Origin of the sequence: Paraliobacillus sp. JSM ZJ581 (genome assembly GCF_044383835.1) — a bacterium.
Taxonomy (GTDB): Bacteria; Bacillota; Bacilli; order Bacillales; family Amphibacillaceae; genus Paraliobacillus.
The window spans coordinates 57,672-115,172 of sequence record NZ_JBISEP010000005.1; the positions used below are offsets into that span (position 1 = coordinate 57,672).

The 57,501-nt window shown below is 35.8% G+C and carries 65 protein-coding genes and 1 riboswitch (2 of these 66 running past the window's edge); of the genes, 42 read left to right on the forward strand and 23 right to left on the reverse strand.

Going from position 1 to position 57,501, the window contains the following annotated elements:
* The 5 genes from ectB to ACH6CY_RS04785 all read right to left on the reverse strand — a co-directional run.
* On the reverse strand, nt 1-370 hold the 5' end (the start) of the coding sequence (ectB, locus tag ACH6CY_RS04765) for a diaminobutyrate--2-oxoglutarate transaminase (protein WP_374066123.1). It extends 902 nt beyond the left edge of the window; 370 of the gene's 1,272 nt are visible here — the first part of the coding sequence; its start codon is at nt 368-370; the stop codon falls past the left edge of the window.
* Between the two features lie 67 nt (nt 371-437).
* On the reverse strand, nt 438-953 hold the full coding sequence (gene ectA / locus ACH6CY_RS04770; protein ID WP_374066215.1) for a diaminobutyrate acetyltransferase: 516 nt from the start codon (nt 951-953) through the stop codon (nt 438-440).
* A 261-nt stretch (nt 954-1,214) separates the two neighbouring features.
* The gene (locus ACH6CY_RS04775; protein WP_374066124.1) at nt 1,215-1,355 is read right to left on the reverse strand and encodes a hypothetical protein; all 141 of its coding nucleotides are present in this window, start codon (nt 1,353-1,355) and stop codon (nt 1,215-1,217) included.
* A gap of 67 nt (nt 1,356-1,422) precedes the next feature.
* Nucleotides 1,423-2,025, reverse strand: a complete 603-nt coding sequence (locus ACH6CY_RS04780; RefSeq protein ID WP_374066125.1) for a DNA-3-methyladenine glycosylase — start codon at nt 2,023-2,025, stop codon at nt 1,423-1,425.
* A 69-nt stretch (nt 2,026-2,094) separates the two neighbouring features.
* Nucleotides 2,095-3,564 (reverse strand): catalase, encoded by a 1,470-nt coding sequence (locus ACH6CY_RS04785; protein WP_374066126.1) that lies wholly within the window; start codon nt 3,562-3,564, stop codon nt 2,095-2,097.
* A gap of 378 nt (nt 3,565-3,942) precedes the next feature.
* On the opposite strand from ACH6CY_RS04785, the gene ACH6CY_RS04790 reads away from it, so the two are divergent.
* The gene (locus ACH6CY_RS04790) at nt 3,943-4,284 is read left to right on the forward strand and encodes a DUF1360 domain-containing protein (RefSeq protein ID WP_374066127.1); all 342 of its coding nucleotides are present in this window, start codon (nt 3,943-3,945) and stop codon (nt 4,282-4,284) included.
* A 140-nt stretch (nt 4,285-4,424) separates the two neighbouring features.
* Here ACH6CY_RS04790 and ACH6CY_RS04795 read toward each other — a convergent pair whose 3' ends face one another.
* The gene (locus ACH6CY_RS04795) at nt 4,425-4,589 is read right to left on the reverse strand and encodes a hypothetical protein (protein ID WP_374066128.1); all 165 of its coding nucleotides are present in this window, start codon (nt 4,587-4,589) and stop codon (nt 4,425-4,427) included.
* Between the two features lie 224 nt (nt 4,590-4,813).
* A complete protein-coding gene (locus ACH6CY_RS04800; protein ID WP_374066129.1) occupies nt 4,814-5,665 on the reverse strand; it encodes a hypothetical protein in 852 nt (283 codons plus the stop codon).
* A gap of 212 nt (nt 5,666-5,877) precedes the next feature.
* Between ACH6CY_RS04800 and ACH6CY_RS04805 the strand changes: the two genes are divergently transcribed.
* From ACH6CY_RS04805 to ACH6CY_RS04830, 6 genes are all read left to right on the forward strand, one after another.
* Nucleotides 5,878-6,555: a BMQ_0737 family morphogenetic spore coat protein gene (locus tag ACH6CY_RS04805; RefSeq protein ID WP_374066130.1), complete on the forward strand. Its 678-nt coding sequence runs from the start codon at nt 5,878-5,880 to the stop codon at nt 6,553-6,555.
* Nucleotides 6,556-6,668: 113 nt separating this feature from the next.
* Nucleotides 6,669-7,235, forward strand: a complete 567-nt coding sequence (locus ACH6CY_RS04810) for a hypothetical protein (protein ID WP_374066131.1) — start codon at nt 6,669-6,671, stop codon at nt 7,233-7,235.
* An 18-nt stretch (nt 7,236-7,253) separates the two neighbouring features.
* Nucleotides 7,254-7,511 (forward strand): hypothetical protein, encoded by a 258-nt coding sequence (locus ACH6CY_RS04815; protein WP_374066132.1) that lies wholly within the window; start codon nt 7,254-7,256, stop codon nt 7,509-7,511.
* Between the two features lie 88 nt (nt 7,512-7,599).
* Complete coding sequence (locus ACH6CY_RS04820) at nt 7,600-8,271, forward strand: lysozyme family protein (RefSeq protein ID WP_374066133.1); 672 nt, start codon at nt 7,600-7,602, stop codon at nt 8,269-8,271.
* Nucleotides 8,272-8,345: 74 nt separating this feature from the next.
* The gene (locus ACH6CY_RS04825) at nt 8,346-9,284 is read left to right on the forward strand and encodes a nucleoside hydrolase (protein WP_374066134.1); all 939 of its coding nucleotides are present in this window, start codon (nt 8,346-8,348) and stop codon (nt 9,282-9,284) included.
* A 14-nt stretch (nt 9,285-9,298) separates the two neighbouring features.
* Nucleotides 9,299-10,246 (forward strand): nucleoside hydrolase, encoded by a 948-nt coding sequence (locus tag ACH6CY_RS04830; RefSeq protein ID WP_374066135.1) that lies wholly within the window; start codon nt 9,299-9,301, stop codon nt 10,244-10,246.
* Nucleotides 10,247-10,345: 99 nt separating this feature from the next.
* Here the strand turns inward: ACH6CY_RS04830 and adhE are convergent, their stop codons facing one another.
* The 3 genes from adhE to ACH6CY_RS04845 form a co-directional block, all read right to left on the reverse strand.
* A complete protein-coding gene (adhE, locus tag ACH6CY_RS04835) occupies nt 10,346-12,943 on the reverse strand; it encodes a bifunctional acetaldehyde-CoA/alcohol dehydrogenase (protein ID WP_374066136.1) in 2,598 nt (865 codons plus the stop codon).
* 58 nt (nt 12,944-13,001) lie between these two features.
* Entirely contained in the window at nt 13,002-13,229 is a 228-nt protein-coding gene (locus ACH6CY_RS04840) for a hypothetical protein (RefSeq protein ID WP_374066137.1), read from the reverse strand.
* A gap of 535 nt (nt 13,230-13,764) precedes the next feature.
* A complete protein-coding gene (locus ACH6CY_RS04845; protein WP_374066138.1) occupies nt 13,765-14,193 on the reverse strand; it encodes a pyridoxamine 5'-phosphate oxidase family protein in 429 nt (142 codons plus the stop codon).
* A gap of 298 nt (nt 14,194-14,491) precedes the next feature.
* On the opposite strand from ACH6CY_RS04845, the gene ACH6CY_RS04850 reads away from it, so the two are divergent.
* Nucleotides 14,492-15,373 (forward strand): TetR/AcrR family transcriptional regulator, encoded by an 882-nt coding sequence (locus ACH6CY_RS04850; RefSeq protein ID WP_374066139.1) that lies wholly within the window; start codon nt 14,492-14,494, stop codon nt 15,371-15,373.
* Between the two features lie 28 nt (nt 15,374-15,401).
* Nucleotides 15,402-16,811 carry an MDR family MFS transporter gene (locus ACH6CY_RS04855; protein WP_374066140.1) on the forward strand — a complete coding sequence of 470 codons (1,410 nt, stop codon included), beginning with the start codon at nt 15,402-15,404 and terminating at the stop codon, nt 16,809-16,811.
* A 203-nt stretch (nt 16,812-17,014) separates the two neighbouring features.
* On the opposite strand, the gene ACH6CY_RS04860 is transcribed toward ACH6CY_RS04855, so the two are convergent.
* Nucleotides 17,015-17,779, reverse strand: a complete 765-nt coding sequence (locus ACH6CY_RS04860; RefSeq protein ID WP_374066141.1) for a helix-turn-helix domain-containing protein — start codon at nt 17,777-17,779, stop codon at nt 17,015-17,017.
* A gap of 154 nt (nt 17,780-17,933) precedes the next feature.
* Here ACH6CY_RS04860 and ACH6CY_RS04865 point away from each other — a divergent pair, with 154 nt between their 5' ends.
* From ACH6CY_RS04865 to pflA, 6 genes are all read left to right on the forward strand, one after another.
* Complete coding sequence (locus tag ACH6CY_RS04865; RefSeq protein WP_374066142.1) at nt 17,934-18,965, forward strand: Gfo/Idh/MocA family protein; 1,032 nt, start codon at nt 17,934-17,936, stop codon at nt 18,963-18,965.
* A gap of 94 nt (nt 18,966-19,059) precedes the next feature.
* The gene (locus ACH6CY_RS04870; RefSeq protein ID WP_374066143.1) at nt 19,060-19,782 is read left to right on the forward strand and encodes a ThuA domain-containing protein; all 723 of its coding nucleotides are present in this window, start codon (nt 19,060-19,062) and stop codon (nt 19,780-19,782) included.
* A 54-nt stretch (nt 19,783-19,836) separates the two neighbouring features.
* Nucleotides 19,837-20,868, forward strand: coding sequence for a Gfo/Idh/MocA family protein (locus tag ACH6CY_RS04875; protein ID WP_374066144.1), 1,032 nt, complete (start codon nt 19,837-19,839; stop codon nt 20,866-20,868).
* Nucleotides 20,869-20,912: 44 nt separating this feature from the next.
* The gene (locus tag ACH6CY_RS04880; RefSeq protein WP_374066216.1) at nt 20,913-21,881 is read left to right on the forward strand and encodes a sugar phosphate isomerase/epimerase family protein; all 969 of its coding nucleotides are present in this window, start codon (nt 20,913-20,915) and stop codon (nt 21,879-21,881) included.
* Between the two features lie 473 nt (nt 21,882-22,354).
* Nucleotides 22,355-24,610 (forward strand): formate C-acetyltransferase, encoded by a 2,256-nt coding sequence (gene pflB / locus ACH6CY_RS04885; protein ID WP_374066145.1) that lies wholly within the window; start codon nt 22,355-22,357, stop codon nt 24,608-24,610.
* 58 nt (nt 24,611-24,668) lie between these two features.
* Entirely contained in the window at nt 24,669-25,409 is a 741-nt protein-coding gene (gene pflA / locus ACH6CY_RS04890) for a pyruvate formate-lyase-activating protein (RefSeq protein ID WP_374066146.1), read from the forward strand.
* 114 nt (nt 25,410-25,523) lie between these two features.
* Here pflA and ACH6CY_RS04895 read toward each other — a convergent pair whose 3' ends face one another.
* Together ACH6CY_RS04895 and ACH6CY_RS04900 are read right to left on the reverse strand one after the other, a co-directional pair.
* Entirely contained in the window at nt 25,524-26,624 is a 1,101-nt protein-coding gene (locus ACH6CY_RS04895) for a M24 family metallopeptidase (protein ID WP_374066147.1), read from the reverse strand.
* Between the two features lie 101 nt (nt 26,625-26,725).
* Nucleotides 26,726-28,111, reverse strand: a complete 1,386-nt coding sequence (locus ACH6CY_RS04900; RefSeq protein WP_374066148.1) for a sodium:solute symporter family protein — start codon at nt 28,109-28,111, stop codon at nt 26,726-26,728.
* A gap of 380 nt (nt 28,112-28,491) precedes the next feature.
* Between ACH6CY_RS04900 and ACH6CY_RS04905 the strand changes: the two genes are divergently transcribed.
* Nucleotides 28,492-28,911: an organic hydroperoxide resistance protein gene (locus ACH6CY_RS04905; RefSeq protein ID WP_374066149.1), complete on the forward strand. Its 420-nt coding sequence runs from the start codon at nt 28,492-28,494 to the stop codon at nt 28,909-28,911.
* Nucleotides 28,912-28,960: 49 nt separating this feature from the next.
* Here the strand turns inward: ACH6CY_RS04905 and yidC are convergent, their stop codons facing one another.
* Nucleotides 28,961-29,782: a membrane protein insertase YidC gene (yidC, locus tag ACH6CY_RS04910; protein ID WP_374066151.1), complete on the reverse strand. Its 822-nt coding sequence runs from the start codon at nt 29,780-29,782 to the stop codon at nt 28,961-28,963.
* The gene (locus ACH6CY_RS04915; protein ID WP_374066152.1) at nt 29,728-30,105 is read right to left on the reverse strand and encodes a hypothetical protein; all 378 of its coding nucleotides are present in this window, start codon (nt 30,103-30,105) and stop codon (nt 29,728-29,730) included. The genes yidC and ACH6CY_RS04915 overlap by 55 nt, the downstream gene beginning before the upstream one ends.
* A 456-nt stretch (nt 30,106-30,561) precedes the next feature.
* Between ACH6CY_RS04915 and ACH6CY_RS04920 the strand changes: the two genes are divergently transcribed.
* Nucleotides 30,562-31,035: a type I restriction-modification enzyme R subunit C-terminal domain-containing protein gene (locus ACH6CY_RS04920; RefSeq protein WP_374066217.1), complete on the forward strand. Its 474-nt coding sequence runs from the start codon at nt 30,562-30,564 to the stop codon at nt 31,033-31,035.
* A gap of 92 nt (nt 31,036-31,127) precedes the next feature.
* Here the strand turns inward: ACH6CY_RS04920 and ACH6CY_RS04925 are convergent, their stop codons facing one another.
* The 3 genes from ACH6CY_RS04925 to ACH6CY_RS04935 all read right to left on the reverse strand — a co-directional run bounded on the left by ACH6CY_RS04925 (nt 31,128) and on the right by ACH6CY_RS04935 (nt 34,448).
* Nucleotides 31,128-32,567, reverse strand: a complete 1,440-nt coding sequence (locus tag ACH6CY_RS04925) for a flotillin lipid rafts scaffold protein FloT (protein WP_374066153.1) — start codon at nt 32,565-32,567, stop codon at nt 31,128-31,130.
* A gap of 11 nt (nt 32,568-32,578) precedes the next feature.
* Nucleotides 32,579-33,115, reverse strand: a complete 537-nt coding sequence (locus ACH6CY_RS04930; RefSeq protein ID WP_483874857.1) for an NfeD family membrane protein — start codon at nt 33,113-33,115, stop codon at nt 32,579-32,581.
* Nucleotides 33,116-33,269: 154 nt separating this feature from the next.
* The gene (locus ACH6CY_RS04935) at nt 33,270-34,448 is read right to left on the reverse strand and encodes a CynX/NimT family MFS transporter (RefSeq protein ID WP_374066155.1); all 1,179 of its coding nucleotides are present in this window, start codon (nt 34,446-34,448) and stop codon (nt 33,270-33,272) included.
* Nucleotides 34,449-34,644: 196 nt separating this feature from the next.
* Here ACH6CY_RS04935 and lepB point away from each other — a divergent pair, with 196 nt between their 5' ends.
* From lepB to thiE, 6 genes are all read left to right on the forward strand, one after another.
* On the forward strand, nt 34,645-35,190 hold the full coding sequence (lepB, locus tag ACH6CY_RS04940) for a signal peptidase I (RefSeq protein WP_374066156.1): 546 nt from the start codon (nt 34,645-34,647) through the stop codon (nt 35,188-35,190).
* Between the two features lie 57 nt (nt 35,191-35,247).
* Nucleotides 35,248-35,508 (forward strand): transcriptional regulator SplA domain-containing protein, encoded by a 261-nt coding sequence (locus ACH6CY_RS04945; RefSeq protein WP_374066157.1) that lies wholly within the window; start codon nt 35,248-35,250, stop codon nt 35,506-35,508.
* Nucleotides 35,501-36,529, forward strand: coding sequence for a spore photoproduct lyase (gene splB, locus ACH6CY_RS04950; protein ID WP_374066158.1), 1,029 nt, complete (start codon nt 35,501-35,503; stop codon nt 36,527-36,529). Before ACH6CY_RS04945 ends, splB begins: the two co-directional genes overlap by 8 nt.
* A gap of 203 nt (nt 36,530-36,732) precedes the next feature.
* A riboswitch (TPP riboswitch) is annotated at nt 36,733-36,835 on the forward strand.
* 100 nt (nt 36,836-36,935) lie between these two features.
* The gene (gene thiD, locus ACH6CY_RS04955) at nt 36,936-37,775 is read left to right on the forward strand and encodes a bifunctional hydroxymethylpyrimidine kinase/phosphomethylpyrimidine kinase (protein ID WP_374066159.1); all 840 of its coding nucleotides are present in this window, start codon (nt 36,936-36,938) and stop codon (nt 37,773-37,775) included.
* Nucleotides 37,753-38,556 carry a hydroxyethylthiazole kinase gene (gene thiM, locus ACH6CY_RS04960; RefSeq protein WP_374066160.1) on the forward strand — a complete coding sequence of 268 codons (804 nt, stop codon included), beginning with the start codon at nt 37,753-37,755 and terminating at the stop codon, nt 38,554-38,556. The genes thiD (ACH6CY_RS04955) and thiM overlap by 23 nt, the downstream gene beginning before the upstream one ends.
* Nucleotides 38,557-38,559: 3 nt before the next feature.
* On the forward strand, nt 38,560-39,189 hold the full coding sequence (gene thiE / locus ACH6CY_RS04965; protein WP_374066161.1) for a thiamine phosphate synthase: 630 nt from the start codon (nt 38,560-38,562) through the stop codon (nt 39,187-39,189).
* A gap of 87 nt (nt 39,190-39,276) precedes the next feature.
* Here the strand turns inward: thiE and ACH6CY_RS04970 are convergent, their stop codons facing one another.
* The 3 genes from ACH6CY_RS04970 to ACH6CY_RS04980 form a co-directional block, all read right to left on the reverse strand.
* Entirely contained in the window at nt 39,277-39,681 is a 405-nt protein-coding gene (locus tag ACH6CY_RS04970) for an HIT family protein (RefSeq protein ID WP_374066162.1), read from the reverse strand.
* 148 nt (nt 39,682-39,829) lie between these two features.
* Entirely contained in the window at nt 39,830-39,934 is a 105-nt protein-coding gene (locus ACH6CY_RS04975) for a PspC domain-containing protein (protein WP_374066163.1), read from the reverse strand.
* 59 nt (nt 39,935-39,993) lie between these two features.
* A complete protein-coding gene (locus ACH6CY_RS04980) occupies nt 39,994-40,236 on the reverse strand; it encodes a hypothetical protein (RefSeq protein ID WP_374066164.1) in 243 nt (80 codons plus the stop codon).
* A 262-nt stretch (nt 40,237-40,498) separates the two neighbouring features.
* Between ACH6CY_RS04980 and ACH6CY_RS04985 the strand changes: the two genes are divergently transcribed.
* The 9 genes from ACH6CY_RS04985 to ACH6CY_RS05025 all read left to right on the forward strand — a co-directional run bounded on the left by ACH6CY_RS04985 (nt 40,499) and on the right by ACH6CY_RS05025 (nt 47,750).
* Entirely contained in the window at nt 40,499-41,509 is a 1,011-nt protein-coding gene (locus ACH6CY_RS04985) for a GNAT family N-acetyltransferase (RefSeq protein ID WP_374066165.1), read from the forward strand.
* A 2-nt stretch (nt 41,510-41,511) separates the two neighbouring features.
* The gene (locus ACH6CY_RS04990) at nt 41,512-42,222 is read left to right on the forward strand and encodes a nucleotidyltransferase domain-containing protein (RefSeq protein WP_374066166.1); all 711 of its coding nucleotides are present in this window, start codon (nt 41,512-41,514) and stop codon (nt 42,220-42,222) included.
* A 37-nt stretch (nt 42,223-42,259) separates the two neighbouring features.
* Complete coding sequence (locus ACH6CY_RS04995; protein ID WP_374066167.1) at nt 42,260-42,784, forward strand: type 1 glutamine amidotransferase domain-containing protein; 525 nt, start codon at nt 42,260-42,262, stop codon at nt 42,782-42,784.
* A gap of 169 nt (nt 42,785-42,953) precedes the next feature.
* Nucleotides 42,954-43,694 carry a M23 family metallopeptidase gene (locus ACH6CY_RS05000; protein ID WP_374066168.1) on the forward strand — a complete coding sequence of 247 codons (741 nt, stop codon included), beginning with the start codon at nt 42,954-42,956 and terminating at the stop codon, nt 43,692-43,694.
* Nucleotides 43,695-43,992: 298 nt separating this feature from the next.
* Nucleotides 43,993-44,478, forward strand: coding sequence for a DUF456 domain-containing protein (locus ACH6CY_RS05005; RefSeq protein WP_374066169.1), 486 nt, complete (start codon nt 43,993-43,995; stop codon nt 44,476-44,478).
* 25 nt (nt 44,479-44,503) lie between these two features.
* On the forward strand, nt 44,504-45,307 hold the full coding sequence (thiD, locus tag ACH6CY_RS05010; protein ID WP_374066170.1) for a bifunctional hydroxymethylpyrimidine kinase/phosphomethylpyrimidine kinase: 804 nt from the start codon (nt 44,504-44,506) through the stop codon (nt 45,305-45,307).
* Between the two features lie 143 nt (nt 45,308-45,450).
* Nucleotides 45,451-46,368, forward strand: a complete 918-nt coding sequence (locus tag ACH6CY_RS05015; RefSeq protein WP_374066171.1) for an ABC transporter ATP-binding protein — start codon at nt 45,451-45,453, stop codon at nt 46,366-46,368.
* Complete coding sequence (locus tag ACH6CY_RS05020; protein WP_374066172.1) at nt 46,361-47,308, forward strand: ABC transporter permease; 948 nt, start codon at nt 46,361-46,363, stop codon at nt 47,306-47,308. Before ACH6CY_RS05015 ends, ACH6CY_RS05020 begins: the two co-directional genes overlap by 8 nt.
* Nucleotides 47,309-47,324: 16 nt before the next feature.
* Nucleotides 47,325-47,750, forward strand: coding sequence for a DUF4064 domain-containing protein (locus ACH6CY_RS05025; RefSeq protein WP_374066173.1), 426 nt, complete (start codon nt 47,325-47,327; stop codon nt 47,748-47,750).
* Between the two features lie 38 nt (nt 47,751-47,788).
* Here ACH6CY_RS05025 and ACH6CY_RS05030 read toward each other — a convergent pair whose 3' ends face one another.
* On the reverse strand, nt 47,789-48,571 hold the full coding sequence (locus ACH6CY_RS05030; RefSeq protein WP_374066174.1) for a carbon-nitrogen family hydrolase: 783 nt from the start codon (nt 48,569-48,571) through the stop codon (nt 47,789-47,791).
* Between the two features lie 245 nt (nt 48,572-48,816).
* On the opposite strand from ACH6CY_RS05030, the gene ACH6CY_RS05035 reads away from it, so the two are divergent.
* From ACH6CY_RS05035 to ACH6CY_RS05070, 8 genes are all read left to right on the forward strand, one after another.
* Nucleotides 48,817-49,353, forward strand: coding sequence for a CueP family metal-binding protein (locus tag ACH6CY_RS05035; protein WP_374066175.1), 537 nt, complete (start codon nt 48,817-48,819; stop codon nt 49,351-49,353).
* Nucleotides 49,354-49,489: 136 nt separating this feature from the next.
* Nucleotides 49,490-49,858 carry a GntR family transcriptional regulator gene (locus ACH6CY_RS05040; protein ID WP_374066176.1) on the forward strand — a complete coding sequence of 123 codons (369 nt, stop codon included), beginning with the start codon at nt 49,490-49,492 and terminating at the stop codon, nt 49,856-49,858.
* 18 nt (nt 49,859-49,876) lie between these two features.
* Entirely contained in the window at nt 49,877-50,734 is an 858-nt protein-coding gene (locus ACH6CY_RS05045; RefSeq protein ID WP_374066177.1) for an ABC transporter ATP-binding protein, read from the forward strand.
* Nucleotides 50,735-50,736: 2 nt separating this feature from the next.
* Entirely contained in the window at nt 50,737-51,357 is a 621-nt protein-coding gene (locus tag ACH6CY_RS05050; protein ID WP_374066178.1) for an ABC-2 transporter permease, read from the forward strand.
* Nucleotides 51,358-51,375: 18 nt separating this feature from the next.
* Nucleotides 51,376-52,044 carry an ABC-2 transporter permease gene (locus tag ACH6CY_RS05055; protein ID WP_374066179.1) on the forward strand — a complete coding sequence of 223 codons (669 nt, stop codon included), beginning with the start codon at nt 51,376-51,378 and terminating at the stop codon, nt 52,042-52,044.
* Nucleotides 52,045-52,147: 103 nt separating this feature from the next.
* Nucleotides 52,148-53,251, forward strand: a complete 1,104-nt coding sequence (gene ddlA / locus ACH6CY_RS05060; protein ID WP_374066181.1) for a D-alanine--D-alanine ligase — start codon at nt 52,148-52,150, stop codon at nt 53,249-53,251.
* A gap of 120 nt (nt 53,252-53,371) precedes the next feature.
* On the forward strand, nt 53,372-53,875 hold the full coding sequence (locus ACH6CY_RS05065; protein WP_374066182.1) for a GNAT family N-acetyltransferase: 504 nt from the start codon (nt 53,372-53,374) through the stop codon (nt 53,873-53,875).
* A gap of 25 nt (nt 53,876-53,900) precedes the next feature.
* Complete coding sequence (locus ACH6CY_RS05070) at nt 53,901-54,518, forward strand: NUDIX hydrolase (protein ID WP_374066183.1); 618 nt, start codon at nt 53,901-53,903, stop codon at nt 54,516-54,518.
* A gap of 102 nt (nt 54,519-54,620) precedes the next feature.
* Here the strand turns inward: ACH6CY_RS05070 and ACH6CY_RS05075 are convergent, their stop codons facing one another.
* The gene (locus tag ACH6CY_RS05075) at nt 54,621-55,532 is read right to left on the reverse strand and encodes a DUF4349 domain-containing protein (RefSeq protein ID WP_374066185.1); all 912 of its coding nucleotides are present in this window, start codon (nt 55,530-55,532) and stop codon (nt 54,621-54,623) included.
* 279 nt (nt 55,533-55,811) lie between these two features.
* Here ACH6CY_RS05075 and ACH6CY_RS05080 point away from each other — a divergent pair, with 279 nt between their 5' ends.
* Both ACH6CY_RS05080 and argH read left to right on the forward strand, forming a co-directional pair.
* Nucleotides 55,812-57,071, forward strand: coding sequence for an argininosuccinate synthase (locus ACH6CY_RS05080; RefSeq protein ID WP_374066186.1), 1,260 nt, complete (start codon nt 55,812-55,814; stop codon nt 57,069-57,071).
* On the forward strand, nt 57,068-57,501 hold the 5' portion of the coding sequence (gene argH, locus ACH6CY_RS05085; RefSeq protein ID WP_374066187.1) for an argininosuccinate lyase. It continues 997 nt past the right edge of the window; only the first 434 of its 1,431 coding nucleotides appear in the window; the start codon lies at nt 57,068-57,070; its stop codon lies off the right edge, out of view. The genes ACH6CY_RS05080 and argH overlap by 4 nt, the downstream gene beginning before the upstream one ends.

Sequence of the window (57,501 nt, forward strand, 5' to 3'; positions counted from 1 at the left end):
CAAGCTTTAGTGCACTCTCCACTGTATTTGTTCCTGTTGGTCCAGGGAACATAATTTTATAATCTAAGTCACGTGGCTTTAAAATTACATCTTGAAATTTTTCTAAAAAGTCTGCTTTAGCAGTCGAAGCCATGTCAAGTGAATGTGTAATGCCATCACTTGCTATATAATCAATTAATTTTTGTTTCATATGATCATGGTTGTGCCCATAGTTTAATGCGCCAGCACCAGAAAAGAAATCAATGTATTCCTTTCCGGATTTATCCCACATTTTGTATCCTTTTGTTTTAGTAAAAACAGTAGGGAAGCTACGTACGTAACTACGAACCTCGGATTCTAAATTTTCAAAAATTTTCATATCTTCGTTCACAAATTTTCCTCCTTCATTTTTTGCATACGAAATAAAGTATAGTATGCTGTACCGTTAATCTATTTTTCTATACTAAATCAATTGGTCCAACTCGGAACTTTAATTCCTCTTCATGTGAGTGATCTGGAAATAAATCTTTGGTGAAAAATTTGCTTTCTTCGCATGTTGTGTCATGCTGATGAGCTAATTTATGAAATAACGCTTTTGACGCTTTATTCGATGGCGTGATTGTTGCTTCGACAAAACGAACTTTTTTACAGGCTTCGCGTTGTAAAAGTTCATTCAAAAGTTTTGATGCAATTCCTTTTCCCCTTTGTGAAGAATCAACACCTACTTGCCATACGAAAACTGCATCTGGACGTTCGGGGGTAATAAATGCAGTAACAAACCCTACTATTTTATGATTTAATTTTGCAACAACACAAGTTTCTGCAAAATATTCACACATCAATATATATTTATAAGCAGAATTTTGATCTAATGTGGAGTGGTTAACTAACTCCCACATTGCTGCGCCATCTTTTACTGTTGGTTTTTCTAAATGAACTACAGTTGATGAGGCAGTTACGTTTTGATTGTTGATGATATCTAGCTCCTTTCTTGGATAGTTACTAAATAAATAATTAAGTCAGCATGTTTCCATTTATTATATTATAGGGAAATGAATGGAGTCGCAAATGAGGTTACGAGGGATTAATTGCCTTAAACTTGTAAAAATCGGGATTAGATGAATGAGAGTAGCGTAGCTTTAAAAATGCTAGCATATTGTTAAGTATTCTTACAATTCTATTTATTTCGCCCGAAAAAAACCTACATGATCAGACCATGTAGGTAATTTGAGTTTTCACTCTTTAAGTTTTCTTTCAACTCTGTTATTTGCTTGTTTCATACGATCTAATGCTTCTTTGTCTTCACTGTCCGCAGCAGATTGAGAAAATGTTACATTCGCTGCTCTTGCTACCGTTTTGTTGTCTTTTCTGGTCATTGTTATCATCCTTTCAAGACTAGTCTGTGTCGAATAATAGAAACCATTCTTTTTAAAAAAGAATGGTTTATTTGGAAACAAATGAGTTGTTTGTTATCCAAAAACGCCAAGGATAGTATTTAGCATTGCCTGTGTTGTCAATGCCGATTCTTGGGCCACAGGAAATAGGGATATGGTCTTGCGCTCTGGTAGCAATCCATAGAGGGGAAGCGATAAGGTGATGTCCATAATCCTCCATCGAAATTTGTAATGCTTTTGTCAATTTTCCAGGACCATTTGTGAGATATGTGTCCTTTTGAATTTTGGGTCGTCGTTTTTTTATAAGTGGTAAATTAAAAGAGGGTTCAACTGCTCGAATTAAAACAGCTTCAGGGTGATTTACTTGACCAGATACAACATTGAATAAGCAATGGGTATGCATCGAGTAAGTATACGTATAACCTGGAGGGCCAAACATTATTTCTGTGCGTTTCGTACGTTTATTTTGATAGCTATGAGCTGCTCGATCTTGAGGACCGATATAAGCTTCTGTTTCCACAATCATTCCAGCGGCTGTTCCTTCACTTGTTTCTTTTATTAAAATACAGCCAAGTAGCTGTTTAGCCAAAGTTAATGTTGGTAGTTGATAGAATACTTCGTTCAATGAGGTAAGTTGGTTAATTTCAGACATGAAACGACTCCTTTTCCTAACATTGTAAAAGACACTGGCTATTGACAGTGTCTTTTATCATAACATATTTTATTGGTTAACTTCTTTAGGAACAACTGTATTTAATTTCTTAGCTATGCCTTCTGCTAATTCTGGAGCTAAACGATGGAATTCCTTTAATTGTCTTTCAATAATTCGATCATCTCGTACACCACGCATATGATCAGCGAAATTGTGAATCAGACGTTTCCGTTCGTCATCATTCATAATATCTCGGAATAATGCCCGTGGTTGTGAGTAGTGATCAGTATTATCATAATCTACACTATCGGCAAAACCAGATACTTTAAAGGGATTGATTTTATTTTCAGGTGTTTCTTTTGGTCCGTCGTAGCTATTCGGTTCATAGTTGACAGAACCGCCTCCATTGCCGTCAAAACGCATATTTCCATCTCGTTGATAATGATTCACACTTGATTTCGCACGATTTATTGGTAAAGATTGATGATTCGCTCCAATACGATAGCGGTGTGCGTCAGAATAACTAAATAACCGTCCTTGTAACATTTTGTCTGGTGAAGCTTCAATTCCAGGTACAAAATTTGCTGGTGATAATGCTGCTTGTTCTACTTCTTCAAAATAGTTATTTGGATTACGATTAAGTACCATACGACCGACTTCAATCAGTGGATAGTCTTGATGTGACCACACTTTTGTTACGTCAAATGGATCGTAGTGATAGTGTTTCGCATCTGCTTCAGGCATAATTTGTACGCTTAATGTCCAAGAAGGATAGTTTTCATCTTCAATAGCTTGATATAAATCTTCCAAGTGGTAATCTGGATTTTCACCTGCTAATTGATTTGCAAGCTTGGGGTCAAGATTTTTTATTCCTTGATCTGTTTTAAAATGATATTTGATCCAAAATACTTCTCCCTTTCGATTAACCCATTTGTATGTGTGACTGCCATATCCGTTCATATGGCGGAATGTAGCTGGAATCCCTCGATCAGAGTGAAGGATAGTAATTTGATGTAGGGATTCTGGTGAGAGAGACCAAAAATCCCAAGCCATATTTGGATCTTTCAAATGTGTCTTTGGATCCCGCTTTTGTGTATGAATGAAGTCAGGAAATTTGATCGCATCACGAATAAAGAATACAGGTGTATTATTTCCGACTAAATCGTAGTTCCCTTCATCTGTATAAAATTTCACTGCAAATCCACGTGGGTCACGAACGGTATCAGCAGAGCCTAGCTCACCTGCAACAGTGGAAAAGCGAATAAACATCGATGTTTGTTTTCCTGCTTTAGATAAAAAATCAGCCTTTGTATAACTTGAGATATCGTTATTTGTCACTTCAAAATAACCATGCGCACCTGCTCCTTTTGCGTGCACTACACGTTCAGGCACACGCTCACGGTTAAAATGAGCTAATTTTTCCAGTAAGTGTACGTCTTGAATTAGTGTGGGACCATGATGTCCTGCTGTAATAGAATGTTGATTGTCTCCAACTGGTGCTCCAGATGCTGTGGTAAGATTTTTTCTTGTATTACTCATTGTACATGTACACCTCTTTCTTAAAAATTAAATGATTCATGTCCAATTATAATGCAAACATTATAAAAATCAATATTTAATAATAATTATTATAAATAACAGGTAAAAAGTATGATAATTTCTTTGTTTATTAAAAGAAGGAAAAGTAATTGCACAGTGGCGATGCTGAATCATCCATTTTAGAAGAGAATCATTGTTTCTTTAACATCCTATTGCCTTAGTTTGAGAAAATACTGGATCATATATGAAAAAAATATGACAAATAATCAAAAATTAAATAACTAGTGTACCAAGCGTGATAGTTGCCTTAACCAACTGATTTAGTAAAGGAATAGAATAAGTAAGCAGTCAGGTGAATAAGGAAGAGGTGAGGGTATATTGTTAAGTGTATTTGAATTTATACTGTTAGGTTTAGCTGCTTTTAGATGTATGCGTTTATTGGTTTTTGATCTTGTGTCAATTAAATTGCGTCAATACTTTCAAGTGGAAGAAGAAAAAAGGTTAAATAATGAAACAGTTGAAGTGATCATAAGTGGAAAAGGTACAGGTATTCGCTATATACTTGGTGAAATGCTAGCATGTCATTGGTGTGTAGGTATGTGGGCATCGATTGGTTTATTTGCTGGATATACATTAGCTCCAACGATTTTTATACCGATCATTGTTGTTTTAGCTACTGCAGCTTTGGCTGGTATCATACAAGTTTTTTTAAATAAGTAAAGAAGCGACCGATTACCTGAACTGCCCCCCATTGTTAGAGAGTATCTAACAATGGGGGGCAGTTCAGTTTGGTGTGGTCGCTTTTTCTTTTACATGATAAGAAGATAGAGTTCTCTGATGTGGAAAATAATTGAGCGCAGCTACTGTTTGTCAGTTTCAATGATACTTGTATTTGCATTAATATTTGTACTTAAAGACTCAGAATTAGCTGAATTTTTTTTCTTTCTTTTCATTCTTCTTTTACTACATCCACAACCACTAGAACGACGAACAGGTTTGGTTTTTATAACTTTACGTTGGGGCATATGTTTAACCTCCTTTTGAAAATTTATCACGACTAGATAGAAAGTTTATGGAAATCAGTCTGAACTCTACTTAAGCTTGCATTTATTTTATGTACTATATTGTACGAATGATTGTATCAAGACCTATAAAAACAATATAGATCTTGATATTCTACGTTTTATTCGTAAGCTTTACTCACATTCAATAAATTTTGGACTGTTTCTAAGTGGGGGAGCATTTGTAATTAGTCCATTAATTTATCAAGAAAACGCCGAAATACAGATTTTTTATCTTTTGGAGCTTTTGTCTGGTTTATTTGAACAGTAGATTTATTTGTTGTCTCTTTTTTTTCTGCCCGTTCAATCACATCATCATTTTTTATTTCTAAATGATCTAACTCCGCTTTTGGTTTAGAAGAATCTAAACTTTCCGTTTGTTTCGATTGCTTTTCTTTTAATTTCTGTATTTGTTTTGTTTTTGCTTGTAGAAGTGCTTGGTTATGGTGGGAGGACATTTTATTCATTTCCGGAAGTAAATAGGCTTTTTTATAAGATTTTAAATCTTTAAAATGGAAAGGTTTAGGATGTGAGGGGGAATTACTAATTTTTTTGTTAATTGTTGTTTTATTTATTGTAGATAAAAAATTATTTTCATTAATATTATTTTCGGTGTGATTTAATTTAGATTCAGTCACTTTATGCACCTCCTTATCTGTTTGTTGATCTAATGAAATCCATCGATTATATAGGTGATAGATTGCTAGGAAGTGAATAGATATTTCATCAACAATGAATGATTGTAAGAAATCTGTCGTCTCTGTCATCGTATTTAATTCTCTTTCTTTTTCTAGCTCATATTGTAATCGTTGATTTTTTTTAATTAGATTATTGCTCTCTATTTTTTGGTTATTTATTTTTTCGTTTAAAGTAAGGATTTTCCCATGTAGATCACATATTTCCGAAGTTAATTTGTCGTTTTTTTGTTTTAATACTGCGTACTCTTTGCTTATGTCATTTCGTTGATAGCTTTTAATTAGTTTTTTATAGTGCTTTTGTTGCAGTAGTAAATACTGTATGTCATTTTGATCATAGCTCATAAATAAGTCAGCTCCAACATTACTATACTACTGTAATTATATGTTGTGTCATCATGTGTGTGCTTCTTTTATCAAATATATCTCAAGTCTGTGATAGATACCTTTTTTCATTTAATACATGCAAAATAGACTATTGTATAAGGCAACAATAAGTTATTTACATACTTTAGTATCGAAAGAAAAATAATTTGTATAAAGGAGAGTTAGATAAGATGCAAGGTCTATCATTAAATGGAGGACAAGAGCTAGTCTGTTTTAATGCCGAAAAAGTGTATGATTGGGTGGTTCTCCAAACGACTCTGAATCAAAATATCCCTCAATCAGATATAACTGGTATAACGATTAACCCATGTGCTGCATCAATAACGAATTTATTAACTAGATGTTACCTAGTTGATCAGTATGGCAATCCATTACCGCAAAATGATGAAATAGAAGTAGAAGAAACAGAAGATAGACAAGATCGTAAATTCATCATTGATGATAATAAAGTAAAACTTCAACGTGTCAGCTTCGACAAAAAAATTTACGTTGTTATTGAGTTCAGAGGCTTGGATGGAGGTTATAAATTTATAGAAACATCAGATCCAATTGAACTAACGATTCCCGAATCTGCATATCTTTGTGCGCCAGAAGGAACAAGGTTAATTGTTCGAATATCAGATGTAAATTGTAGTGCAAGTGTGAAGTGTACAGAATTTGCTTTAGAAAGTGTTGATGTATCTTTAGATATTTGTCAAAGCGTGCAAACTGTAGCAGATGTGACACTAGAATTAGTCGCAAACTTCTGTGAGCCAAGGGATAATATTCTTGAAGAACTATGCCCGAATCCAGTTATTCCACCACAATGTCCAGTTGTTTTTCCGGGAACAAATAACGGTTGCTCTTAATTAGATGATTAGTAAACAGTGAGACTATTTCTTTTGGGATAGTCTTTTTTCTTTTATCCAATAATTAATATTTTAGTTTATTTAACATAAATTGATACAAAGGGGGCGGTAACGTGAATGAATTACCATCTATAATAGAGGAAAAAATACAAGAGTTAGATTTACAAAGAGAAGCTTTTATTTCAAAAATTAAACGGATGATGGATAACAATAGAACAAGTGACCAACAAGCTGTAGAAATGGAAGGGAAATTATTAGCTTATTTTTCATACAGTTGTAATATGGTGGGTTTGAAAGATGAAGATAATCTTATCGTTGGAAGTTTAACCATACATAATCATACGTCGAAACCGGTTAATCAAGTATCTATTGGTCTTATAATTGAAACCGAAAATGAATATCAGTTTTCAGGAAAATATGTAACTGAAAACAATCAAATGAGTCAATTTACTCCTGTTAATTGGAAACGAATGTTAAGTGATGAGGATAGTCATACATATTGGTTTCAATGGATTGGAGATGAACCGATGCATCCTTTTTCCACAATATCATTTTCCGATTTCAGCATAAGTTGGAAAAACAATAATCCTTTTTATTGCTCTATAAAAGGATTTATCTATACAGATGAAACGAGATCAGGCGTGCAGGTGAATAATAAAATTAGTATACAAGTAAGCTAAGAAGGGGAGAGCTAAATCGTGAATCAAGATGTGCTATGGGGGAAAATTAAAGATGAATTAAATGAACTGTTATTAAATGAGGAGACGGATTATGAAGTGATAGAAGACCTTATTTATTTATTATTACTAAAAAGAATGTGGTATAAGGATAAAGAGCGACTAACATTATCAAATCAACGAGAATCAAACATTTTAAATCAAATTGAACAAGTTATGGAAAAAGATAAACACAGTTTTGAAAGCGTGCTGACCGAATTAAATAAAATATTTTACTGAAAAGGAAGGGATACTCACCTTCTTTTTTCTTTTGTTTCTAAAAACGTGCTACAATTAATGCAACATCGATAAACAAGGTGTGATAAAGATGCCAACGAAAAAAAGGAAAAAGAAATGGTTAAAAACTATTAATCTAACAATAGGTACAACGTGCATCATTGCTTTCGTACTTATACTAGTTGCGTTGTTTTCTAGTGAACGGTTAAGTGAGCCATCAAATCGCTATCCTTTAACAGAAGCAGTTATTTCTTATCAACCGTTAGTTGAGCAAGCACTTGCTAAAGAAGGTAAAGAATCGTATACAGCTGTTGTTTTAGCTTTAATGATGCAAGAATCTGGAGGCAGAGGAGACGATCCGATGCAAGCTTCTGAAAGCGCGTGTGGGAAAATCGGTTGTATTAATGAACCGACAGAATCAATTGAAAAAGGTGTGTCTTACTTTATTGATACATTGGAAGCAGCAAAGGGTGATCTAGAATTAGCTTTGCAATCCTATAATTTTGGTCTAGGTTTTATCAACTATGCTAACGAACAAGGGCAGGGATATTCATTACCGCTGGCCATTGAATTTTCCCAGAAGAAATATCAAGAGTTAAAGGATACAGGGATATATAGTTGTTTACGTGAGGAAGCCAAAAAGTATGACGCGTGTTATGGTGATATTTATTACGTAGATGCTGTTTCTAACTATTTACCTAAAGCATTAGAACATACAGAGAAAACAGTGGAAGTTGCGCAAGTATCGTTGGTTAGAAAATAATATTGTGAAAAGCTCGAATTTTGTTAAGTGTATATAGTAAACTATTCATAATCAAATAACAAAGGGGTATAAGTATGACAAAAAAAGTTTATTTTAATCATGATGCAGGTGTGGATGATCTTGTTTCCTTATTCTTATTAACACAAATGAAAGAAGTAGAACTCACAGGTGTATCGGTAATTCCAGCCGATGGTTACTTAGAACCTGGTACAGACGCTAGTCGAAAAATTATTGATCGATTCTCGAATTATCCTGTAGAAGTAGCTAAATCTAATTCACGAGGAGAGAATCCTTTTCCAAGTGATTGGCGAATGCATACATTTGTAGTAGATGCTTTACCAATTTTAAATGAAAGTGGAGAAATGAAGACGCCACTAAGTTCGCTTCATGCACATCATCATATGGTAGAGAAACTGCTAGAGACAGAAGAGAAGACAACTCTTCTATTTACTGGTCCGTTAACCGACTTAGCTAGAGCGCTGGATGAAGCACCAGAAATAGAAGATAAAATAGAAAAATTAGTTTGGATGGGCGGAACTTTCCAAGCGGTAGGGAATGTACAAGAGCCAGAACATGATGGCACAGCAGAATGGAATGCTTTTTGGGATCCCGCAGCAGTACAGCGTGTATGGGCAAGTGGTATAACCATAGAAATGATTGCATTAGAGAGTACACAGCAAGTGCCATTAACATTAGATGTTCGTAGGAAATGGGCAACGTTAAGAAAAGACGAAGGTGTAGATTTTCTGGGTCAATGTTATGCGGCAGTTCCTCCACTTGTACATGTAGAAACAAACTCAACCTATTACCTTTGGGATGTACTAACAACTGCTTACATAGGAAAACCTGACTTAGTAAAGACAAAAACAGTAAAAAGCAAAGTGCTAACACAAGTTCCAAGTCAAGGAAGGACGATTGAGTCTGAAAATGGAAGAGAAGTAAATGTTGTATATGATGTAACTGCTCAAGCTTTCTTTGATTATATTACTGGATTAGCGCAACAAGTGAAGTGAGGTGACGAGTGAAAATGAAACGTGTAGTGATTGATACAGATACTGCTGGTGATGATACGATTGCGATACTGATGGCGCTCCATCACTTTCAAGTGGAAGGTGTGATGATCACTGGTGGAAATGTCCAGTTTGATCAAGAAGTAGAGAATGCGTTATACACCATCGAAGTGGCAGGTAAAGGCGGAAAAGTTCCTGTTTTTAAAGGACATGAAGCACCAATGCTACAACTGGGAAGTGAACAGCATCGTACAGTAGAAGATGTACACGGTTCGGATGGAATGGGAGGAGCCAATTTCCCTAAAGCAAAACAGCGTCCCGAGTTAGAACATGCTGTTGATTTTTTAATAAGGAAAGTACATGAAAACCCAGGTGAACTATCAATTATGGCAATTGCGCCATTAACGAATATTGCAATGGCGATCAAGAAAGATCCTACAATCGTACCTAAAATTAAAGAAATTTATATTATGGGTGGTACAAATAATTATTTAGGAAATATCACTCCGGCAGCAGAGTATAATTTTTATGTCGATCCAGAAGCGGCACGAATTGTCATCCATTCTGGCGTGCCGCTGACAATGGTTGGCTGGGAAATGTGCACACAATATTCTGTCATGAATGATCAAGATCATCAGGAGATAGAGCAACTACAAACAAAAGGATCATCTTTTTTTATTGCTATAAATCAAGTCGTGAAGGCATTTAACAAACGTGTGCATCGATTAGATGGAACAACACACCCAGATACACTGTTGATGGCTATTGCGGCAGATGAAACGATTATGACGAAATCGACTCCCTATTTTGTAGATATTGAAACAAAAGGGGAACTAACTAGAGGGTACAGTGTTGTTGATATTAATGGCAGGTTTGAAAAAAAAGCAAATGTACGCGTTTGTGAACAAGTGGATCGAGAGCGCTTTAAATCTGCGCTATTAAAATGCTTGAAGACAATTCAGTAAAGACAAGTAGAAAAAATCAATTTTTATACTATAAATAAAACCCGGTATCATTCAAATGAATGATACCGGGTTTCTCTATATTAAATATTAGGGGGAAGACTATCCTTTAAAAGCATTACGATATACTTCAGCTAATTCAGTAACAAGTGGTAATTTAGGGTTTGCTGTTGTACATTGATCTTCAAATGCGCGATCCGCAAGGTAATCTACTTTTGCTTCAAAATCTTTTTTGTTCACGCCATTTTCCGCAATACTCATTGGAATGTTTAATTCTTTTGCTAGTTTATAGATAGCTTTTACTAAGCTCTCTACACCTTCTTCAGGTGTGCTTGCAGGTAATCCTAAATTTTTTGCAATTTCAGCATAACGTTGATCTGCAATGAAATGCTCATATTTAGGGAATGATACAAATTTTGATGGTTTTTTAGCATTATATCGAATTACATGTGGCAATAGAATCGCATTTGCGCGACCGTGTGCAATATGGAATTCTGCTCCTAATTTGTGTGCAAGACTATGGTTAATACCTAAGAATGCATTGGCAAACGCCATTCCAGCAAGAGTCGACGCATTATGCATTTTTTCACGTGCTAGTTCATTGCTGCCATCACGGTAAGCTTGTGGTAAATATTCAAATACAAGCTGAATTGCTTTAATTGCAATGCCGTCTGTATAGTCATTTGCCATGTTAGAAACATACGCTTCAATTGCGTGTGTCAATACGTCCATACCAGTGTCTGCTGTAACTGATTTAGGTACAGTCATAACAAATTGTGGATCAATAATAGCTACATCAGGTGTTAATTCATAATCTGCTAATGGATATTTCACATTGTTTTCTTTATCTGTAATAACTGTAAATGATGTTACTTCAGATCCAGTACCAGAAGTAGTAGGAATGGCAACAAACTGTGCACGTTGACCTAACTCTGGGTATTTATAGACACGTTTACGAATGTCTAAGAATTTTTGTTTTATTCCATTAAAGTCTGTTTCTGGGTGCTCGTGGAATAACCACATTCCTTTAGCAGCATCCATTGCAGAACCACCACCAAGGGCAATGATAACATCTGGTTGGAAAGAATCCATTGCTGCTGCACCGCGCATAACGGTTTCTTTTGATGGATCTGGTTCTACATCTGAGAAAATTTCACAGTGTACATAATCTGGACGTTTACGTAAATGATAAAGAACTTTGTCGACATAGCCTAGTTTAACCATCATTGGATCTGTTACAATGAATGCTTTAGATATTTTAGGCATTTTTGCTAAATATTGCACAGAGTTCTTTTCAAAATAAATTTTTGGTGGAACTTTGAACCATTGCATGTTAACATTCCTTCTCGCCATTTTTTTCACGTTAATTAAGTGGACTGCACCTACGTTTGTGGATACAGAGTTACCACCGTACGAACCACAACCAAGTGTTAGTGATGGCATATATGCATTGTAAATATCACCAATCGCACCTTGAGAAGAAGGAGCATTTACAATGATACGTCCAGCTTTCATTTTTGCGCCAAAAGCATCAATTACGTCTTGATCTGCGGAATGGATCACAGCTGAGTGTCCTAATCCACCGAATTCAAGCATTTCTTCCGCGCGCTTAATCCCTTCTTCATTGCTATTTACTTTATATGCTGCAAGTACAGGACTTAATTTTTCACGAGAAAGCGGGTGCTCAGGTCCTACACCTGTTAGCTCTGCAACAAGAATTTTTGTGTTTTCTGGTACTTTAACGCCAGCCATTTCAGCAATTTTCACTGGTTTCATACCAACGATTGCAGGGTTAACAGCACAAGTATCTTCATTAATTACTAGTTTTTCTACTTTTGTTTTTTCAGCAGGACTTAAGAAATACACACTGTGATCAATCATTTCTTGTTTCACTTCATCATAAATTTCTTTATCTACAATAATTGCTTGCTCAGAAGCACAAATCATACCATTATCAAATGTTTTTGATAGAATGACATCATTTACTGCACGTTTTACATTAACTGATTTTTCAATATAGCAAGGTACGTTACCAGCTCCTACCCCTAACGCAGGTTTTCCAGAGCTATATGCCGATTTAACCATACCTGGACCACCAGTTGCTAAAATTGTTGCTACACCATCATGTTTCATTAATGTTTGTGTTGCTTCAATAGAAGGTTTTTCAATAAATTGAATACAATTTTTTGGTGCTCCAGCTTTTACAGCTGCTTCGTGCACAATATTTGCTGCTGCTGCGCTACACTTTTGTGCTGAAGGGTGGAAAGCGAAAATAATTGGATTTCCTGTTTTAATAGAAATTATTGATTTAAATAATGTTGTTGATGTTGGGTTCGTTACTGGAGTAACACCTGCAACAACTCCGATTGGTTCCGCAATTTCTATCATACCTTCGTGTTCATTCGTACTAATAACCCCGATTGTTTTATCATATTTTACATTATGGTAAACATATTCGGTTGCAAAGATGTTTTTAATAATTTTATCTTCATAGACACCGCGGCCAGTTTCTTCAACAGCTAATTTTGCTAATTGCATATGTTGATCTAGTCCAGCAAGTGCCATTTCTTTAACGATATGATCTACTTGTTCTTGATTTAGATTTCTCATCTCCGCTAAAGCTTCTTGTGCGTTTTCAACCAATTTGTCAATGCTTTCTGCAACAGTTACCTCTTGTTTTTTTTCCACTTTTGAGACCATGTGAATACCTCCTATTTAATATATAAATTATTGAGCATAAAAACCCAAAAATAATTACTTACTTTAACGACGGGTTACGGGGGACTTTGACAAAAGATACATCTTTAATCATGCGGGTGTTTGGCTTAATAACCACGACATAATGTTCTGTCCAAATATAGCTTGGGATATCTTGGCTTTCTTCCAAATACATGGCTTCGAATGTATCATCAACTTGCTTTTCGAAGTTCTCCTGTGTATAAGATTCGGCATCTGTACTAAAGTCTTTCCACTGATGTAAAATCATTTTTTATCACCCCTTCGCTCTTTCTGATTTCATCATAACATCTGACAACGCTTACAAAAAACAGGTTTTGTGACAAGTTTGTGAAACATTTCACAATAAAGCGTTATCATTGATTTTTAGTAGAAATAGCACACTTGAGTTGGTTTTTTATAAAGTGAATTGCATAATTATTACGTTTAAAAAAAGATAACATGTCGAAATTTAAATAATAAGGGTAGTGATCTATAAAAAGGTGTGTCCTTTTCATTTACGCTGACGCCATGAATAGACTAGGAGATATATCTAAGTGTACTTATTAAAAGAATCAAGCGAAGACAAAACGAAATAGTAAACGAATAAAAATGGACTATCATAAAGCATTGAGTAATAGTCCACTTTTTATTAGTGTGAAACGTCTAACTGATCCACGTTATGTGTACCTAAATTCAATTCCGTACCTGCGAAAAGAGAGAGTATTTCAACAGTGGTGATTAGGTTTCTATATTAATAGTGTTAGTCTATATTCTCAATGAAAGGATCCTGTCTTGTCCGAAGCTTATGTTGACAAATCTAAATGATGTACTTGGCCATCTGTTGTATTTTTTAATCGAATCTCGCTAGGTATGATCTTTAATACAGTGTAATTCGGGTCTTGTGGGCCTTTAAACCATGGTTTTAAATGATCATTCCATAATCTTTTTTTTATCATTTCATCTTGATGAATGGAAGCTTTACCTTCTATTTCGATATATGCATCATCTGTACCATCAAATGTGTATCCTAGTAAGATATGGACGTGAGGGTTAGTCTTTATATCTTCTACTTTATGTGTCTGTTTATTTGTTGCGGTATATAAGGTGAACCCATCATGAAAAAAAGTCATGTAACGAGAGTACGGTTTGTCACCCTCAATTGTAGCGAGTGTGCCTATTTGATGATCATTAAGAATCTTCAATAGTATTTCTTTTATGTTTTGCTTATCCATTTTATCTAGCCTCCAAATTATTTCTCTCCATATTGTTAGGAAAGAAATTGAATTTATACATGATCAATGGTGAATAAGCTGCGATGCATAAAGTGAAATTAGTAAGCAGATTCATCCGTCTATGATTTTGCCAACTAATTTTGATACATAGATCAGTCTATACATGGCGTATTTAGATGGGTAAGATGTTTAAATTGACAGATGATTCATTTGTTGCTTATAATTTAATCTGTTCTAAAATGAACTAACGAGTAAAAAAGTGACCATATAGTCACTTTGTGTTGTATGGGAGGACGAAATGACAAATAAGAAAAAGAAAATGATGTATGCTGCAATGAAGTTATTTTCAGAAAAAGGCTATCATGCTACTTCTATGCAAGAAATTGCTACTGATGCAGGTGTATCGAAAGGACTGCTATACAAATATTTCGATTCAAAAGAAGCCTTACTTATAGATGTTTTTAAATGTAATCACAATAATATGGTAGAACGAGCAAAATACATTCATTTTGATACGACAATTGCTTCAACTGAAAAACTAGAAAAGATGATTGAAATTGAATTTGAAGGAATAGTTAAAAATAAGGATTATTTTAATTTATTAACAAAATCTTTATTGATAGAAAAGAATAAGCAGGTGCAACCCTTTCTAATGCAAGTCCGTGCTGAGATGCTAGGATGGCATCGGGAAATGTTATTACAGGTTTATGGTGATGAAATTCTGCCTAGCATTTGGGACATGGTGATGGCATTGCAAGGGATGCTTAAAGAGTATGTTGGGTTTATGATTCAAGAAAAACAGATGCTGAAATCGGATCAAGTTGCCAAACTAATTGTACAAAATATGGATGCGATTATTGCTGCGGGAAAAGGAAAAGAACCTGTTATTACTCAAAACCATATGCAACATTATGTGTTGTATTCGAAACAAGAACCATTAACTATCCAAGAGCAATTAAACCAAATGTTAAGGAAACTGAAAAATCAAGTGAAAGAAAAAAAGCAAGAGGTGGTTGATTATGAAGAGATACTTGATGCGATTCAATTGTTTGAGCAGGAGTTAGAACAAGATAAGTCAAGAATCTTCCTATTAAAAGCATTATTTTCTTTTTTAAACCAACATGTATCGGCAAAGGATGATGTCGTCGTTTTTGAAAAGTTGTTAAACGAATTAAATTGATGGAGAAAAATAGAAGGGGAGTGGTAACATGACTAACGAAAATACACAAAAATTTAATCGAACACGAATTGTCTTCATTCTGTTGGCTGGTGGATTTGTTTCTCTTTTAAATCAAACGCTTTTTGCAACAGCAACACCACATGTGATGAATGATTTTCAAATAGAAGAGAACATTGCGCAATGGCTAACAACAATTTTTATGCTTGTGAATGGCGTCATGATACCAATCACAGCTTTTTTAATTGAGACATTTACTACAAGAAGGTTAGTGTTAAGCGCACTATCCATTTTTGCCCTAGGAACATTGATTTGTGGGGTTGCCCCAACATTTTCAATCTTAATGGTAGGAAGAGTGATTCAAGCAAGCGGTGCTGGAATTATGATGCCATTAATGATGACAGTATTTTTAACAATATTCCCAATAGAAAAAAGGGGAGCTGCTATGGGGACTGTCGGATTAGTTATTTCATTTGCTCCAGCAATTGGTCCGACATTATCTGGGTGGATTGTTGAAACATATCCGTGGAGAATGATGTTTTTTATTATATTACCAATTATTATTGTAGATATTATTTTAGTGTATATTTTTATGAAAAATGTTACAGAACGCACTTTTCCTAAATTAGATATTTTATCGATCGTTCTGTCTACTTTAGGGTTTGGTGGTTTGTTATTTGGTTTTAGTAGTGCGGGGAGTGGAGATTGGAGCTCTCCTCAAGTTATTAGTTCTTTGATTATTGGGGTTATTGCGTTAGTATTCTTTATTCACAGACAGTTCCAACTAGAGCAACCGATTTTAGAGTTTCGGGTATTGAAATCCAAAACATTCGCCATTGCAACTGTGATTGGAATGATTGTATTTATGGGACTGATTGGTTCTGAAACAATTCTTCCAATTTATATGCAACAATACGCTGGTTTTTCTCCTCTTGAATCGGGACTAATGATTATGCCAGGTGCCTTATTAATGGGGTTCATGTCTCCAGTGACTGGTCGTATTTTTGATAAAATTGGTGCAAGATATTTAGCAATAGTGGGACTGTCTATTATTACAATAACAACATTTTTATTTACAAACTTGTCAGCAGAAACGTCATTAATATTTTTAACAATCGTTTTTGCAATACGGATGTTTGGGATGTCTATGGTTATGATGCCAGTAACAACAGCTGGATTAAATCAACTACCAGTTCGATTGATTGCACACGGAACGGCAATGAACAATACCTTGCGACAAGTTGCAGCTTCAATTGGAACTGCTATTCTAGTGACAGTGATGACAACTTCTGCTTTAGACAGTGGTCCGAATGCTGCACCTAGTGATTTAATTCATGGTGTGAATATCGCTTTTTATGTTGCAACTGGCTTAACTGTGATGGGGCTTGTGCTATCCTTCTTTATTAAAGGAACCAATCCCCAGGAACAAAAAGAAGCGTAAATGTAGCTAGTCAATGGACTATAGCTTTGAGTATTTCCATTTCTTTTAGGGGCAATAAAACAATACAGCTAATTAATAGCGCACAACGATATGACATTTGGTAACCAACTATCTTTTTTTGGATGAGTTGGGCTAAATGTCTTATTTTTGTGTGACTATAATTTTTAAGAGTTACGAAAAGAAAAAAGGTATTAATTAATTAATTAATGCCTCTTGCGATAATGACTTGGAGACTGACGATGTACCCTTGTAAATAAACGATGAAAATAAGGATAATTACCGAATCCGCATGTAAGTGCAATCTGTTCTAGGGTCATATTCGTATATTTCATTTGGTTCATAGCGGCCTCGAGTTTAATATGTTGTGCGTATTGAATCATTGTTTTTCCGGTATGATCTTTAAATAAATGACTTGCCCGTGACACACTGAGTTCAACTTCATTGGCCACTTGCTCAAGTGTTAAAGGCCCCAATGCGTGTTCTTCGATATAGCGCATCATGCGTGTCACAATAAATGGACGATGGATGGAATGGCGCGCTTTAATCTCTTCTTCAATCATTAGCATAATACTTTTAAATAGATTGGTGTTTAATTGGTGGTTTTGCTCATGATTTGGGCGCAATTTTTCCGTCGCTAACAGGCGCCATAGGAAAATAATTTTATCAATGGACGATAAGGAAGCATGATCAGGTCTTTCATTTCTATGCCACCAATTAGTTAACCACTCTCCGGTTACTAATAAATGAAAATCCCCACTTTTTTGATTTGGTTCAATGTTTAGTTTATAGTATGTTTCTTCTGGAACAAAGATAATATCTCCTTTCTCGAGTGCATAAGTTCTCGTTCTTAATGTTGTTTGTCCTTTACCTTCTGTTTGTAATCGAATTAAAAACATTTCAAACCCGTTTTTCCTTGTTTCGTGATAACCATTTGTATGAAATGAATAACTACAGTGATCGATTTTCATAAGCGCATCTCCTCATTTGTAGCAAGATAGGATATGAATTGATCATATCATCTATATAAAAATATGAAAAGAAGCGGTAAGGTAATGTTGAAGATAACAAATGTTAATCAAATAATGTATTGTAAACGCTTAAAAATATTAGAGGTGATTAATAGTGAAGAAACAAAAAGTAGGAATAATTGGTTGCGGAAATATTTTCCCTATGCATGCAGCTAGTGTAATGGAACGAGAGGATCTGGATCTTGTTGCTGTATGTGACGTTAAGAAACAACGTGCAGATGAAAAGGCAATGCAATATAACGCTAAGGCCTATGAAGATTATGAAAACATGATGGATCAAGAACAGCTGGATGTTGTCCATATATGTCTGCCGCATCATCTACATGCGCCAGCAACTGCGGCCGCAACAAAACGAAAAATCCATGTTATGACAGAAAAGCCAATGGCGATTCATTATGAAGATGCAAAAGCGATGCTAGACGGTGCAAAGGAAAATGGTGTCACCCTTGGTGTGATCTTTCAGAATCGATACAACCCAGGATCACAATTGATAAAGAATATGCTTCTTTCAGGCGAGTTAGGTCGGATTAAATCAGGGAAACTTCAGGTGACATGGGATCGTTCTGATACATATTACCAAAACAGTGATTGGAAAGGTACATGGGATAAAGAAGGTGGTGGTGTGATTATTGATCAAGCGATTCATACAATGGATTTAATGCGTTGGTTTGTTGATAGTGAATTGGAATATGTTGATGCTTCCATCAGTAACCGCGCTCATCAATTTATAGAGGTAGAAGATGCTGCTGAAGGGATTATTGCTTATCGAAATGGTGTTGTGACAGCTTTTCACGCAATTAACTATTATACTTATGATGCCCCTGTAGAAATTGAATTACACTGTGAAAAAGGAATCGCAAAGATGGTAGCAGATCAAGCAACTGTGACATTACATGATGGTCGAACCTTTATTGCAGATCATAACCCGCTTGAGGCGTTTACGTATGATTCAGGTGTAAAAGGGTATTGGGGTGTAAGTCACGTAAAGCAAATCAATAATTTCTATGATTTTTTACAAGGAAAAGTCAATCAACTAGATATTCCTGCAGAAGAAGGATTAAAGACGCAACAAATGATTCATGCTATCTATCAATCCGGAAAAACAAATCAACGCGTTCAATTTTAATCGGTTAACTAGAAATATGATGATAGTGTTTGAACATCGTAAATTATCACTCATCATATAAAACAAAGTAAAGTGAAATGAAGGTGGCTAAACAGTGCGTATATTAATTTGGAACGAAAACAGGCATGAACAAAAAAATCAAAAAGTAAGAGAAATTTATCCAAAAGGTATACATGGTGCGATTTGTGATTTTTTAACAGAAGCAGGTCACGAGGTAGTAACTGCGACATTAGATGAAGAGAACCATGGCTTGTCTGATAATTTATTAAACCAAACAGACGTCTTAATTTGGTGGGGACACTTAGCTCATGATGAAGTGAAAGACGAATGGGTAGACAAAATTCAACAACGTGTTCTTCAAGGTATGGGGTTACTTATCCTACACTCGGCTCATTTTTCGAAAATTTTCAAACGTTTAATGGGAACAAGCTGTGATTTAAAATGGCGTGAAGCGGATGATCGTGAGCGATTATGGGTGATTGACCCAACACACCCAATCACATCAGGTCTCGGAAGTTATATCGAGCTTGAAAAAGAAGAAATGTACGGCGAACATTTTGATATTCCGACACCGGATGAACTTCTTTTTGTTAGCTGGTTTGAAGGTGGAGAAGTCTTTCGGAGTGGTGCAACGTATAAACGTGGACGTGGGAAAGTCTTCTATTTTAGACCAGGGCATGAAACATATCCAACCTATTATAATGACGAAATTCAAACGGTAATTAAAAATGCTGTTACATGGTTAAAGCTAACGGATACGCATCAACCGAGCTATGGAAACCACGCATCAATTGAAAAGATTTCAAAGAAAGATTAAAACATAGGATTACGGTACTCTGATCAAAATTGAAATTTCAAGGAGTGATGAAACATGGGAAAAATTAAAGTAGCAGTTGTTGGATGCGGTAGTATTAGTAAGCACCGACATTTACCAGAATACAATCAGAATAATCAAGTTGAGATAGTCGCTTTATGTGACATTGTAGAAGAGCGTGCTAAAGCAATGCAAGAAATTTATGGTGGAGCAGTCTATACCGATTATAATGAGATGCTTGAAAAGGAATCGTTAGATGTGGTTAGTGTGTGTCTACCTAACGTGCTTCATGCACCTGTTTCCATTGCAGCTCTTAACTACAGCAATCATGTGTTGTGTGAAAAACCAATGGCAACAACAAAAGAAGAGGCCCAAGCGATGATTGTCGCAAGTGAGAAAAGTGGTAAAACATTGATGATTGCGCATAACCAACGCTTTGTTCCTTCACATAAAAAGGCGAAAGATTTAATAGCAGAAGGGGCTATTGGAAAAGTTTATAGCTTCCGGACAGCTTTTGGTCATGGTGGTCCAGAAGGCTGGAGTGCAGATGGGAAAGAATCGTGGTTTTTTAGAAAAGAAGATGCGATCATGGGTGCAATGGGTGACTTAGGCGTACATAAAGCCGACCTTATTCGCTACATTTTAGGTGAGGAATTTACTGATGTATCAGCCATTGTAGAAGCAAATGCGAAAGATAACATTACCGTTGACGATAATGCTGTTTGTATTTTAAAAAGCCAATCAGGTATTATCGGTACATTGACTGCAAGCTGGGCGTATAAAGTGAACGAAGATAATGCCACAGTGATTTATGGAGAAAAAGGGGTGCTTCGCATAGAAGATGATCCTAACTATAGCTTGATTGCAACGTATACGAGTGGAAGCAGAGTTAACTATGAATTAGGAGCAATTCAATCAAATGAAGAAGGAAAACAAACCTCAACAGGGGTGATTGATCACTTTATTCATAAGATACAAGCGAATGAGAAACCTCTAATTGACGGTGAAGAAGGTAAAAAGTCATTAGAAATTATTCTTGCTGCAATAGAATCAAATGAGACAGGAAAGAAAATTACCTTAAGCCAGTAATATTTAAAATAATGTTAGTAACATATACAGGGAGTGAATCGATGATGCGGTTAGGTGTATTCACAGTACTATTTTCAGATAAAAAGTTAGAGTCGATGTTAGATTACGTAAAAAATGCTGGTCTAGATGCGGTTGAGATTGGTACTGGAGGTTATCCTGGTGATGCACACTTAAAATTAAATACATTATTAGAAAATGAACAAGCACGTACTTCTTTTTTAGAAAAAGTGACATCACGTGGCTTAACCATTAGTGCACTAAGTTGTCATGGAAACCCTATTTCTCCAGATGTAGTTTTTAGAAAAGCGTCACATGACACATTGGTTAAAACAATTAAACTTGCTGGGCTTATGAATGTGCCTGTTGTTAATACATTCTCTGGTACCCCTGGTGATTCTGAGGGTGGAAAATTTCCGAATTGGCCAGTTACTCCTTGGCCAGAGGAGTACAGTGAGGTGCTAAAATGGCAGTGGGAAGAAAAGCTTGTTCCTTATTGGAAAGAGATCAACGCAATTGCTATAGAAAACAACGTTAAAATTGGGATAGAACTTCATGCTGGTTTTTTAGTTCACACGCCACATACAATGTTAAAATTACGTGAACAAACGGGTGAAGCAATTGGTGCAAATCTTGACCCAAGTCATTTATGGTGGCAAGGAATTGACCCTGTGGCAGCAGTGAAGATTTTGGGTAAGGCAAATGCAATTCATCATTTTCATGCAAAAGATACCTATATTGATCAAGAACATGTCAATATGTATGGGTTAACAGACATGCAACCATATAGCAAAGTACAATCACGTGCATGGAGTTTCCGTTCTGTAGGCTATGGTCATTCGGTAAAGGTATGGAGTGATATTATTAGTGCGCTTCGAACATATGGTTATGATCATGTTGTTAGCATCGAACACGAAGACCCAATCATGTCCATTGAAGAAGGTTTCATGCGTGCTGTAGAAAATTTAAAATCTGTTATGATTTATGAGCAACCTGCCGATATGTGGTGGGCATAAGCAAAGAGAAACACCTATTTCTTTTTAATGAAGAAAACAGGTGTTTTTCTTGTTTTTAAATAAACATTACAGATTATCAGCCAATATTTCAGAACAAATAAAATATAAAGCAAGTAAACTATTTAGAATTTAATTCTGAATTTCTGTTATAATAATTTCATTTTATATAACTATAACAGTATAGTACAGTTTATCTGTTATAATTATATAACTTTAATTTGTGTTTTATATCACGTAATAAAAACATTGATATATCAACGTTGTATGCGGATGCTGTATTTGTGTTTTACATCAAAACTTTATCGTGTTAAAATTTGAACATTTTAAGAACATTTATTATAACAGTTTAAAAATGTGATCTTTTTCACTTTATTTTATGGTTGAGAAGGTATATAATGTAGTTAAGTTAAAGGATAATTGTTAAACATTTGTGCATAAATAGACAAATGTTATTATTTAAGGAGGTAAAGGAAATGAAAGTAGCAGAAGAAGTTACACAAAAAAATCCTTGGGATGGCTTCCGTGAAGGTAAATGGCAAAAGGAAATTGATGTTCGTGATTTTATTTTAAAGAATTTTACGTTATATGAAGGAAATGAAGCATTTCTAGCTGGCCCAACCGATGCAACAAAAGCATTATGGGACAAAGTAATGGATCTTACGAAGAAAGAACGTGAGAATGGAGGAGTGTATGATTTAGATACAAAAATCGTATCTACAATCACTTCTCATGGCGCCGGATATTTGAATAAAGAACAAGAAAAAGTAGTCGGTGTTCAAACAGATGAGCCATTCAAACGCTCATTACAACCATTTGGTGGAATTCGTATGGCAGTAGCTGCTGCAGAATCTTATGGATATAAAATTGATGATGAAGTAGTAAAAACTTTTACAGATTACCGTAAAACACATAACCAAGGTGTATTTGATGCGTACACACCAGAAATTAGAGCGGCTCGTAAAGCGGGTGTTGTAACAGGATTACCTGATGCATACGGACGTGGACGTATCATTGGTGACTATCGTCGTGTAGCACTTTATGGTATGGATCACTTGATTGCCGAAAAGAAAAAAGATCTTGATCTAATTGGTAACGGAACAATGACAGATGATATTATCCGTGACCGTGAAGAAACATCAGAACAAATTCGTGCGTTACAAGAACTAAAGCAGCTTGGCGCAGCTTACGGGTTTGATATTTCAAAACCAGCAACAACTGCACAAGAAGCTTTCCAATGGTTATACTTTGGATATTTAGCAGCAATTAAAGAGCAAAATGGTGCTGCAATGAGTCTAGGTCGTGTATCTACTTTCTTAGATATTTATGTAGAAAGAGATATTCAAAACGGAGTAATAACGGAAGAAGAAGCACAGGAGTTAGTTGACCATTTCGTAATGAAGCTGCGTCTTGTGAAATTTGCAAGAACACCTGAATATAATGAATTATTTAGTGGTGACCCAACTTGGGTAACAGAATCATTAGCAGGTATTGCAGAAGATGGTCGTCCATTAGTTACGAAGAACTCTTATCGTTTCTTGCACACGTTAGATAATCTAGGACCAGCTCCAGAGCCAAACTTAACGGTGTTATGGTCTACGAAGTTGCCTGATAACTACAAAAAATATTGTGCTAATATGTCTATTAAATCAAGCTCTATTCAATATGAAAATGACGATTTGATGCGTGAACATTATGGTGATGACTATGGTATCGCATGTTGTGTATCAGCAATGCGCATTGGTAAACAAATGCAGTTCTTTGGTGCTCGTGCAAACCTTGCAAAAGCATTACTTTATGCAATTAATGGTGGAGTAGATGAGAAGCTAAAAATCCAAGTAGCTCCAAACTATGCACCAATCACTTCTGAATATTTAGACTATGATGAAGTAATGAAGAAATACGATACAATCTTAGATTGGTTATCAGAACTATATGTAAATGCGTTAAACATCATTCACTACATGCATGATAGATATAGCTATGAAAGAATAGAAATGGCATTGCATGATCGTGAAGTATTGCGTACTATGGCATGTGGGATTGCAGGACTTTCTGTTGTTGCAGACTCATTGAGTGCGATAAAATATGCTAAAGTAAGAACAATTCGTGATGAAGATGGTCTTGTTGTTGACTATGAAATTGAAGGAGATTTCCCTAAATACGGAAACAATGATGATCGTGTAGATGATATTGCAGCTGATCTTGTTAAAACCTTTATGAACAAAATTAAGAAACACCATACGTATCGTAATTCTGTTCATACACAATCTATTCTTACAATTACTTCTAACGTTGTATATGGTAAGAAAACTGGTAACACACCAGATGGCCGTAAAGCGGGCGAACCATTTGCTCCAGGTGCAAACCCATTACACGGACGTGACAAAAACGGTTCACTGGCTTCATTAAGCTCAGTTGCAAAAATGCCATATGAATATGCGCTAGATGGTATTTCTAACACATTCTCTATTGTACCTAAAGCATTAGGTAAAGATGAAAATGCGAGAAAAGCCAATTTAGCAGGAATGCTAGACGGTTATGCTATTAAAAATGGTCATCACTTAAACGTAAACGTATTTGACCGTGAAACGTTACTAGATGCAATGGATCATCCAGAAGAATATCCACAATTGACAATCCGTGTATCTGGCTATGCTGTTAACTTTATTAAATTAACAAGAGAACAACAAATTGACGTAATTAATCGTACGTTCCATGAAAGTATGTAAGACGAAATAAGAAGGGATTTCCCTTCTTATTTCTGAAATTTAGGGGAGGGCGAACAACATGAAAGGTCGAATTCATTCAATAGAAACATGTGGTACAGTAGACGGACCTGGCTTACGTTATGTCATTTTTACACAAGGATGTCTTTTGCGTTGTAAATTTTGTCATAACCCTGATACGTGGAAAATGGGTGAAGGGAAAGAGATGTCAGTAGAAGATTTAGTGAAAGATATTAAAAGCTATCTTCCTTTTTTCCAATCAACCAATGGTGGGGTAACAGTAAGTGGAGGAGAACCGTTACTTCAGGCTGAGTTCCTAGTTGAATTATTTACTGAACTTAAGAAGTTAGGTGTCCACACAACAATTGATAGTTCTGCCGGTTGTTTTAGTCGCTCACCTCGTTTCATGGAAAATTTAGATAAACTATTGGAAGTAACTGATTTAGTATTATTAGACTTGAAGCATATTGACCCAGTTGAACATAAAGAATTAACAGGTGTATCAAACGAACATATCATTGATATGGCAAAATATTTGGATCAAAAAAATGTACCAATTTGGGTTCGCCACGTATTAGTTCCTGGTCATAGTGACAATGATATTTATTTACAACGATTATCTGATTTTATTGCTACGCTAGATAACGTTGAGAAAATAGAGGTATTGCCTTATCATAAACTCGGTGTTTATAAGTGGGAAACGCTCGGTCTTGAATATCCGCTTGAAGGAGTAGAACCTCCAACAGAAGACCGTGTGAAGAATGCTGAAGATATTTTAAATCGAGAGAAATTCATATCATAGAAGAGAAGCCAAATGCGGCTTCTTTTTTTTAGAGTTTTTTCTATTAGAGAAAAAATGCTCATCTCCGGTTTTGGGAGATGAGCACGCAAAAATATCGGCGCTCACGCAAAAATTTTACTCTATAATTTGTAGTTCTTTCGGAAACTTTGTTAGTGTCTCGCATTCGTCTTTCGTAATTAGTACATCATCTTCAATTCGAACGCCGCCTAAACCAGGTATATAAATGCCGGGTTCAATCGTATAAATCATCCCTTCTTTCAAAATACCATCGTTTAAATGGCTCATTGAAGGGAACTCGTGTACATTAATTCCCATGCCATGGCCGATTCGATGTGGGAAGTAGTCGCCATATCCCGCTTCTGTAATGATATCTCTTGCGACCGTATCAAGATCACCAATACGAACACCTGGTTTACTCGCCTCTAAAGCTGCAAGTTCAGCTTTTAATACAATATCATAGATTTCTTTCTGTTTATCTGTCACAGATTTATAGGCAACTGTTCTTGTAATGTCTGAGCAGTAGCCATCAAGAACCACGCCTAAATCGAATAAAACCATATCTCCAGCCTTCAATTTGCGATTTCCAGGATTACCGTGTGGATCACCAGATTTCTCGCCAAATAAAACCATCGTAGAGAACGACATTTCTCGAATGCCTTTTTTCTTTAGTTCATACTCAATTTTAGCTAGTACCTCCATTTCAGTAATGCCCTCTTCAAGCGCGTCAATTCCTACTTGAACACCATAATCCGCCATTTTGGTAGCGCGCTTAATAATCTCAATTTCATTAGCATCTTTTACAACACGCATCTCATTCAACTTATCTTCAACGGAACGAACACGTGCCTTCGGGAAAAATTGAAGTAATGACTCGGAACGTCCATATGAAAGCACTTCTTTTTCAAGAGCAACAGCCTTTGCTTCCGTGACCTCTCTAGCTTCAAGTGATACTTGGATGAAGTCCCAAGGATTCTCGTGATCAGCATAGCCGATAATTTCATATTTCCAACCGGTATCTTTTAGTTGATTCACTTCCATTGATGGTAAAAGAAATATTGGTTCAGCCTGTTTAAATACAAGGATTCCCATTAAGCGTTCGTGTGGATCAGTAAGAAAATCAGATAAATAATATACATTTTCTGGGGAATTTAAAAAAGCAACTTCCACTTCTTCTTGATGTAACCAATTTTTCAAAATTTGCAAACGTTGATTCATATCAAAAACTCCTTTATTATTTCAATTAATTGTCACAAGACCTGCTTACGTGAAATGGAATAAGGAACATGATTCAGTCATGTCCCTCACCGCTGTCTCATTTAATTTTTCTTTTGTGTAGCTAATGATACTAGAATTAAAATAATAATTGCTACTGGAACAGAAACAACAGAACTGTTTAATTCAAATGGTGTGTTAAGTACTAACTCCCATACTAATGTGGTGACAACACCAGCAATCATGGAAGAAATACCGCCTATTGTTGTTACCCGTTTCCAAAAGAATACTGCTAAAATAGCAGGTGTGATTCCCGCGCCATAAACGGTGTAAGAATACATTTGAACTTCTAATACTGTCGGGAAAAAACTGATTAATAAATAAGATAACACACCAAGGACAATAATAAATACTTTCGTCATAACTAATTGTTTTTTGTCTGATGGATGCTTATTAATATACTTTCCATATATATCATACGTCATATTTGTTGCTGCGGAAAGTAAATAGGAATTTCCTGTTGTAATAATAAATGCGGCAGCAGCTGCTAGTAGAATTCCACCGACACCTAATGGTAATACAGTTGTAGTTGTCATTAATGCCATTCCAGGGTCAATGTCTGGAAAGAGTGAGCGAGAGGCAAAGGCAATAATAGAAATAGCTGGTGAAATAAGGAGCATCACACCTAACCAACTCAGCGCTGCACGTTTTGCTGACTTATCCCCATTTGAAGCAGCTAAACGTTGATACATGTTTTGATCACTTAATAAAAGAAATAATGATGGCAATAAATAGCCCATCAATTGAATTGTCGTCAATCCACCAGTCGTTGTCATATGGGAATCTGGCACATTAGCAACAATCGTGTCCCATCCTCCGGCGACAGAAATAATAATCGGAACGGTAATAATTAAGGCACCGACCATTAAAAATCCACTAATGGCATCTGTTTGCGATACAGAGCGCAGTCCGCCAATCATAGCAAGGAATATAATTAATCCAGATGCAATGATAGTACCAAGTTCAACGCTCATTCCAGTAGTTAAATTTAATATGAATCCAAGACCAGTCATTTGATAAGAGACAATACCTACGTAAGCTAAGATAACAATTACACTTGCAAGATTACGTGCAAAAGGGCCATACTTTGCTTCAAGGATGCCTGAGATCGTATATTTGCCAAAGGCTCGAATCTTAGGGGCGATCGTATAAAGAATGAAAATACCAATAATCGTTGGGATCATTAACATTAATGAAGGAAAAATCCCAAAACTAAAAGCAACAGATGTTTCCCCCCCTGAAATACTTCCACTACCTGTCCATGTTGCTAATAAAGTCCCCATTAATACAATAGGACCGAGACTTTTACCAGCTAAAATGAAATCTTTACTGTTTGATACTTTCTTTGACATATAAATTCCGATGCCGACCATAAGAACGGCGTATACCCCAATAAACCATAGTAACTGGGGGTTTTCTTGTAATTCCATTTCTAGGTCACACTCCTGATGTGTTTTATTTTCTTGTTTTCGTATGTTTTTATAAAATAAAAATCACGACTGTTTATTAAACGTTAATCGTGATTTTAAAACATAATAAATTTTCAAAAATCTATTATTTTTGCTAACTTTAAAATGATAACATGCTTAAAAAAACGAATCAAACCGCTAATTTAGGCATTTATAAGTTTATTATATCATTTAGTACTTTAGACTCCTTTTTGTTTGATTATACGAAAAAATGCCTAAATATACGAGGGAGCAATATTTTTGCAAGAAATAGTATAAAAAAAGTTTAAAATTGAGAGAAACAGGAATACTCCATGTAGGATAGTCAAAATCCTGTAATCTTACTTTAAGGAGTGTTTCAATTGAGTAACGTATTATTTACTTCTCATGCAACAGCAAAAGGTGGGCGTGAGGGTCATGTTAAATCAGATGACGGTTTAATCGATTTGACTCTCGTTCAACCTGGTTCTGGATCGAGTGAAAAAGGATCCAATCCAGAGCAGTTATTTGCTGCGGGATATGCAGCTTGCTACGATGGAGCACTTAATTTAATGGCTTCTAAGCAGAACAAAGAGATAGATTCTACGATTAGAGCAGATGTTAGTTTAATGAAGGATCCAGCAGATAATGGATTTAAAATAGGTGTTACACTGCATGTGGAAATCAAAGGTGTTTCACAACAAGAAGCAGAAGAATTAGCTAAACAAGCGCATGATTTCTGTCCATATTCCAAAGCAACACGTGGTAATATTGACGTAGAAGTAGTAGCTAAAGCATTATAAATAATAGAACCCCCTTTTGTCTGAATGCACTCAAAAGGGGGTTTTGTTATTATTGGCCAGTACTAGTCGATGCTAGTGACTGTTTTGGCATATATAATTTTTTGGACAATAGTTGTTGGCAAATTAAAAATATTCCTCCAACTGTCCAATACAATGGTAAAGCAGCTGGCGCATTGAAGGATACAAATCCAATCATTAATGGGGATATCAAGCCCATAAACGCCATCTGTTTCTTTTGCGCAGGATCGATTCCAATTTGTGTGACGCGAAATTGAATAAAATATATCGCAGCGGCAATAAAAGGCATGATTAAATCACTTTGACCGAGATTGAACCATAAAAAGCTGTGTTGCGCAATTTCTTGTGTCGTACGAATTGCGTAATAAAACCCAATTAAAATTGGAAATTGAATAATCATTGGTAGACACCCCATTGATGCAATGGGGTTAAAATTATACTTTTGATAAAGTTGCATCGTTTCTTGTTGCATCTTGTTTTTAGATTCAGCGTCTTTTTTCCCTTTATATTTCTCTTGGATTGCTTCCATTTCAGGTTTGATGATTGCCATCTTATCACGCATTTGATAGCTTTTTTTTGATTGTTTTAACATTAGTGGCATCAGCGCTAAACGGATGAGCACTGTAACAAAAATAATCGATAAACCGTAATTCCCTCCTAAGAAAGACGCTACGCCTTTTATAATCTCCGAGAATGTTAGAACAAAATATTTATCAAAAAATCCTGCTGTTTCTGGATCAATTGGCTCGCCTGATGCAGCTGCTTGACAGCCCGATAAGACAATTACCGCTAATAAAGCTAAAATAATAAACCGATATTTTTTAATGTAGGTAAATACAGATTGTATGTGCATATTTTTCCTCCTAGTAATGTTCGTAAGTTTAGATAGAATATGGAGGAATGGGTGTCTTCATCATCATCTGGGCTTTCTTTGCGCTTCATTTTTATCGTGATCCATTTGCGAATGTCTTGCCACTGACTAAGATGGAAGATTGCTTCTTGTGTACGAAGATAGACAGCGTGATAATTATTTTTAAATGCATGACGCTGTTTGGACAGTTGATGATGTGTTACATATAGCAAGCCATAGGAACATATCAATGCAATATAAAAGGTCAAATAAATATACATTGGATGAAGGTCACTATATAATTGTCCAATTAATTCTAATGTCATCTGTATTCACCTCCTATGCTTGAAAAGTTGAAGTCTTATTTTATGATGATACAATGATAGCGGAAAGTCAAAGGCGGATTTGTGTCAAGTTCAGTATTTACGAAACATTTTTTTCGTTTCTTACGTATACATGTCAAAGGATTGTAGAAGGTTAAAAATTGACTTATATTTTACGAATAAATTTAATAAAACATGTCCCCTTTTTTTATTGAAAATAAACGTTGAATAGATACAAAAATAAAAGCGATGATTTTTTAGCATTTAGGAAACAGTCTGTTATTTATAGTAGGCTATTTTGATTTAATTATTATTGATGAAGGTTACCCTATTATTTATCACAACTACAAGGCAAACTTTGATTACTTTGATAGTATCTTAATTGGATTAACAGTCACGTCAAAAGATGAATTTGAAGTAATAGCTGAGGGGAAAGCTAATTTTTATGGTGCAAATGATCTGAAAAACTATCGAAAACGAGTTAGTCAATATTTAAAAGAACATCAAGACAAGCTAGCCATTTATAAGTTGCATCACAATAAACCATTGACGAAACAAGATGTGGAACAATTAGAGCATATTTTATGGGATGAGTTAGGTACAAAGGAAGACTATCAAAACGAGTTTGGTGATACATCAATAACAAGACTGGTTCATCAAACGGTAGGACTTGATCGAAACACAGCTTTAGCAGCTTTTTCAGAGTTTTTATCAGAGGAACGATTGAATAGTCATCAAATTAAATTTGTTCATCTTATTGTCGATTATATTGTTTCCAACGGTTATTTGGAGAAAAAAGTATTAAGAGAAGATCCATTTCGATCATTCGGTAGCATTACCGAATTATTTCAGAATAATATAGGAGATGCACAAGGTATTATTCAAGTAATCGACCAGATTAACAACAATACTAATTTCACAGAGGGTGCTTAACTAAAAAAAGTGCTAAACTTCCTCCAACAACTATAATAAGTAAAATCCCCCTACATCTTTTTATTAAAGACATAGTAGGGGGATTTGAATGTTTACACTTCGGGTGTATTCGTAGTCGTTGGCTTTAAGTTTTCGTTGATTTTCTGCTCATTTTTATTGGCTACTTGGTCTAACATGCCTTTTAAATCAACGCCGGAAACGTCTTTTAAAGTTTCTGGGAGTTGGCTCATTAGCTTGGTCACGTAACTGCTCATGCGTGTTGCGCCATCTCCTTCACCATTACTATTATCAACCACTGTTACTTTGTCAATCGAAGCAACAGGTTCTGCTACTCTTGCTGCAAATTCAGGAAGCATTGTAATAATCATTTCTAATATAGCTGCTTCGCCATATTTGGCCATTGCGTCTGCGATTTTTTCTTTTGCTTCTGCCTCGGCAAGACCCTTCATTCGAATCGCGTCCGCTTCAGCTTCCCCGTCCAATCGAATTTGTGCCGCTTCCGCTTCGGCTTGCTTCACACGAGTAACTTTGTCTGCTTCTGCCTTTTGTTCCGTCGCATAACGCTCTGCTTCCGCTTTTTTTGAAATTTCTGCTTCATATTGACGTTGTTTTCTTATTACTTCTTTTTCATCAATTTCAATCTGTTTATTTTTCTCGACAAGCTGAACTTGCATCTCTTCTTGTTTTACTTGTTGTCCAGATTTTGCTTCTTGCAATTTGTACGCCATATCTGCTTCCGCTTTAGCTGTATCTTGCTCGCGTTTGTAGGCAGCGATTTTAAGTTCTTTTTGTTTTGTTGCTTCTGCGATTTGTGTTTCGCTCACAAGTTCTGCGCTTTTCCCTTCTCGTTCTGCTTCAGCTCTTTTGATTCTAGCATCTCTTAACGCATTCGCTTCAGCAATCTGGGCATCACGCTTCACTTCAGAAATACGTGGTTTACCTAGCGCCTCTAGGTATCCATTATCATCTTGCACATCCTTAATAGTAAAAGAAACAATCTGCAAGCCCATTTTCTTTAAGTCAACTGCTGCTTGAGTTTGTACTTCTTGCGCAAAGCGTTCACGATTTTTATAAATTTCCTCTACAGTCATCGTACCGAGAATGGCTCGCAAATGTCCTTCTAATACTTCTTGTGCTTCCTTACGTAATTCGGAATCGTTTTTCCCTAAAAATTGTTCACCGGCAGTAGCAATTCCTTCTGTAGTACTTTGCACTTTAATAATGGCGGTACCGTTTGCCATAACAGGAACGCCGTTTTCTGTGTAAACATTTGGTGTAGATATATCTAAGCTGTGTGATCGAAGGCTAATATTCTCTGCTTGTTGAAACACAGGAACAATAAATGCGCCTCCACCACGAACGATTTTTATTCCGCTACCATCATCGACTTTATGCACGTTTTTATTACCTAAGAAACTACCAGTGACAATCATTGCATCGTCTGCACCCACTGTTTTATAACGAACTGCAAACAGTATAACAAATGAAACAATAATCGCAGCGACAACACCAATTACAATTAAAAAGTCCATCTCTACTCCTCCTATAAATCATTAGTAAGTGCAGCAACATATAAAATTTGTTCTTTTACCTCAATCACAACAATCTCACTTCCTTGTTTTAAGTCAACATAATCAAAGCTTCTTGCTGTTTCACTTCTACTTCCGTTGGTAGAAGCAATGAAAACCTCACCATACCCATTAGCCGGGATGGAAGTAATCACCTCTCCAGTTTTCCCGACTAAATCATGAATAGAGACGGAAGTTGAGCTCTCTGCATTGGAGAGCGGTATTACTAATAAATAATAAATAACGAAATAAGCAAGTAATCCAATCATTAGACTGATTATAAGTACATAGATGTGTGAAATACCTGTATATTTGGTAAGTAATACGCCTGATCCACTAACAACAGCTAGTGTTCCAAATAAGAGTAATGGATTAAACACTTCTCCTAACCCCTCAAAAAGCCCTTCAAAAATATCACCTAAAAACAATGAAAGGATCGCAACGGCTAGACTGCTCCAAAGTAGTATCCAATAAATTTCTAAAATCTCAATATGTACCCCTCCTTTTATCAAAACGCTATAGTATATATACGTTTTAAATTTAAAAAAAGCTCCAATATATTAAAAAAAAGGGGCAAAGCATGTGTTCAATTCATGCTTTGCCAGCTCTATCATCTATTAATTTACAACAATACATGAATGGATAAACATTTCTTACACCAAAAAATCACACATATTTATCTCTTGTAGCACCAATACCAAATACTATCATTAAAATTGATATAAGTAGAATAACGATGATTGGAATGGTCCAAGAATGGCTAAAATCATAAATAGAGCCAATCAGAATGGGGCCAATTGCTGCGAGTAAATAGCCAAATGACTGTGCCATGCCAGATAGTTGGGCTGATTGCTTTGCGTGCTTTGCTCGTAACCCTAATAATGTAAGAGCTAAACTCATACTTCCACCTTGAGCAAATCCAATTAGTGTAATGAAAAGGGCGAGAAAATGGAAGGAATCAGCTAATAAAATACCACTAAATCCGATAATTGCTATGGATCCGAGTGTAATAATAATACTTTGTTGTTTTTTTAACCGTCCTGCAATGATTGGAGTCAAGAAAGCAGTGGGCAAACTAACAAATTGCATATACGATAATAACCAACCACTTGTTGCAATGGAAACGCCTTGTGCTTGTAATATTTCAGGCAACCAAGAGATGGTTACGTAAAATAAAAACGATTGTAATCCCATAAATAATGTGACTTGCCATGCTAAAAAAGAGCGTAGAAGATTACTTCCAGTTGTTGCAAAGAAATCAAGTTCAGTTGTTTTTGGTTGAGTGCGATATAGAATGAACCATATAATAAGAGCGATGAATGTTAGAGTAGACCAAATGGCTAAGGTATACTCCCATCCTAATCCTGCTGTTTCAGCTAGTGGAACACTTACACCAGAGCCAATAGCGGCAAAAACGGACATGCAAGTTGTGTACACGCCAGTCATTGGGCCAATGTGATTAGGAAATTTTTCTTTAATAATACCTGGCAATAATACATTACAAATGGCAATGCCTAACCCGATAAAAGTTGTTCCAGCATACAATGGAATGCTATGAGGAATTATACGAGTAATGATACCAAGGAATAAAAGAATTAGTCCGATTAGGACGGAAAGTTCATTGCCTACGCGGTTACGTAGTTTTGGTGCTAATGGCGACATAATTGCAAAAGAGAGTAGTGGTAAACTAGTGATTAGTCCAACATTCCAATTTGCTAATCCCATTTGATCACGGATAGTACCAACTAATGGGCCGACCGATGTGATCGCAGGCCGTAGATTGAAAGCTACAAAAATAATTCCAATCACAAATAATATATTTTTTGTTGAAAAACGTTTCGACATAACGACAACTCCAAATGAATAAAGTGTTATATAAAGATAGTATAAAACAGTAGGGCATACCTAGCAACTTTCCAAAAAAGTATTTTCTTAGGACAATTAAAAGATTCATTCACATAACGATACAGATAAGTGATAGAATAATAGAAATAATACTTTTGATTAAAATATAGATTATTATAGAAAGAAGTGGAAATTTATGCTTAATGGGATTGTACGTGAGCTATTCTCGTGGCTAAAAGCAATCATTATTGCATTAGTGATTGTGTTTGTAGTACGAGAATTTTTAATAACGCCTTCGATTGTCAAAGGAGAGTCCATGTTTCCAACATTTCAAGATGGAGACCGTATTATGATTAGCAAGGTCACTCCAATTGATCGATTTGATGAAATTGCTTTTCAAGCCCCAGATGCCGATGAAAATTATGTGAAGCGAGTAATCGGATTACCAGGCGACTCGATTGAAATGAAGGATGATGTACTATATATTAATGGAACAGCGTATCAAGAAGAATATTTAACCGATGAGAAGCAAGCTTTTTTCGGTAATTCTTTTACGGAAAATTTCACACTGGAACAAATAACAGGAGAGACGGTGGTGCCAGATGGATACTTATTTGTTTTAGGTGATAATCGTCCAGTCAGTAGAGATAGTCGTAGGTTTGGCTTTATTGAAGAAGATTCGGTTATCGGTGATGTTGTCTTTCGTATTTGGCCATTAAATGCCATTGGTATACCTAAATAATATTTTTTTTCATTCAGGAGACACTACACCTAACTTAAAGAAAGTTAGGTGAAAGATATGGAAATAGAAAACAAATCTTTTCATCCAGGTGACGTTGCTTATGTGATTATAAGAAATCCACATGTTCAAGGTGTTGCCAATGTTCAGCAGGCTGCAGTGGTAAATCATCCTAATCGTCCAAATGAGTTAGCATTATTCATGTATGAAACATATTACCCGCTTTCTGAGGAAGTTGCTATTTATCAAACAGAGCATGAGGCAGAGGTAGCTTTCCAACAAGCATTCGGTAATACGGAAGTTGAGGGATACGATGGTTAAGCCATTTGTCCCTCAATTAGTTTATTTTGAACCTAAAGCAATGGATTATCCATTAGGGAAGTCATTGTATGAAAAATTTTCTAATATGGATATAGAAATTAGAGAAACGACGTCACATAATCAAGTTCGCAATTTACCTGGAGATAATGATTTTCAAAAGTATCGTAACGCTAAATCAACACTTGTGGTGGGTCTCAGAAAAACATTAAAATTTGATACGTCAAAGCCTTCTGCAGAATATGCAATACCGTTTGCGACAGGATGTATGGGGCACTGTCATTATTGTTACTTACAAACAACGATGGGAAGTAAGCCGTATATTCGCACGTATGTGAATACCGAAGAAATTTTTGATGCTGCGGAAGCATACATGAAGGAAAGGTCACCTGAGATAACTCGCTTTGAAGCCTCTTGTACATCTGATATTGTTGGGATTGATCATCTAACACATACGTTAAAAGGAGCAATTGAATATTTTGGTCAGTCCGATCATGGTCGATTACGATTTGTAACAAAATTTGCTCATGTTGATCATCTTTTAGATGCTGATCATAAAGGAAAGACACGCTTTCGTTTTAGTATAAATGATGATTATGTCATTAAGTTTTTTGAACCGGGTACTTCTAGATTACATGAGCGATTGGAAGCCGCTGCTAAGGTTGCACAGGCAGGTTATCCATTAGGTTTTATTATTGCGCCTATATATTTACATGATGGGTGGAGAGAAGGTTATATTTCTATGTTAGAAAAATTAGAGGCAACACTTCCTCCTGAAGCAAAGAAAGATTTAACCTTTGAGCTTATCCAACATCGCTTTACAAAACCGGCAAAACGAGTGATTCAAAAAAATTATCCAATGACAAAATTGGAATTAAATGAATCGAAGCGAAAAACCAAATGGGGAAGATATGGGATATGGAAGTATGTCTACACGGATCAAGAGCAAGAAGAGATGAAACAAGTGTTTATTGAAACAATTAAAAAATTATTTCCAACTGCTTTTGTTGAATATTTTACGTGATCTTAGATTATTCATAGTAAATGTTAATGCTACGGTAATTTTTAGATACTTCACTTTCCACTGGCGAGGCTTCGTGTCTAAAGATTACTAACAAATCAATTCTTTCATATAAGTATAAATCATGATGTGTGATTTAAAAGTTATGCCGCATATTTGACAAATAAGTGAAATAATGATTAATTTAGATTATACTATGAATAAATAGAAACCACTAGGGGCGCCTACCGGCTGAGATAAAGAGTATTCTTTGGTCCCTTTGAACCTGAACTGGGTCATGCCAGCGTAGGAAAGTGGAGTCGGTTCATTGAATTGATGCAACAAGATAGATAAATGCATTCAACCACTCCATTGCTTAGGAGTGGTTTTTCTTATTTGGTATGTATTCGATTGCAGAGGAGGAGAATAAATGAGCAATATTGTTCATGCACTAACTATTGCGGGGACGGATCCAACAGGTGGTGCTGGTATTCAAGCCGATTTAAAAACTTTTCAAGAACGTGAAGTGTATGGGATGAGTGTACTAACATCTGCCGTTGCACAAAACACACAAGGGGTACAAGCTGTGCATCATCTGCCAATTGATTTTATTGAAAAACAATTAGATGCTGTTTTTCAAGATATCAAACCTCATGCGATTAAAACAGGCATGCTTTCTACAGTTGAAATGATGGAGCTTATTGCAACATATGTATCACCAGACAGTATACCGTATGTGATTGATCCAGTAATGGTTTCTACTAGTGGAGATGCTTTAATGGAAGAGAGTTCGCGCAAGGTGATTCGAGATACATTAGTACCTAAAGCAACGGTTGTCACACCAAACATTCCAGAAGCTGAAATCTTAGTAGGTTTTACCATTAAAAATGAAGAAGATATGAAAAAAGCAGCCAAAGTCATTGTGGAAGATTTAGGTGCAACATCTGCAGTTGTTAAAGGTGGACATTTAGATGGAAAAGCAGTTGATGTATTTTATGATAGGGAATTTCATTTTTTAGCGGTCAATCGAATAGAGACGAAAGATACACATGGTACAGGGTGTACGTTCTCAGCTGTCATTACAGCTGAACTTGCAAAAGGGAAATCAACATTGGAAGCAGTAAAATTAGGCAAACAATTTATTACTGATGCGATTCGTTATCCATTAAACATCGGGAAAGGGAATGGTCCAACGAATCACTGGGGTTATCGATTACAAGGACTACCAAATCAAGGGGGAAATAATAATGAGTCTAACAACACTGATTAATGCTGTTCGTCAGAAAAATCCGTTGGTTCATAATATTACGAACGAAGTAGTTGTAAATTTTACTGCGAATGGATTGTATGCAATAGGTGCTTCACCTGTGATGGCTAACGCAATGGAAGAAGCTGCGGATATGGCAAAAAATGCGGATGCCTTGTTATTAAACATTGGCACATTAACGGGGGACCAAGCTGATGTGATGATCGAAGCTGGAAAAGCTGCCAATGAAAAAGGCATTCCAGTTGTTCTTGATCCAGTTGGTGTAGGTGCAACACCGTATCGCAATCAAGTAGCATCACGAATTTTAAATGAAGTAAAACTAACGATGATTCGCGGAAATGCTGGAGAAGTTAGTCAATTAGTAGGATTAGAAGCACAAGTTCGAGGAGTAGATTCATCGGGTTCATTTGATAACATATCCATTGCACGTCATGCGGAGCAAGAATTAGGAATCCCTGTATTGGTTACTGGAGAAAAAGATGTGATTACGGATGGTAAAGATTTATTTGAAGTATCAAATGGTGCACCTTTATTAACCAAGGTAACAGGAACGGGCTGTTTACTAGGTTCTGTTGTTGCAGCATTCCTAGCAACAGGTGAGAATCATGTTAAAGCAGCCGCTGCTGCTGTTGTCTTTTACAATGTCGCTGCGGAAAAAGCCGCAAAAAATGTGAACCACCCAGGCAGCTTTCAAATTGCATTTTTAGATGCGCTCGCGTCAACAACGAGTGAGGATGTTTCAACACATGCAAAAATAACGCATCGTATTTTAAGTGAGGGATAAAAGATGTTTCGGCAGAAAGATTTAGCTGTATATTTTATTATGGGGAGTAATAATGTTGGTGATAAAGATCCACTAAAGGTGTTGCAAGCCGCCTTAGATGGTGGGATTACGATGTTTCAATTTAGAGAAAAGGGAGAAGGGGCGCTAACTGGCAAGGACAAACGCTTATTAGCAGAGAAAATGAAAGTATTATGCGAACAATGCGATGTCCCGTTTATTGTGAATGATGATGTAGAACTTGCTATTGAAGTGATGGCAGATGGTGTACATGTTGGACAGGAAGACGCTTCGATTGATGAAGTGAAGCAACGTTGTCCAAGCTCATTTATTGTTGGAGTTTCCGCAACAAATGTTATAGAAGCAGAGCAAGCTGCTAAGGCTGGTGCTGATTATATAGGTGCTGGACCTGTCTTTGCTACAAGTACGAAGAAAGATGCAAAGACCCCGATCGGGTTAGAGGGGCTGAAACAAATGAGAGAGAAAATTGGTGACACGCCAATGGTTGCAATTGGAGGCATTAATGCGTCTCACGTATCTTCCATTCTAGCTGCTGGAGCGGATGGTGTATCTGTGATTTCAGCTATCAGTTTAGCTGAAAATCCTGTTAGGTCGGCTAGCCAACTACACGTGTGAAAAATCAATAATTGGGTGAGAAGTTAGTAAAAACACAGGCTGAATGAGGTCTGTGTTTTTAAATTTGGTGATTTTCTATAACTAGTATTATTTAATAAGAGCGTCATCGTCAGTATTTTTAAATATATATCTAATCCCTTTACCGGCAAGTAGTTCATCTTCGTATCTAGGTAACACGTGAAAATGCGAGTGGAATATGTGCTGTCCTGCAACTGCACCGCAATTCCAACCAAGGTTATATCCTTGCGGTTGATAGGTTTTATCTAAGTAATCTTTCACCTCTTGAAGGAGTGTGTATGTTGCATCCCATTCTTCACGTGTTAAATCAAATGCTGTTTCTCTATGTTTTTTAGGGACAATTATTCCTGATCCTTCAAGTTTAGTTCCTTTTTGTTTAGCTTGATCCAACTGTAAAAACAGACAATATTTATTACTCATAATCACGTTCTGAGCTGGTTCTAATTCGGGATGACAAAATAAACAATCTTTCATTGCAACTCTCCTTCGTTAACTATTTTAAGATTTGGATCTATTTGAGATACCACACCAATCTTTTATAAAGACGATGGGCTATCAGGTATTGTGTTGGCAAGAATAATATAAATAAGCAAATTCCATGGTAAAATGATAAAAAGTATTCTTATTCCGAGAGAAGAGATATACAGAAAAATTCTGCAATACCGCCACAAACGCCAGATATAGCTCTATCTGTATAAGACTTTCGTAATTTATTTTGCATTTTCATTCTCCTTTTTAGACAAATTTAAATAAAACGACTTATTAATATTAATAAAAGAAAAAATACTACTGATTGCAATTACATTCATATTCTTTAAAAACAAATTGTTTGTACAAAAGTAGCTCTTTAAAATCTTTTGTAGACGATTCATAAACTTTGACTAAAGGGGCAATATCTATTTTTGCAAATGTTTTTACTTGGTCATACATGTTAGTAGAAGGGTTAATAATATATTCATTCATATCTTCATATAGATTGTTATGTTCACAGACATCATACGTAATGGCAATATAATGTTTTTTAAACATCGTTTTTCCCACCTTGACCTTTTATTTAATGCCTTGTTTTAATATACGTTTATATTAATTTTATTTTAACATAATATTCCTTAAATAAGTTAAATTGGTGATGAGAACTTTTTGATGTGTAATTATATACAGAACTGCTAGAAAGGCTTGAATTAATCTATCTAGCAACCAATAAATCACGAATTACAAGCATACATAACTTTTTTCTATTCTCAGGTCTGTAGCGATATGCTATCGTTAGAAATAGAGAGGATGACATATATTGTTTACCTATAAAATTGATGAAGAGATACAATTGAAAAAGTTGGAACGATCAGATGCAGAGGCTATTTTCTCTTTAACCGATCAATCTCGCGCTTATTTGAGAGAGTGGTTGCCATGGGTGGATGCAACAAAGACGGTACAAGATACAACATATTTTATCAATGGAACGATTAAAGGCTATGCAGATAAAAGATCATTGACGACAGCAATTATTTACCAAGGTGACGTTGTTGGGGTAGTAGGTTTTAACTTGATTGATTGGACAAACAAAACGGCCCATATTGGTTATTGGTTAGGGGAACGTTATCAAGGGAACGGGATTATGTCTCGCGTTGTTCACGGACTAACAACACACGCATTTGACGACCTAGCAATGAACCGTGTAGAGATTAGAGCGGCAATAAGAAACCAGAAAAGTAGATCGATCCCTGAAAGGTTAGGGTTTACGTTTGAAGGGCGAATACGACAAGCGGAAAAATTAGCTGATTATTTTGTTGATCACGCCATTTATAGTATGCTGGCAGAGGAATGGCCACCGCAGCCAAATAAAGCGTCAACAAAAAATTATATTCTCGCCCTTCGTAATTATGTTGGGACACAACCATTAATTATGGCTGGTGCTGGTGTAATGGTCATCAATGATAAACAGGAGTTATTACTTCAGCTACGTTCAGATACACATGATTGGGGATTGCCGGGTGGCGCAATGGAAATTGGTGAAAATTTAGAAGAAACAGCAAAAAGAGAGTTGTTAGAGGAGACGGGGTTGCGTGCGAATAGTCTAAGCTTTATAAAATTTTTATCAGGTGATCATTTATATGATAAATATCCGAATGGCGACCAAGTGTATCATGTTATTTCACTTTTTAAAACTACTGATGTATCAGGAGAATTACAGGTGAATGATGGGGAAAGTAAAGCACTTCGTTATTTTTCATTGGAAAATTTACCGACTCCACTGCATAAAATAACCCAAATCATGCTTGAAGCATACCAAAAGGGTGAATAAATGTGGAGAGAAAATCAGCATTGGAATCGGCAAAACTGTTTGTGGATCAATATTTTCCGAATTGTAGGGCGGCAATTTTAGGGGGGAGTGTTGCTCGAAAAGAAGCAACAAGTACTTCTGATTTAGATATTGTCATCATAGATGATACAATAGACCATAGTTACCGTGAATCGATGGTAGCTTTCGGATGGCCAATCGAAGTATTTGTGCATCATGCCACTTCCTATCCGTCTTTTTTTGCAATGGATGCGGCTATAGGTAGGCCTACTTTACCTCGGATCGTTGCAGAAGGTATCGCTATTCGAGATCATGAAATTGTATCGGTCATGCAAGTAGAAGCAAAAGAAATTATTGCAAAAGGCCCTGCAGATTGGTCGGCTGAAACGATTAAGGTTCAACGTTATACATTAACGGATTTTGTTGATGATTTTATTGGTGCGACTGCACGAGAAGAAGCGGTTTGTATTGCGTTAAGTTTAGCAACTACATTACAAGAATTTTATTTACGAATAAATAACCGCTGGATTGGTGAATCGAAGTGGATCTATCGAGAATTGAAACGCTATGATCAACGCTTTGCTGACCGTTATATCAATGCAATAGAATATTTTTATAAAAAAGGAGAAAAGCAACCGCTGATTGATTTAGTTGATCAAGTGCTAGAACCACATGGTGGCAGGTTGTTTGAAGGTTTTTCTTTGGGGAAAGAATAACAATAAGGTTGTTTAATGAAACAAAGGAGGGGATAAAATGCGTCTTGCTAATAAAAAAATTATTGCATTAGTAGAAGATGATTTTGAAGATTTAGAACTGTGGTATCCTGTACTTCGTCTACGTGAGGAAGGAACAACAGTAGATTTAGTAGGAAAAGAAGCGAATAAAACCTATGTTGGGAAATATGGTGTACCTGCAACATCCGATAAAGCATTTGGAGATGTAGATGTCGCTTCCTATGATGGTATTCTTGTACCAGGTGGTTGGGCACCAGATAAGTTAAGAAGATACCCAGAAGTGATTGATTTTGTTAAACATATGGATGAAAATAAAAAACCCATCGGCCAAATTTGTCACGCTGGTTGGGTACTGATTTCAGCTAATATTCTACAAGGAAAGCAAGTAACGAGTACACCAGGGATCAAGGATGACATGACTAATGCAGGTGCAACGTGGCATGATGAAGCGGTAATTGTTGATGGTCACATTATTTCCAGTCGTCGTCCACCAGATTTACCACCTTATGTCAAAGCATTTGCTGATACATTGGCAAAAGACTAAATTTTCACCTTGGTTTTGATGGAGTTGTCGTTGGTGGCAACTCCATATTTTTTGATGGACTCTAGTTAGTTTCAGGAGAAACCCTAAGTTTAAAGGGTAGTATGCTTCACTTTATATTTTTTCTGATATAAAGTGAAGCATACTACCCAAAAAAATCTTGGTGATTTTAATGGTTACCATTATAGGGATGGTGTTCGGTATGTATGGTTATAAGTCAAGTGATACATCAAATAGTAATGTTTCCGAAGTAATAGGCTCACTTCCTTTTACTGGGAGGTGGTTGGTGGGATCAACTCCCGCAAAAAAAATCCCAAGTCATGGCACAGACATGTTTGGTGTAGGGTATGCTATCGACTTTATCGCTGTTGATGAACAGAATAGAACAAGCCCCAAAGTAAGTTGGCGGACACTTATTGGTACAGAATCACCTGAAATCTTCTATGCATTTGGTAAGCCTATTGTTTCACCTATTTCAGGAAGGGTAGTTAGTATTCATAATGGGGAACCGGATCATGAAGCACGTCGCTCTCCACTTACATTAATACCTTATGCAGCTAAGCAAAGCGAAAGAATTCGTAAAGGTCCAGAAGCAGTTGCTGGCAACTATATAATTATCTCGTCAAATAAATCGGATGTATATATCGCAATCGTTCATTTACAGTTGGATTCGCTCTTAGTGAAAGAGGGGGATTATGTATCAGAAGGTGAGCATATTGCAAATTGCGGAAACTCAGGTAACTCAACTCAGCCTCATATTCATATTCAAGCGATGACAAGTGCAGACTTTTTTAATACAAAGGGTGTTCCTCTTTATTTTAATGCGTTTAATCAGTGGAAAAAAAGAAATAGCGAGTTAACTATTGTAAAAAAAGCTTTTCCGAGAGCTGGTACGGTTGTCAGTCCAAATTAGAATGAATGATGGATGTAATCATTTTCATCACTATAGAAAAGAAGTATTTATGTCAAAACATAATTCGATTCATTATGAGAAAAAGTTTTTTTATCTGGGTTAGTGCGAATTAATCACTCTAATTTGGCAATGGAGAATGTTTATTCTAGTTCGAAATACTAAGGGAAAGAGGGGACGGTTATTTCTTAGATAGTGGGATACTCTTCTGATCCTTGGCATCTTCGTCACCTCGCCTGCTTTCTTCTGAATTTATCGATCTTTTACACGTACTTGAAAAATGGATTGGAGTGTTACCTGTATGTTCGATATCATCATGTGGCTTTTAATTATTGTAAGTTTTATCTTAAGTTTTGTCGGAATTATGTATCCAATTATTCCTTCGCCACTTATGTTATGGATAGGTTTTATTTTGTGTTATTTCACTTTTGATCCCGGTTTCACTTGGATATTTTGGTCATCGATGGTGATTTTAACGATTATACTAATTGTATCGGATATTTTTGCAAATGGTTATTTTGTTAAAAAGTACGGTGGCAGTAAATGGGGAGAACGAATAGCTGGTGTCGCTGTGGTTGTTGGTTCATTTATCATTCCACCGTTCGGGATTTTAATTGTTCCCTTTGTAGTAGTCATTCTAATTGAATTAATCCAAAAACGAACAGGTAAGCAAGCTATTCGTGCTGCCATTGGGTCATTATTTGGTTTTTTGGGTGGAGTCGTTGCAAAAATATTGATTCAATTCATGATGATCGTATGGTTTTTTGTCTCTATTGTTATTTGGTAATATAAGGGGAAGAAAGGGGTTTATTATGAAAGCTCGAGTATTAAGTATTGCGGGCTCTGCTGCTCAAGGTAGTGCAGGTATCCAAGCTGATTTAAAAACATTTCAGGAATGTGACGTGTATGGGATGGCTGCAATTACAGCATTTGTAGCGAATAATAGTAAAACAGAACAAGGAATTTTCATTCATGATAAAGAAATAGTAAGAGCACAATATGAAGCAGCTTTGGAGCATGTTGGTGTGGATACGGTCAAAACAGGTATGCTTTTTTCAAAAGAATTGATTGAGGAAATCTCTACTTGGCTACAGGATTGTCCTGCTAAGCAGATAATAGTAGATCCGGTAATGATCGGTAAAATGGGGTCACAGCTTTTAGCAGATGATGCGATTGCGGTATTAAAGGAAAAGTTGATTCCATTGGCAACAATTATTACACCTAATTTATATGAAGCGGGAAAACTATTGAACAGAGAAACAATAATTGGTAATGTAGAAGAAATGGAAGAAGCTGCGAAAGAACTTTTTCAATTAGGATCGAATTATGTATTGATTAAAGGTGGTGCATTGGAAGACAGAGCAATTGATGTATTATTTGATGGAGCAAGATTCGCATATTATGAAAAACCGAGAGTGAACACGATTCATACAAGTGGTGCAGGTTGCAGTTATGCTTCTGCCATTGCAGCCGAATTAGCTAAAGGTAGAACGATGGAGAAGGCGGTGGAATTAGCGAAAAATTTTGTTCATGCCGCAATCAGTCATGCATTATCCTTTGGTCGTGGCGTTGGATCAACCAACCACGCTGCAAGAAGAAACTATGGAGTAGACTGATATTATTTATTACATAGTAAAATAAATGATTGATAGTTTTGTAATGAAGTAGTCTGAAAGTATGATTTATCGTTAAAAATGAAACGATTTTCCGTTTATAACCGTAATTATATATGACTTAGAAAAAGAAAGGATGAAAATGAATGACAGATCCAGCTATGAAGTTAATAGCTTTAGAAAAAACGATAGGCAAAAAACATATTATAAAAGGGTTAGATTTTTCCATTTATCCTGGGGAAGTTTTTGGCTTTTTAGGGCCAAATGGTGCTGGGAAAACAACTACCATTCGAATGATGGTAGGATTAATGAAAATCACTTCTGGTGATGTGATTATTCAAGGAAAGAGTATTCAATCAAATTTTAAAGAAGCCATTAGAGAAGTAGGTGCCATTGTTGAGAATCCCGAAATGTATCCATTCATGAGCGGATGGAAGAACCTTGTGCACTATGCTCGCATGATGCCTGGTATAACAGAAGAACGAATAAATGAGGTAATCCAATTAGTTGGATTGGAAAAAGTGATCAAAGATAAAGTAGGACGCTATTCGCTAGGAATGAGACAACGTCTAGGCATTGCACAAGCTTTGTTACATAACCCTTCTGTTTTAATATTAGATGAGCCTACTAATGGACTTGATCCTGCTGGTATTAAAGAAATTCGTCACTATATTAGAAGATTAGCAGAGGAAGATCAAGTTGCGGTCATAGTATCAAGTCATTTATTAGCAGAAATGGAATTAATGTGTGATCGGATTGGTGTCATTAAAAATGGTGAGTTGATTGCAATCAATGAAGTAAATGAGCAAGATACTACCACATTACAAGAAGTACATTTCTTTGTAGAGCCGATAGCACAGGCTAAGGAAATAATTGAACAAACATTTGAAATCGATGCTAAAATAAGTGATAAAAAATTGATTGTGTCATTAGATCATGCAACCATTCCGAAAGTGACAAAGAAATTGGCTTTAGAAGATGTATCGATATATGGGGTTCAAGCACATAAAACGAATTTAGAAGAGAAATTTATGGCTATGATTGGGGAGAATACCATTGAGTAATTTTATACAGCTAGTTAGAAATGAACAGATGAAATTATATGCAAAAAAAGCAACATGGATAATGATTAGTATTTTAGCACTTTTGATAGTAGCAGGCGGACTAATCAGTCGTACGATGGATGATTCCATTACAAAAACATATGATGATAATTGGCGAGAAGAATTACAGGCAGAAATAGCAAGTGTAGAGCAAGAGGATAATCCTTCTTCTATAGATGCGGCATTTATAGATGTGGAGAAAAATACATATCATTTAGAAAATGATATTAAACCACAAAGTTATAGCGCTATGCAGTTTGTATATGATAATATTGGCTTAACAATGATTATTACATTATTCACAATTATTGTTACAGCTGGTATTTTATCGAATGAATTTCATTGGGGAACCATTAAACTTTTATTAATTAGGCCAGTTTCACGCGTAAAAATCTTAGCTGCTAAATATACAACCGTATTATTATTTGCAGGTACACTGCTTCTATTTTTATTTGTGTTCTCATGGCTGGTTGGTGCTGTTTTATTTGGTGTGAATGGCATGTCTCCAACTGCTGTTGTATACCATTTTAACGGATATCAAGAAGTGAATTTATTAAGTGAAATCGGTATTGGTTATTCATTAAAAGTAGTGAACTTACTTATGATGGCTACTTTTGCATTGATGATTTCAGCAATTTTTAAAAGTAGTAGTATGGCAATTGGGTTTGCGATCTTTCTAATGTTTGCTGGGAACATAGTGATTCCATTTATCGCCAAATACGACTGGGCAAAGTATATTCTGTTTGCGAACACCGATTTAAGTCAACATCGTGAAGGGGCTATACAATTATTCGATGGGATGAGTTTATCTTTCTCAATCACTGTATTATTGGTATATTATATAGTGTTCATCATAGCGACTTGGTGGACATTTACAAAAAGAGACATTGCAGGACATTAAGAAGGAGAGGGTTTAGATGAAACGTACAGCAGAAGTTATCTTTGGAATTATTGGTACGATAGTTTATGGTATTACCGCAATTATTGGTGGATCAATGCTTTGGATGAAAGGAAATGAAGAGGTAGTCGAAAAAATATACTCGGATGTATTAGAGCAGAACCCAGAGATAGAAATGCCAGATTATCAGACATTTATTGATTCAATGGGCACTGGTGGAGTTATGTTGCTTCTTGTCTCCTTAGCAGTAATGATCGCTGGTATTGTAGCGATGGTTTTTCTTAAAGGAAATAAAAAACCAAAAGCTGCCGGGATCATATTCATTGTCTCTGTTGCAATTGTAACAGTATTGCCAGGAATTAGTCCATTTACAGGGGTATTTTACCTTATTGCAGGTATCATGTCACTTGTAAGAAAACCAAAAGAATCAATCGCTAGTCTTTAAACAAAATGGGACAGTGGGGTGAATCCCCATCTGTCCCATTATTCATATATATCTGGGCGACGATCATCAAAAATCGGAATAGTTTGGCGTATCAAACCTACCTCTGTTAAATTAATTGAACCAAATACCATTTCTTCTTCTCCGCCAGCTTCTTTAATGATTTCTCCCCATGGATTAATAATCATTGAATGTCCACCAAATGTATGTTTAGGATCTTGTCCAACTCGATTACAAGCAATCACGTAACACTGATTTTCTATTGCACGAGCAGTTAATAATGCCTTCCAATGATTCATTCTGACCATTGGCCATTGAGCAACAACAAAGAGCATGTTTGCTCCACTAATCATATGTGTTCGAATCCATTCTGGGAAACGGATGTCGTAGCATATTACACCAGCGCTAGGTTGATTTTCTATTGTGAATAATCCAGTATCATTTCCTGCAAGTAAAAATCTCTCTTCATTCATTAATCGGAAAAGGTGGGCTTTGTCATATTCTGAAATGAGCACCCCTTTGCGATTAATAACTAACATCGTATTAGTTACCCCTTTAGCCGTTCGTTTGGCTACAGATCCACCTACTATATTTACATGATAGGTCGTAGCTAATTGTGTCAAAAATGCAATGGAATCTTTAGCGTTTGTATCAGCAAATTCATCAAGTCGATTTAAATCGTATCCGGTAGTCCATAATTCAGGAAGAACAACGATATCGACAGCAGAATCGATCGTTTTGAAATGTTGTTCAATTTTCGTTTTATTTTCTTCAGGATTCCCAAATACAATATTGATTTGAAATAATGCGATTCGTAGATTCATTAGAAAATCAGCTCCTCATATCTATGTAAGGGTGTATTATCCCATGGTGAGTAAGCGTTGTCAATCGGAAGCGTGTGCTGTTGTCTTTCACACTGATTACGTAACGTACGAGTGGATAGGTAAACTATTACAATTATATTACAATTTTACTTTTTTAAAACTTGTCACAGTATTTTCACAGATGAAATGGTAGAATAAAAAGGAAGAATAATAAATGGATGGATAATACAAGAAAGGGGATTAAAATGAAACAAATTCGAATGATCTTGTTTGTTGCAGCGATTTTTGTTATTGGCATAGGTGTTTATATATACATGGATATAGAGGATAAAGAGGAAGCAATAGAACAAGTGGATGTCAAACAATTAGTTGCAGATTATAGTAGTAATCAAACGATTGAGGAAGCGGCTTCAATAACTTCTGATCAATTAATTGTTACAAATAATGATAACAACGAAACAACATATCAACTACCAAGTGATGAATTTTTTGTTTCTATTGCACCTTATGTTCATAAAACACATCCTTGTGCGGTTCATAGTTTAACAGGTTGTCAGGGTGAATTAGCAAATGAATCATTTGATATTTTTATAGAAGATGAGGAAGGGAATACGATGGTAGATGCGACGATGCAAGCACAAGCAAATGGTTTTGTTGACTTATGGTTGCCACGCGACAAAAAATATGACGTAACGATAAGTTATGATGGCAAAAACACGACTGCAAGTATCTCTACATTTGAAGGAGATAATACGTGTATCACAACGATGCAATTAGCTTAATGTAAGGCAATGTGTTAGAACAGTTCAGTAGATAAATACTGGGCTGTTTTTTATTTGTTTTATATTGACAAATATATTAGAACTGTTTATATTGTATATATAATATATATACAATATAAACAGTGAGGTGATATGTATGAATATCCTTCTGTCTAACACGAGTAAAGAACCGCTATTTCAACAAATAAAAGAACAAATCAAACAACAAATTTATCAAGAAGCATTAAAAGAAGGAGAAGCACTTCCTTCAATAAGGTTACTTGCTAAACAATTGCAAGTAAGTGTCATTACAACAAAGCGTGCTTATGAGGATTTAGAAAAAGAAGGATTTCTTATTTCTTCTATAGGGAAAGGAACGTTTGTTGCAGGCCAACAACCACATGTTTTAAAAGAACGACAAATACGAGAACTGGAAAATGAGTTGGAACAGATCATTGAAAGAGCCAAGCAAATCGGCTTAACAAAGCAAGCGATTATTGAACGAATAGATCTATTTTTTGATTAAGAGAATGGAGGCTTTCAAATGGATGTTATTGAAGTGAGGAATGTTTCTGATAAGTTGGATCAATTTTGGATAAAGGATTTGAATTTTTCCATACCAAAAGGCTACGTGACTGGATTTATTGGTCAAAATGGTAGCGGAAAGACAACAACGATTCAAATGATAATGGATGTGATTCGACCAAAACAAGGAGAAATTAAAATTTTTGGATCATCAAATACAAATCCAGAAACGAAGCAGAGAATTGGTTTCGTTTATGATGAATTGTATATGTATGAAAATTTCACCATTAGCCATATGCATAAATTCATTGCACCACTGTATGAGTCATGGAATGATGCACTGTTCGAACGTTATCGTAGGGCATTTGAATTACCAATGAAGCAAAAACTAAAAACATTTTCAAAAGGGATGAAGATGAAAACATCACTGCTTTTTGCATTAGCGCACGATCCAGAGCTACTTATTATGGATGAACCAACAGCAGGATTAGATCCCGTTTTCAGGCGAGAGCTGATGGATTTATTACAAGAACTTATGCTTGATTCGGAACGAACGATTTTCTTCTCAACGCACATTACAAACGACTTGGACCGGTTAGCTGATCATATTGTGTTTATCGATCATGGACGGATTAAACTACAAAAAAGTATGACGGAGATAGAAGAGGAGTTTCACTTAATAAAAGGGACGCAGGAACAACTTGCTGTGATTGGACGTGAAGCGTTTTTGGGATTACGTGAAACAGGGCAAGGATTTATAGGGTTGTTTCAAGGGATCAGTACAACGCTTACTGCGGACAATCAAGAGATGGTAGTTGAAAAACCATCTTTAGAAGATATGATGTATCTGATGAAAGGTAAAAAGGGGTCGTGGTAGCTGTGAAATATTTTCAGTTAGTCATCGGTTTGTACTGGAAAACACTCATGCCTTTATTTTTGCTGAATATATTGCTATTTTTCGTTTTGCATTATTTAAATACTTCACCATATGTTTTGTCGTTGCTTGTAAACTTACTTATGTTTTATTCGGTTGCAGAAAAGCAAGAAAAATTTAAAGCTCAACGATTTGTATTAAGCTTACCAATTTCAAGATCGGTTTATGTACTTCTTTATTATGTATTTATCGTACTCTATATTACTTTGCTAGGTTTAACAATGTGGGGTGGATATGAATTACTGCATATTTTTTCTCCTGATAGATTTACTATACAAGAGATTGGATCACATGTGTTTGTTTACGCGTTATTTATTGTCATGCTAGCAAGTATATTTATCCCATTGTTGTTTCGTTTTAAACCAGAAACAATTGAAGCTAGAATCGTTGTTTCACTTACCCTTTTTATTTGTATAATTCTATCCGCTTCAAATCGAAATTTTCTAGTAGATTATTTTGTGCAAGATCAAGGTAAACTTATTGGATTAAGTACGGTTTGCGTTGCTTCGTTTGTTGTGTCTTATATATGTTCAAAACAAATAGTGGAGAAAAAAGTAGTGCTTTAATGATAGGAGGTAATTTGCTTGCAAACAATACTGATGTTATGGAAAAAAGATTTCTTCATTATGTATAAGCTATTTTTAGCGATGTTCGCTGCTATATTTCTCTTTGGTGCCATAGGGCAAACGGTTTTATTTATTGTTTGTTTCATTATATTATTTTGCTTTTCTATCTTTAGAGAAGATAAAAATAATCGTATAAATATTTTTATAAAGAGTTTACCTATAAGTGCAAAAAAGATGGTTTATAGTAGATATGCTTTTTTACTTGTTTCTGTTGTGCTATTTATGACACTGTTAAGGTTAATGAACATGTGGGCAACTGTCCCTAGAGGAAAAGGTGCTTTTGTATTTGTCTTTCCATTTCGAATGGAAGATTTTATTTATGCATTTGTTATTGTAATGCTTGTTTTAAGTATTAGCTTACCAATATTCTATTTCTTTCAAAAAAAACTATTATTGGAAGTATTATTGTTTATCTGGTTCGTGTTGTGGATTTTTGCTATTAACCAGTCTGGTCAATTCGCTGAAAAACAAACGCAATATGATTTTCTCGAAAGAATAACTTATGGAATCTCTGATTGGCTGGAAATGATTATGCCGTTTTCACCAAGCGTGAGTATAATTGTCGCATTATTATTATATGGATTTTCTATGTTGCTGACTGAGCAGATTCTCAAGCGTCACTCATAATAGTGAAGATTTTTCTTTAAAAATCTTTCTCAAAACAAGCTGCAATGTGGTATCTTAAATATAAGCAATTTCTGAAGTGAGTTAAGAAAGAAGGAGCATAAAAATGGCAAAGATTAAAGTTGGAATTGTTTTCGGTGGTAAATCTGCTGAGCATGAGGTTTCACTCCAATCAGCAAAAAATATTGTCGATGCAATCGATAAATCGAAATATGAAGTTGTTTTATTAGGGATAGATAAACAAGGGAAATGGCACATCAATGATCCATCCTCTTATTTATTAAATGAAGAAAATCCAAAGTTAATTCAATTAAATAAAAGCAATCAGCAAGTAGCGGTTGTTCCTGGTGAGGCAGAGGCGCAATTAGTAAATGTGTCAAATACAAATCCGCTTGATCAAGTAGATGTTATTTTTCCAATTGTCCATGGAACGCTTGGTGAAGATGGTAGTATCCAAGGAATGATGCGTATAGCTAACCTTCCATTTGTCGGAACAGATGTGTTAGGCTCTGCTGTGAGTATGGATAAAGATGTTGCGAAACGATTGCTACAAGGTGCAGGAATCTCAGTTGCTAAAGGAATGACTTTTAGAAAAAGTAAGCAAGATAAGATCAATTTTGAAGAAGTAAAAGCAGCGTTAGGTTTACCAATGTTTATTAAACCTGCAAATCAAGGCTCATCTGTAGGAGTTAGCAAAGTACGTGATGAGGAAGAATTTTACGAAGGAATGAAAGATGCATTTCAATACGACCATAAAGTTTTAGTAGAAGAAGCAATTATTGGTCGAGAAATTGAATGTGCCGTACTTGGGAATGAAGGTCCGATTGCCTCTTTACCAGGAGAAATTTTACCACAGACTGATTTCTATTCCTATGAATCAAAATATATTGATGAAACAGGCGCAGAACTTGCAGCACCAGCTGATTTGTCTGAAGCGTTAACCAAAAAAGTACAAGAAGCAGCGGTAGATGTATTCCAAACGTTAGATTGTGAAGGAATGGCTCGTGTGGACTTTTTCTTACAGGAGAATGGAGAGCTAGTCGTAAATGAAGTCAATACACTTCCGGGATTTACGAAAATCAGCATGTACCCAAGACTGTGGGATATAAGCGGAATACCGTATCCAGAGCTAATTGATCGTTTAATTACGTTGGCGATCGAACGTCACGAACGAAATAATCAGCTGAAGAATACAGTTCTAGACGACTAATATTAATAGTAAGAGATCAAATCAAGAAGCGATTTGGTCTCTTTTCATATCTGTTTTGGGAGATGAGCACAGAAATATATCGGCGGAACACAATTGAATTATAAACAAGGGGGACATAAAATGAACATTAGAGTTGCGGCAGCAGAAGATTACGCAGCAATAGCAAAGGTGCACGTAGACAGCTGGCAACAGACGTATCAGGATATTGTACCGAAATCTTATTTAGATCAATTATCGTATGATGAAAAGGAAGCGCTTTGGAAAAAGATACTTGCTAGCAGGACTAAGGTTTACGTTGTAGAGAACGAACGCGGTCAAATTGTTGGTTTTGCTAATGGCGGAAAAGAGCGGACAGGAGATTATTCATCCTATCAAGGGGAAGTTTACGCGATCTATTTACTTCAATCGTATCAAAAGAGCGGAATCGGAAAAAAGTTAATTCAACATGTAACAGCAAACCTAAAGGAACAAAAATTAAATGGTGTGCTCATTTGGGTATTAGCAGATAATCCTTCGGTAGGTTTTTACCAAGCAATTGACGGGAAAAAGGTAGATGAAGAGGAAATAAATATCGGTGGAAAACCATTAACAGAAGTAGCTTATGGTTGGAGTGATGATTCTTAAAAAAAGTCAGTAGAGAGGTGTTTACATGAGCGGAAAATGGCTTGATTGGGCAAAAAGGATGCAAGCAATTGCTCAAGCTGGATTAACTTTTTCAAAAGATGTTTTCGATAAAGAACGGTATCAAGAATTAAGTGATTTAAGTGTGGAAATTATGCATGAATATACTGAGGTGAAAACAGATAAGATAACTGAATTATTTACAAATGAGACAGGCTACCCTACGCCAAAAGTAGATGTTCGAGCTGCTGTATTTAAACATGATCAATTATTATTAGTGAAGGAAAAATCTGATAATACATGGGCTTTACCTGGTGGATTCTGTGAAATAGGCTCATCCGCTTCTGACAACTTAAGAAAAGAAGTTAAGGAAGAAGCTGGTCTAACTATTGAGCCTAGTAGACTACTAGCTGTTTTAGATAAAAATAAACATGACCATCCACCTGATCCCTATCATTTTTATAAACTATTTATCTATTGCGACATAGTAGGTGGTGACACACAAACTGGTGTAGAAACAAATGGTGTGCAATTTTTCTCTGAAAATAACTTACCAAACCTATCACTAAAACGGAACACCGAAGCACAAATAAAGATGATGTTTGATTTTATGAAAGACCCAACCAAACAGCCGATGTTTGATTAAATTGTGCTTTTAATAGAAGTTCCGTTTGATCCGAAATAAATTCTAATAAAAAAACCCACTCTATCTAAAGCATTGGAGTGGGACGAATATAATTTATTTAATTCATTTTTGTTGTTTCTTTTGTCGCTTCCATACAAAATAACCAATTCCACCAGCAATAGCGATAATAATAAGAATAGGTAAGTTACCGACTAAAAATACAATCATACCTGATCCAACTGATAACAAGAAATTAACACTTCGCTTCATTTGTTCTTTTACTTTTTCCCCTGTGTTTAAATCCCCATCTTGAACAATATCAACACGGCTTTCTTGAATATGCAAAGACACCGTAGCAAAATCTGATTTATTGTTTAAATAGTTCATTTTTCCAGTGATTTGCTCGATCTCTTCTTGAACGTTGGCAAGGTCATTAGAAATTTTTAATAAATCTTCTGTCTTTTCTGCTTGCTCGATAAAGGCAAGTAGTCTTTTTTCAACGACTTGTTTGGATTTTAATCTTGATTCTAGATCAACATATTGTTCGGTCACATCTTCTCCAGAGATATTTTTTTGAGTAACCTTCATGTCGCTTTTCTCTACCATATTAATAAAGTCTTCAAATTGCTCTTGTGGGATTCGTGCAGTAATCGTTCCTTCGTGTATATTCTTCTCTATTTGATAGGAGTCTGAGGATACAATGTAACCGCCCGCTCCATTAATTTCTTTCTCTAAACGCTCAACCGTACCTTGAAAATCCTTTACTTCTAAACTAACATTTGCATGATAAATAATTTTTCGATCCGTCTCCGCACCTTTGGGAAGTTCTTCTCCGTCCTTTTGTTCAACTTGCTCACTTGTTTCATTTGTTATTTCTTTTTCTGAATTAGTTGCTAGCTCTTCACCCATAGACTTATCCTCAATTGCTACTTCGTTTGAATAATCTGCTTCATCTATAGTGCCCTCATTGCTACTACAGGCAAATAATATAAAGACAAACAACAATACAACCAATAATTTTAACTTTTTGTACATGTTATTACCCTCCTTTTTAAAAAGTTTCTTGTTATTATAGTCGCTAATAGCTAAATAAATTTTCAACATTGCATAAATATTAAACAATGCATATGTACTTCTTATTTATACGTACGATTATATATATTTAATATAACATTTTAATTATATCAATAATAAAAAAATTATAAAAATTCTAATAAATAACTTGAATTAATATACTTATTAGTGCATAATAATTCATACAAACAAATGGAAACGTTAATTAATAAATATATAAAATGTTAGGAGAGGTTATATATGACGAAGGAAAAAGTAGTATTAGCATACTCTGGTGGGTTAGATACATCCGTTGCAATTAAATGGCTTCAAGATCAGTACAATTATGATGTGATTGCAGTGGGGCTGGATGTAGGAGAAGGAAAAGATTTAGAATTTGTAAAAAAGAAAGCATTAGATGTTGGTGCGATTAAATCTTATTCCGTTGATGCGAAGGCATTGTTTTCAGAAGAATATGTACTACCGGCCTTACAAGCGAATTTATTGTATGAACAAAAGTATCCGCTTATTTCTGCCTTATCTCGTCCGTTAATTGCTAAAGTTTTAGTTGATATTGCGGAAAAAGAAGGAGCAGTTGCAGTAGCGCATGGTTGTACAGGGAAGGGAAATGACCAGGTTCGGTTTGACGTAGCGTTTACTGCACTGAATCCATCATTAAAAATTGTTGCGCCAGTTCGTGAATGGAAGATGACAAGAGATGAAGAGATTGCTTATGCAGAAGAAAATGGTATTCCTGTTCCAGTTGGATTGGAAAGCCCTTATAGTGTTGATGAAAATCTATGGGGACGTAGTAATGAGTGTGGTATTTTAGAAGATCCTTGGGCAGAAGCGCCAAAAGATGCATTTGATTTAACTACAGATCCAATTGATGCGCCGGATACGCCAGAAACAATTCAAATCGCTTTTGAACAAGGGAAGCCAGTATCTATTGATGACAAGGCGTACCCGTTTGAAGAGTTGATTTTAAAGCTAAACAAAATTGCAGGAAAACATGGTGTTGGACGTATTGATCACGTTGAAAATAGATTAGTAGGTATTAAATCACGTGAAATTTATGAAGCACCAGCTGCTTTAACATTGATTGCAGCACATCAAGAGCTTGAAGCTTTGACATTACCTCGGGAAGTAGCGCAATTTAAGCCGACCATCGAACAAAAATTAGCACAAACGATTTATGACGGTTTATGGTATTCCCCATTAACTAGTGCATTACAAGCTTTTATTAAAGAAACACAAACGTATGTATCAGGAACAGTAAAAGTAAAATTATATAAAGGCCATGCACAAGTGGTTGGGCGTAAGTCAAAACATTCTTTATATGATATGGATCTTGCCACTTATACGAAAGGTGATGCATTTGATCATGACGCAGCATTAGGCTTTATTAAACTGTGGGGATTGCCAACTCAAGTGCACGAAACAGTTACAGGTGCACAACAACAAAAGAAAACATCGATTACAAAAACAACGATAGATGTAAAGGAAGCGATTAAGCAATGAAACTATGGGGTGGACGATTTACCAAACCAACGAATCAATTAGTTGATGAATATACAGCATCCATTCGATTTGATCAAAAGTTAGCCGCTTTTGATATACAAGGTAGTCTCGCCCACGTATCTATGCTTGCCAAATGCGAGATTATTTCACAAGCAGATGCTGATACGATTGCTAAAGGATTAAAGGTAGTCGCAGAAAAAATTGCAAAAGAAGAAGTAGAATTAACCGAAGCGAATGAAGATATTCATATGAATATTGAGAAACTGCTAATTGATGAAGTTGGAGCTGTTGGCGGAAAATTGCATACGGGTCGAAGTCGAAATGATCAGGTGACTCTAGATATGAGATTGTATTTGCGTAATGCATTAATAATGAACGCCGAGTTATTAGGCGATTTGCAGCAAGCATTATATACACAAGCAGAGCAGAA

Bases quoted from the DNA above. Each gene is read 5' to 3' on its own strand.
- ACH6CY_RS04775 (WP_374066124.1), bottom strand. From the start codon at position 1,355: ATGACCAGAAAAGACAACAAAACGGTAGCAAGAGCAGCGAATGTAACA.
- ACH6CY_RS04780 (WP_374066125.1), bottom strand. From the start codon at position 2,025: ATGTCTGAAATTAACCAACTTACCTCATTGAACGAAGTATTCTATCAA.
- ACH6CY_RS04785 (WP_374066126.1), bottom strand. From the start codon at position 3,564: ATGAGTAATACAAGAAAAAATCTTACCACAGCATCTGGAGCACCAGTT.
- ACH6CY_RS04795 (WP_374066128.1), bottom strand. From the start codon at position 4,589: ATGCCCCAACGTAAAGTTATAAAAACCAAACCTGTTCGTCGTTCTAGT.
- ACH6CY_RS04800 (WP_374066129.1), bottom strand. From the start codon at position 5,665: ATGAGCTATGATCAAAATGACATACAGTATTTACTACTGCAACAAAAG.
- ACH6CY_RS04805 (WP_374066130.1), top strand. From the start codon at position 5,878: ATGCAAGGTCTATCATTAAATGGAGGACAAGAGCTAGTCTGTTTTAAT.
- ACH6CY_RS04820 (WP_374066133.1), top strand. From the start codon at position 7,600: ATGCCAACGAAAAAAAGGAAAAAGAAATGGTTAAAAACTATTAATCTA.
- ACH6CY_RS04825 (WP_374066134.1), top strand. From the start codon at position 8,346: ATGACAAAAAAAGTTTATTTTAATCATGATGCAGGTGTGGATGATCTT.
- ACH6CY_RS04830 (WP_374066135.1), top strand. From the start codon at position 9,299: ATGAAACGTGTAGTGATTGATACAGATACTGCTGGTGATGATACGATT.
- adhE (WP_374066136.1), bottom strand. From the start codon at position 12,943: ATGGTCTCAAAAGTGGAAAAAAAACAAGAGGTAACTGTTGCAGAAAGC.
- ACH6CY_RS04840 (WP_374066137.1), bottom strand. From the start codon at position 13,229: ATGATTTTACATCAGTGGAAAGACTTTAGTACAGATGCCGAATCTTAT.
- ACH6CY_RS04845 (WP_374066138.1), bottom strand. From the start codon at position 14,193: ATGGATAAGCAAAACATAAAAGAAATACTATTGAAGATTCTTAATGAT.
- ACH6CY_RS04850 (WP_374066139.1), top strand. From the start codon at position 14,492: ATGACAAATAAGAAAAAGAAAATGATGTATGCTGCAATGAAGTTATTT.
- ACH6CY_RS04855 (WP_374066140.1), top strand. From the start codon at position 15,402: ATGACTAACGAAAATACACAAAAATTTAATCGAACACGAATTGTCTTC.
- ACH6CY_RS04860 (WP_374066141.1), bottom strand. From the start codon at position 17,779: ATGAAAATCGATCACTGTAGTTATTCATTTCATACAAATGGTTATCAC.
- ACH6CY_RS04875 (WP_374066144.1), top strand. From the start codon at position 19,837: ATGGGAAAAATTAAAGTAGCAGTTGTTGGATGCGGTAGTATTAGTAAG.
- ACH6CY_RS04880 (WP_374066216.1), top strand. From the start codon at position 20,913: ATGCGGTTAGGTGTATTCACAGTACTATTTTCAGATAAAAAGTTAGAG.
- pflB (WP_374066145.1), top strand. From the start codon at position 22,355: ATGAAAGTAGCAGAAGAAGTTACACAAAAAAATCCTTGGGATGGCTTC.
- pflA (WP_374066146.1), top strand. From the start codon at position 24,669: ATGAAAGGTCGAATTCATTCAATAGAAACATGTGGTACAGTAGACGGA.
- ACH6CY_RS04895 (WP_374066147.1), bottom strand. From the start codon at position 26,624: ATGAATCAACGTTTGCAAATTTTGAAAAATTGGTTACATCAAGAAGAA.
- ACH6CY_RS04900 (WP_374066148.1), bottom strand. From the start codon at position 28,111: ATGGAATTACAAGAAAACCCCCAGTTACTATGGTTTATTGGGGTATAC.
- yidC (WP_374066151.1), bottom strand. From the start codon at position 29,782: ATGCACATACAATCTGTATTTACCTACATTAAAAAATATCGGTTTATT.
- ACH6CY_RS04915 (WP_374066152.1), bottom strand. From the start codon at position 30,105: ATGACATTAGAATTAATTGGACAATTATATAGTGACCTTCATCCAATG.
- ACH6CY_RS04925 (WP_374066153.1), bottom strand. From the start codon at position 32,567: ATGGACTTTTTAATTGTAATTGGTGTTGTCGCTGCGATTATTGTTTCA.
- ACH6CY_RS04935 (WP_374066155.1), bottom strand. From the start codon at position 34,448: ATGTCGAAACGTTTTTCAACAAAAAATATATTATTTGTGATTGGAATT.
- lepB (WP_374066156.1), top strand. From the start codon at position 34,645: ATGCTTAATGGGATTGTACGTGAGCTATTCTCGTGGCTAAAAGCAATC.
- ACH6CY_RS04945 (WP_374066157.1), top strand. From the start codon at position 35,248: ATGGAAATAGAAAACAAATCTTTTCATCCAGGTGACGTTGCTTATGTG.
- splB (WP_374066158.1), top strand. From the start codon at position 35,501: ATGGTTAAGCCATTTGTCCCTCAATTAGTTTATTTTGAACCTAAAGCA.
- thiD (WP_374066159.1), top strand. From the start codon at position 36,936: ATGAGCAATATTGTTCATGCACTAACTATTGCGGGGACGGATCCAACA.
- thiM (WP_374066160.1), top strand. From the start codon at position 37,753: ATGAGTCTAACAACACTGATTAATGCTGTTCGTCAGAAAAATCCGTTG.
- thiE (WP_374066161.1), top strand. From the start codon at position 38,560: ATGTTTCGGCAGAAAGATTTAGCTGTATATTTTATTATGGGGAGTAAT.
- ACH6CY_RS04970 (WP_374066162.1), bottom strand. From the start codon at position 39,681: ATGAAAGATTGTTTATTTTGTCATCCCGAATTAGAACCAGCTCAGAAC.
- ACH6CY_RS04975 (WP_374066163.1), bottom strand. From the start codon at position 39,934: ATGAAAATGCAAAATAAATTACGAAAGTCTTATACAGATAGAGCTATA.
- ACH6CY_RS04980 (WP_374066164.1), bottom strand. From the start codon at position 40,236: ATGTTTAAAAAACATTATATTGCCATTACGTATGATGTCTGTGAACAT.
- ACH6CY_RS04995 (WP_374066167.1), top strand. From the start codon at position 42,260: ATGCGTCTTGCTAATAAAAAAATTATTGCATTAGTAGAAGATGATTTT.
- ACH6CY_RS05000 (WP_374066168.1), top strand. From the start codon at position 42,954: ATGGTTACCATTATAGGGATGGTGTTCGGTATGTATGGTTATAAGTCA.
- ACH6CY_RS05005 (WP_374066169.1), top strand. From the start codon at position 43,993: ATGTTCGATATCATCATGTGGCTTTTAATTATTGTAAGTTTTATCTTA.
- thiD (WP_374066170.1), top strand. From the start codon at position 44,504: ATGAAAGCTCGAGTATTAAGTATTGCGGGCTCTGCTGCTCAAGGTAGT.
- ACH6CY_RS05015 (WP_374066171.1), top strand. From the start codon at position 45,451: ATGACAGATCCAGCTATGAAGTTAATAGCTTTAGAAAAAACGATAGGC.
- ACH6CY_RS05025 (WP_374066173.1), top strand. From the start codon at position 47,325: ATGAAACGTACAGCAGAAGTTATCTTTGGAATTATTGGTACGATAGTT.
- ACH6CY_RS05030 (WP_374066174.1), bottom strand. From the start codon at position 48,571: ATGAATCTACGAATCGCATTATTTCAAATCAATATTGTATTTGGGAAT.
- ACH6CY_RS05035 (WP_374066175.1), top strand. From the start codon at position 48,817: ATGAAACAAATTCGAATGATCTTGTTTGTTGCAGCGATTTTTGTTATT.
- ACH6CY_RS05040 (WP_374066176.1), top strand. From the start codon at position 49,490: ATGAATATCCTTCTGTCTAACACGAGTAAAGAACCGCTATTTCAACAA.
- ACH6CY_RS05045 (WP_374066177.1), top strand. From the start codon at position 49,877: ATGGATGTTATTGAAGTGAGGAATGTTTCTGATAAGTTGGATCAATTT.
- ddlA (WP_374066181.1), top strand. From the start codon at position 52,148: ATGGCAAAGATTAAAGTTGGAATTGTTTTCGGTGGTAAATCTGCTGAG.
- ACH6CY_RS05065 (WP_374066182.1), top strand. From the start codon at position 53,372: ATGAACATTAGAGTTGCGGCAGCAGAAGATTACGCAGCAATAGCAAAG.
- ACH6CY_RS05070 (WP_374066183.1), top strand. From the start codon at position 53,901: ATGAGCGGAAAATGGCTTGATTGGGCAAAAAGGATGCAAGCAATTGCT.
- ACH6CY_RS05075 (WP_374066185.1), bottom strand. From the start codon at position 55,532: ATGTACAAAAAGTTAAAATTATTGGTTGTATTGTTGTTTGTCTTTATA.
- ACH6CY_RS05080 (WP_374066186.1), top strand. From the start codon at position 55,812: ATGACGAAGGAAAAAGTAGTATTAGCATACTCTGGTGGGTTAGATACA.